The 56850-nt window shown below is 66.7% G+C and carries 53 protein-coding genes, 1 tRNA gene and 1 pseudogene (1 of these 55 only partly in view); 25 read left to right on the top strand and 30 right to left on the bottom strand.

Annotated elements, in window-relative coordinates; genetic code table 11:
- Both ACTIMF_RS12070 and ACTIMF_RS12065 read right to left on the bottom strand, forming a co-directional pair.
- Positions 1-494, bottom strand: a pseudogene (locus ACTIMF_RS12070) (ABC-F family ATP-binding cassette domain-containing protein) (it extends 1166 nt beyond the left edge of the window).
- Positions 495-519: 25 nt separating this feature from the next.
- On the bottom strand, positions 520-1974 hold the full coding sequence (locus tag ACTIMF_RS12065) for an MFS transporter (protein ID WP_442350535.1): 1455 nt from the start codon (positions 1972-1974) through the stop codon (positions 520-522).
- Between the two features lie 92 nt (positions 1975-2066).
- Between ACTIMF_RS12065 and ACTIMF_RS12060 the strand changes: the two genes are divergently transcribed.
- Positions 2067-2777, top strand: coding sequence for a TetR/AcrR family transcriptional regulator (locus ACTIMF_RS12060; RefSeq protein WP_442350534.1), 711 nt, complete (start codon positions 2067-2069; stop codon positions 2775-2777).
- A gap of 73 nt (positions 2778-2850) precedes the next feature.
- Here ACTIMF_RS12060 and ACTIMF_RS12055 read toward each other — a convergent pair whose 3' ends face one another.
- Positions 2851-3699, bottom strand: coding sequence for a 3-hydroxybutyryl-CoA dehydrogenase (locus ACTIMF_RS12055; protein ID WP_442350533.1), 849 nt, complete (start codon positions 3697-3699; stop codon positions 2851-2853).
- Between the two features lie 173 nt (positions 3700-3872).
- Between ACTIMF_RS12055 and ACTIMF_RS12050 the strand changes: the two genes are divergently transcribed.
- Positions 3873-4895 carry an LLM class flavin-dependent oxidoreductase gene (locus ACTIMF_RS12050; RefSeq protein ID WP_442350532.1) on the top strand — a complete coding sequence of 341 codons (1023 nt, stop codon included), beginning with the start codon at positions 3873-3875 and terminating at the stop codon, positions 4893-4895.
- Between the two features lie 14 nt (positions 4896-4909).
- On the opposite strand, the gene ACTIMF_RS12045 is transcribed toward ACTIMF_RS12050, so the two are convergent.
- Positions 4910-6190 carry an enterochelin esterase domain-containing protein gene (locus ACTIMF_RS12045; protein ID WP_442350531.1) on the bottom strand — a complete coding sequence of 427 codons (1281 nt, stop codon included), beginning with the start codon at positions 6188-6190 and terminating at the stop codon, positions 4910-4912.
- A 98-nt stretch (positions 6191-6288) separates the two neighbouring features.
- Between ACTIMF_RS12045 and fepB the strand changes: the two genes are divergently transcribed.
- The 5 genes from fepB (at position 6289) to ACTIMF_RS12020 (ending at position 11608) form a co-directional block, all read left to right on the top strand.
- A complete protein-coding gene (gene fepB, locus ACTIMF_RS12040) occupies positions 6289-7275 on the top strand; it encodes a Fe2+-enterobactin ABC transporter substrate-binding protein (RefSeq protein WP_442350530.1) in 987 nt (328 codons plus the stop codon).
- A 4-nt stretch (positions 7276-7279) separates the two neighbouring features.
- The gene (locus ACTIMF_RS12035; protein ID WP_442350529.1) at positions 7280-8317 is read left to right on the top strand and encodes a FecCD family ABC transporter permease; all 1038 of its coding nucleotides are present in this window, start codon (positions 7280-7282) and stop codon (positions 8315-8317) included.
- Between the two features lie 14 nt (positions 8318-8331).
- Complete coding sequence (locus ACTIMF_RS12030) at positions 8332-9396, top strand: FecCD family ABC transporter permease (protein WP_442350528.1); 1065 nt, start codon at positions 8332-8334, stop codon at positions 9394-9396.
- Positions 9393-10181: an ABC transporter ATP-binding protein gene (locus tag ACTIMF_RS12025; RefSeq protein WP_442350527.1), complete on the top strand. Its 789-nt coding sequence runs from the start codon at positions 9393-9395 to the stop codon at positions 10179-10181. Before ACTIMF_RS12030 ends, ACTIMF_RS12025 begins: the two co-directional genes overlap by 4 nt.
- Positions 10182-10288: 107 nt before the next feature.
- Positions 10289-11608, top strand: a complete 1320-nt coding sequence (locus ACTIMF_RS12020; RefSeq protein WP_442350526.1) for an MFS transporter — start codon at positions 10289-10291, stop codon at positions 11606-11608.
- A gap of 73 nt (positions 11609-11681) precedes the next feature.
- Here ACTIMF_RS12020 and ACTIMF_RS12015 read toward each other — a convergent pair whose 3' ends face one another.
- Entirely contained in the window at positions 11682-12233 is a 552-nt protein-coding gene (locus ACTIMF_RS12015; RefSeq protein ID WP_442350525.1) for an isochorismatase family protein, read from the bottom strand.
- A 38-nt stretch (positions 12234-12271) separates the two neighbouring features.
- Positions 12272-12700: a MarR family winged helix-turn-helix transcriptional regulator gene (locus ACTIMF_RS12010; RefSeq protein ID WP_442350524.1), complete on the bottom strand. Its 429-nt coding sequence runs from the start codon at positions 12698-12700 to the stop codon at positions 12272-12274.
- A 57-nt stretch (positions 12701-12757) separates the two neighbouring features.
- On the opposite strand from ACTIMF_RS12010, the gene ACTIMF_RS12005 reads away from it, so the two are divergent.
- On the top strand, positions 12758-13735 hold the full coding sequence (locus ACTIMF_RS12005) for an aldo/keto reductase (RefSeq protein WP_442350523.1): 978 nt from the start codon (positions 12758-12760) through the stop codon (positions 13733-13735).
- A 12-nt stretch (positions 13736-13747) separates the two neighbouring features.
- Here ACTIMF_RS12005 and ACTIMF_RS12000 read toward each other — a convergent pair whose 3' ends face one another.
- The 6 genes from ACTIMF_RS12000 to ACTIMF_RS11975 form a co-directional block, all read right to left on the bottom strand.
- Entirely contained in the window at positions 13748-14815 is a 1068-nt protein-coding gene (locus tag ACTIMF_RS12000; protein ID WP_442350522.1) for a lipocalin-like domain-containing protein, read from the bottom strand.
- 77 nt (positions 14816-14892) lie between these two features.
- Positions 14893-16080 (bottom strand): CaiB/BaiF CoA transferase family protein, encoded by a 1188-nt coding sequence (locus ACTIMF_RS11995; protein WP_442350555.1) that lies wholly within the window; start codon positions 16078-16080, stop codon positions 14893-14895.
- A 91-nt stretch (positions 16081-16171) separates the two neighbouring features.
- The gene (locus ACTIMF_RS11990) at positions 16172-17659 is read right to left on the bottom strand and encodes an aldehyde dehydrogenase family protein (RefSeq protein ID WP_442350521.1); all 1488 of its coding nucleotides are present in this window, start codon (positions 17657-17659) and stop codon (positions 16172-16174) included.
- Positions 17656-18984 (bottom strand): homogentisate 1,2-dioxygenase, encoded by a 1329-nt coding sequence (gene hmgA / locus ACTIMF_RS11985; protein ID WP_442350520.1) that lies wholly within the window; start codon positions 18982-18984, stop codon positions 17656-17658. Before hmgA ends, ACTIMF_RS11990 begins: the two co-directional genes overlap by 4 nt.
- A 25-nt stretch (positions 18985-19009) precedes the next feature.
- Positions 19010-20209, bottom strand: a complete 1200-nt coding sequence (locus tag ACTIMF_RS11980) for an oxygenase MpaB family protein (RefSeq protein ID WP_442350554.1) — start codon at positions 20207-20209, stop codon at positions 19010-19012.
- Positions 20210-20295: 86 nt separating this feature from the next.
- Complete coding sequence (locus ACTIMF_RS11975) at positions 20296-21495, bottom strand: alpha/beta hydrolase (RefSeq protein WP_442350519.1); 1200 nt, start codon at positions 21493-21495, stop codon at positions 20296-20298.
- A gap of 136 nt (positions 21496-21631) precedes the next feature.
- On the opposite strand from ACTIMF_RS11975, the gene ACTIMF_RS11970 reads away from it, so the two are divergent.
- Both ACTIMF_RS11970 and ACTIMF_RS11965 read left to right on the top strand, forming a co-directional pair.
- Positions 21632-22177: a hypothetical protein gene (locus tag ACTIMF_RS11970; RefSeq protein ID WP_442350518.1), complete on the top strand. Its 546-nt coding sequence runs from the start codon at positions 21632-21634 to the stop codon at positions 22175-22177.
- Positions 22174-22806, top strand: a complete 633-nt coding sequence (locus tag ACTIMF_RS11965; protein WP_442350517.1) for a hypothetical protein — start codon at positions 22174-22176, stop codon at positions 22804-22806. The genes ACTIMF_RS11970 and ACTIMF_RS11965 overlap by 4 nt, the downstream gene beginning before the upstream one ends.
- Here ACTIMF_RS11965 and ACTIMF_RS11960 read toward each other — a convergent pair whose 3' ends face one another.
- The 10 genes from ACTIMF_RS11960 to ACTIMF_RS11915 all read right to left on the bottom strand — a co-directional run bounded on the left by ACTIMF_RS11960 (position 22807) and on the right by ACTIMF_RS11915 (position 34309).
- On the bottom strand, positions 22807-23760 hold the full coding sequence (locus tag ACTIMF_RS11960) for an esterase/lipase family protein (protein ID WP_442350516.1): 954 nt from the start codon (positions 23758-23760) through the stop codon (positions 22807-22809).
- A 105-nt stretch (positions 23761-23865) separates the two neighbouring features.
- Complete coding sequence (locus ACTIMF_RS11955; RefSeq protein ID WP_442350515.1) at positions 23866-25248, bottom strand: MCE family protein; 1383 nt, start codon at positions 25246-25248, stop codon at positions 23866-23868.
- On the bottom strand, positions 25245-26384 hold the full coding sequence (locus ACTIMF_RS11950; protein WP_442350514.1) for an MCE family protein: 1140 nt from the start codon (positions 26382-26384) through the stop codon (positions 25245-25247). Before ACTIMF_RS11950 ends, ACTIMF_RS11955 begins: the two co-directional genes overlap by 4 nt.
- Complete coding sequence (locus ACTIMF_RS11945) at positions 26381-27610, bottom strand: MCE family protein (protein ID WP_442350513.1); 1230 nt, start codon at positions 27608-27610, stop codon at positions 26381-26383. Before ACTIMF_RS11945 ends, ACTIMF_RS11950 begins: the two co-directional genes overlap by 4 nt.
- A gap of 5 nt (positions 27611-27615) precedes the next feature.
- Positions 27616-28638, bottom strand: a complete 1023-nt coding sequence (locus ACTIMF_RS11940) for an MCE family protein (protein ID WP_442350512.1) — start codon at positions 28636-28638, stop codon at positions 27616-27618.
- Positions 28635-29651: an MCE family protein gene (locus ACTIMF_RS11935; RefSeq protein ID WP_442350511.1), complete on the bottom strand. Its 1017-nt coding sequence runs from the start codon at positions 29649-29651 to the stop codon at positions 28635-28637. Before ACTIMF_RS11935 ends, ACTIMF_RS11940 begins: the two co-directional genes overlap by 4 nt.
- Positions 29651-30814 (bottom strand): MCE family protein, encoded by a 1164-nt coding sequence (locus ACTIMF_RS11930; protein ID WP_442350510.1) that lies wholly within the window; start codon positions 30812-30814, stop codon positions 29651-29653. Before ACTIMF_RS11930 ends, ACTIMF_RS11935 begins: the two co-directional genes overlap by 1 nt.
- A gap of 5 nt (positions 30815-30819) precedes the next feature.
- Positions 30820-31671, bottom strand: a complete 852-nt coding sequence (locus ACTIMF_RS11925; protein WP_442350509.1) for an ABC transporter permease — start codon at positions 31669-31671, stop codon at positions 30820-30822.
- Positions 31668-32444 (bottom strand): MlaE family ABC transporter permease, encoded by a 777-nt coding sequence (locus ACTIMF_RS11920; protein ID WP_442350508.1) that lies wholly within the window; start codon positions 32442-32444, stop codon positions 31668-31670. Before ACTIMF_RS11920 ends, ACTIMF_RS11925 begins: the two co-directional genes overlap by 4 nt.
- On the bottom strand, positions 32441-34309 hold the full coding sequence (locus ACTIMF_RS11915) for a multicopper oxidase family protein (protein WP_442350507.1): 1869 nt from the start codon (positions 34307-34309) through the stop codon (positions 32441-32443). Before ACTIMF_RS11915 ends, ACTIMF_RS11920 begins: the two co-directional genes overlap by 4 nt.
- A 79-nt stretch (positions 34310-34388) precedes the next feature.
- On the opposite strand from ACTIMF_RS11915, the gene ACTIMF_RS11910 reads away from it, so the two are divergent.
- From ACTIMF_RS11910 to ygiD, 3 genes are all read left to right on the top strand, one after another.
- On the top strand, positions 34389-35222 hold the full coding sequence (locus tag ACTIMF_RS11910) for a hypothetical protein (RefSeq protein ID WP_442350506.1): 834 nt from the start codon (positions 34389-34391) through the stop codon (positions 35220-35222).
- Positions 35219-35782: a TetR/AcrR family transcriptional regulator gene (locus ACTIMF_RS11905; RefSeq protein WP_442350505.1), complete on the top strand. Its 564-nt coding sequence runs from the start codon at positions 35219-35221 to the stop codon at positions 35780-35782. The genes ACTIMF_RS11910 and ACTIMF_RS11905 overlap by 4 nt, the downstream gene beginning before the upstream one ends.
- 73 nt (positions 35783-35855) lie before the next feature.
- The gene (gene ygiD, locus ACTIMF_RS11900; protein ID WP_442350504.1) at positions 35856-36713 is read left to right on the top strand and encodes a 4,5-DOPA dioxygenase extradiol; all 858 of its coding nucleotides are present in this window, start codon (positions 35856-35858) and stop codon (positions 36711-36713) included.
- A 115-nt stretch (positions 36714-36828) separates the two neighbouring features.
- Here ygiD and ACTIMF_RS11895 read toward each other — a convergent pair whose 3' ends face one another.
- Together ACTIMF_RS11895 and ACTIMF_RS11890 are read right to left on the bottom strand one after the other, a co-directional pair.
- Complete coding sequence (locus ACTIMF_RS11895; RefSeq protein WP_442350503.1) at positions 36829-38082, bottom strand: glutaminase; 1254 nt, start codon at positions 38080-38082, stop codon at positions 36829-36831.
- Between the two features lie 58 nt (positions 38083-38140).
- A complete protein-coding gene (locus ACTIMF_RS11890) occupies positions 38141-38491 on the bottom strand; it encodes a DUF2200 domain-containing protein (protein WP_442350502.1) in 351 nt (116 codons plus the stop codon).
- A 58-nt stretch (positions 38492-38549) separates the two neighbouring features.
- On the opposite strand from ACTIMF_RS11890, the gene ACTIMF_RS11885 reads away from it, so the two are divergent.
- Positions 38550-39620 carry a zinc-dependent alcohol dehydrogenase gene (locus tag ACTIMF_RS11885; RefSeq protein ID WP_442350501.1) on the top strand — a complete coding sequence of 357 codons (1071 nt, stop codon included), beginning with the start codon at positions 38550-38552 and terminating at the stop codon, positions 39618-39620.
- 202 nt (positions 39621-39822) lie between these two features.
- Here ACTIMF_RS11885 and ACTIMF_RS11880 read toward each other — a convergent pair whose 3' ends face one another.
- From ACTIMF_RS11880 to ACTIMF_RS11870, 3 genes are all read right to left on the bottom strand, one after another.
- Complete coding sequence (locus ACTIMF_RS11880) at positions 39823-40533, bottom strand: M23 family metallopeptidase (protein ID WP_442350500.1); 711 nt, start codon at positions 40531-40533, stop codon at positions 39823-39825.
- A 178-nt stretch (positions 40534-40711) separates the two neighbouring features.
- Positions 40712-40784: transfer RNA gene (locus ACTIMF_RS11875), tRNA-Ala, on the bottom strand.
- Positions 40785-40905: 121 nt separating this feature from the next.
- The gene (locus ACTIMF_RS11870; RefSeq protein WP_442350499.1) at positions 40906-41484 is read right to left on the bottom strand and encodes a TetR/AcrR family transcriptional regulator; all 579 of its coding nucleotides are present in this window, start codon (positions 41482-41484) and stop codon (positions 40906-40908) included.
- 143 nt (positions 41485-41627) lie between these two features.
- On the opposite strand from ACTIMF_RS11870, the gene ACTIMF_RS11865 reads away from it, so the two are divergent.
- From ACTIMF_RS11865 to ACTIMF_RS11845, 5 genes are all read left to right on the top strand, one after another.
- Positions 41628-42920, top strand: a complete 1293-nt coding sequence (locus ACTIMF_RS11865; RefSeq protein ID WP_442350498.1) for a flavin-containing monooxygenase — start codon at positions 41628-41630, stop codon at positions 42918-42920.
- Positions 42921-42925: 5 nt separating this feature from the next.
- Positions 42926-43726: an SDR family NAD(P)-dependent oxidoreductase gene (locus ACTIMF_RS11860; RefSeq protein WP_442350497.1), complete on the top strand. Its 801-nt coding sequence runs from the start codon at positions 42926-42928 to the stop codon at positions 43724-43726.
- On the top strand, positions 43723-44484 hold the full coding sequence (locus ACTIMF_RS11855; protein WP_442350496.1) for an acetoacetate decarboxylase family protein: 762 nt from the start codon (positions 43723-43725) through the stop codon (positions 44482-44484). Before ACTIMF_RS11860 ends, ACTIMF_RS11855 begins: the two co-directional genes overlap by 4 nt.
- Before the next feature lie 4 nt (positions 44485-44488).
- Entirely contained in the window at positions 44489-45718 is a 1230-nt protein-coding gene (locus tag ACTIMF_RS11850; RefSeq protein WP_442350495.1) for an oxidoreductase, read from the top strand.
- Between the two features lie 200 nt (positions 45719-45918).
- Positions 45919-47574 carry an FMN-binding glutamate synthase family protein gene (locus ACTIMF_RS11845; protein WP_442350494.1) on the top strand — a complete coding sequence of 552 codons (1656 nt, stop codon included), beginning with the start codon at positions 45919-45921 and terminating at the stop codon, positions 47572-47574.
- Positions 47575-47577: 3 nt separating this feature from the next.
- Here ACTIMF_RS11845 and ACTIMF_RS11840 read toward each other — a convergent pair whose 3' ends face one another.
- Both ACTIMF_RS11840 and pgm read right to left on the bottom strand, forming a co-directional pair.
- Complete coding sequence (locus ACTIMF_RS11840; protein ID WP_442350493.1) at positions 47578-48303, bottom strand: DsbA family protein; 726 nt, start codon at positions 48301-48303, stop codon at positions 47578-47580.
- A gap of 83 nt (positions 48304-48386) precedes the next feature.
- Positions 48387-50027 (bottom strand): phosphoglucomutase (alpha-D-glucose-1,6-bisphosphate-dependent), encoded by a 1641-nt coding sequence (gene pgm / locus ACTIMF_RS11835; protein WP_442350492.1) that lies wholly within the window; start codon positions 50025-50027, stop codon positions 48387-48389.
- Between the two features lie 68 nt (positions 50028-50095).
- Between pgm and ACTIMF_RS11830 the strand changes: the two genes are divergently transcribed.
- Genes ACTIMF_RS11830 through ACTIMF_RS11815 form a run of 4 tightly spaced genes read left to right on the top strand, consistent with a single transcriptional unit; the run spans position 50096 to position 53077 of the window.
- Positions 50096-50719 carry an alpha/beta hydrolase gene (locus tag ACTIMF_RS11830; protein WP_442350491.1) on the top strand — a complete coding sequence of 208 codons (624 nt, stop codon included), beginning with the start codon at positions 50096-50098 and terminating at the stop codon, positions 50717-50719.
- Positions 50716-51603 (top strand): ABC transporter ATP-binding protein, encoded by an 888-nt coding sequence (locus ACTIMF_RS11825; RefSeq protein WP_442350490.1) that lies wholly within the window; start codon positions 50716-50718, stop codon positions 51601-51603. Before ACTIMF_RS11830 ends, ACTIMF_RS11825 begins: the two co-directional genes overlap by 4 nt.
- A 7-nt stretch (positions 51604-51610) precedes the next feature.
- The gene (locus tag ACTIMF_RS11820) at positions 51611-52678 is read left to right on the top strand and encodes an ABC transporter permease (RefSeq protein ID WP_442350489.1); all 1068 of its coding nucleotides are present in this window, start codon (positions 51611-51613) and stop codon (positions 52676-52678) included.
- A 60-nt stretch (positions 52679-52738) separates the two neighbouring features.
- The gene (locus ACTIMF_RS11815; protein WP_442350488.1) at positions 52739-53077 is read left to right on the top strand and encodes a DUF488 domain-containing protein; all 339 of its coding nucleotides are present in this window, start codon (positions 52739-52741) and stop codon (positions 53075-53077) included.
- Here the strand turns inward: ACTIMF_RS11815 and ACTIMF_RS11810 are convergent.
- Positions 53067-53630, bottom strand: coding sequence for a QsdR family transcriptional regulator (locus tag ACTIMF_RS11810; RefSeq protein WP_442350487.1), 564 nt, complete (start codon positions 53628-53630; stop codon positions 53067-53069). The genes ACTIMF_RS11815 and ACTIMF_RS11810 overlap by 11 nt on opposite strands.
- A gap of 156 nt (positions 53631-53786) precedes the next feature.
- Here ACTIMF_RS11810 and ACTIMF_RS11805 point away from each other — a divergent pair, with 156 nt between their 5' ends.
- Together ACTIMF_RS11805 and ACTIMF_RS11800 are read left to right on the top strand one after the other, a co-directional pair.
- Positions 53787-55433 carry a long-chain fatty acid--CoA ligase gene (locus tag ACTIMF_RS11805; RefSeq protein ID WP_442350486.1) on the top strand — a complete coding sequence of 549 codons (1647 nt, stop codon included), beginning with the start codon at positions 53787-53789 and terminating at the stop codon, positions 55431-55433.
- Positions 55434-55737: 304 nt separating this feature from the next.
- Complete coding sequence (locus ACTIMF_RS11800; RefSeq protein ID WP_442350485.1) at positions 55738-56760, top strand: alpha/beta hydrolase family protein; 1023 nt, start codon at positions 55738-55740, stop codon at positions 56758-56760.
- Positions 56761-56850: the final 90 nt, after the last annotated feature.

The raw sequence follows: 56850 nt of genomic DNA, 5'->3' as shown, positions 1-56850 counted from the left end.
CCGGCCATCAGTGCCGATTCCGACGCGAGGTCGCCGGTGTCCAAGCCGAGATCGGCCAACACCGCGGGCAGTCGCTCGTCGAGGTCGGCGGCACCAGTCGCCAACCAGTGGTCGAGAGCGGTCGCGTAGACGTCGGCCGCATCTGGCCCAGCCACGTCCGACTCGGCGAGTACCCGCGCGGCATCGTCCATCGCGCGGGCCGCAGCCGCACATCCGGTCCGGCGGGCGACGTACTGGCCGACGGTCTCGCCCGGCACCCGCTCGTGCTCCTGCGGCAGCCAGCCGACGAACGCGTCCGACGGCGACCGCGACACCGTTCCTGCCAACGGCACGAGTTCGCCGGCCAGGATCCGCAGCAACGTCGACTTCCCCGCCCCGTTCGCACCGACGACGCCGACGACGTCGCCCGGTGCCACCGTGAGGTCGAGGTGGTCGAACAGGACGCGATGCGCGTACCCGCCGGACACGTCCTTCGCGACGAGCGTTGCAGTCATTCACACATGGTTGCACCTGGGGAGCTCACGGGTGCTCGTCGGCCTCTCGGGAGTCCGTGAGCGTGGACGCTCCCCAGAGCGCTATCACCCCGACGACCACTGCGAGAATCGCATAGGCGATCCGCTCGCCGCGGAAGAACGACGCGACCAACTCGCTGCTCCAGGTTCCCGCCGGAAGGCTCGTGGTGACCAGCGCGGCGATGAGCGTCCCGATCACCGCCGTCCCGACGCTGGTCCCGATCTCCTGGGCGGTGTCGTTGAGCGCGGCACCCATCGATGTCCGCTTCTCGGGCATCGCACCGATCAGCGCCACCGCACCGATGGTCATCACCGTGCGCAGACCGATCGTCAGCGTCACCATGAAGACCGCAATCGCGAGGTAGCCGTGGTCGACACCCCAGGCCAGACCCGCCATGGAGCCGCCGAGGAACACCGCGCCGATCAGGCAGGCCACCCGGTGGCCGAAGCGCTTGATCAGCTGCTCGGAGATCGGCGTGCCCAGGATCATCGTCACGATCAGCGGGAGGTTGGCCAGACCAGCCTTCATCGGACTCCACCCGTATGCGTATTGGAAGTGCAGGATCAGACCGAACATCACACCCGCCATCGCGATCGACGTCGCGATCTGCGCGATGGCGGCACCGCGTACCGTGCCGTCGCGGAAGACGCGCAGGTCGAGCATGGGCTGCGCCGCCCGACGTTCGTGCCACACGAACAGTGCGAGCGCAATGACCGCTCCGGCCGCCGATCCAAGCGTGGCACCCGATCCCCAGCCGTACTCGATGCCCGCGGTCAACGTGTAGCACCCCAGCCCGATCGTCGCGATACTCAAGACCGCGCCAGGCAGATCGAGTCGGTCCTCGGTGAGGTCCGCACCATGATCGGGCTGCACCCCTATCCGGACTCCGATCCAGGCGATGAGTGCGACCGGCGCATTGACCAGCAGCAGCCATTCCCAACCGACGTGTGCGAGCGCCGTGCCGCCGAGTACCGGACCGAGAATGAAGCCGCTCATGCCCACGACGATCATCACCGTCATCGCACGCATACGAAGAGCCGTGTCACTGAAGAGTCGGAAGACGAGCGAGTTGGTGATCGGTGCCATCGCGGCCGCGGCCACGCCGAGCGCGGCGCGCAACGCGATCAGTCCGCCGGTCGACGAGACCATCAGGACCGCAAGGCTGATCAGCCCGAATGCGGCGAGCCCGACGAGCAGCACGCGCCGTCGCCCGAAACGGTCCGCGATCGACCCCGCCGTCAACAGCAGGCCGCCGAAGGTCAGAGAGTAGGCGCTGGTGACCCACTGCAAAGCAGTCGTACCGCTGCCCAGATCGCGGCCGATGGTCGGCAACGCGATCGTCAACAGAGTGTTGTCGACCATCTCCACGAAGAAGGCCAAGCACAGGGCCGCCATCGGAATCCACGCGGCGCGCAGTGACGGGTACGTGCGGGTGAGTGCACTCTCAGCGGTTGCCGTCATGGGGCACCCCCTCTCTATCGAACACCGTTCGGTTATCGAACGACGTTCCATACGATAGAACGGCGTTCGATAGAATGCAAGAGGGAGGTTCGATGACACCGCGAACAGCACACGAAGTGACGCCGCGGCGCGGAAGGCGTCGCGCATCGCACTCGATGGAGACCGTGATCGGCGAGACCATCGCCCTACTCGACGAGTCCGGCGAAGGCGCGCTGACGTTCCGTGCGCTCGCCGCCCGCCTCGGTGGCGGCGTGGCAAGCATCTACTGGTACGTGGACAACAAAGACGAGCTCCTCGACCGCGCGACCGATCACGTCCTTGGCGACGTCGTCGAGCGGACCGACGAGCTCGCCGCCTCCGACGATCCGATCGCTGATCTGCGCGCCGTCGCGATCGCCCTCTTCGAAGCGGTCGTCCAGCGACCCTGGCTGGGTCGATACCTGATGCGCGACAATGGAACTCAGCCGAACGGAATGCGTATGTACGAAGCTCTCGGCGAGCAGGTGATGCGGTTGGGCCTGCACCCGCGCGAGACCTTCCACGGGGTGTCGGCAGTGCTCGGATTCGTGATCGGCACCGCGACCGACCTGGGCCAGCAGGTCCCTGCCGAAGTGCTCGACGGAACCGTGTCCGGCGAGCAGCTCATCGAGCGCGCCGCCGACCAGTGGCGGTCCCTCGACCCCGACGAGTATCCGTTCATCCACTACATCGTCGACGAGTTCGCAACGCATGACGACGCCGACCAGTTCCGCGCAGGCCTGGACCTCGTCCTGGCAGGGCTACGGATGCAAGCCGACACGTGAGAGAACTTCGGCACTTCGTTTCGGCCGTACGCCGAATCGAAGTGCCGAAGTCGTGCTTCTAGCTCGAGGAGTTCTAGCTGTAGTCGTAGAACCCGCGACCGCTCTTGCGGCCTAGACGGCCGGCGTCGACCATGCGGCGCAGCAGCGCCGGAGGCGCGAAGTGCGGTTCGGCGAACTCGGCGTACAGCGAATCTGCGGCAGCAAGGCAGATGTCGAGGCCGACGGTGTCGCACAGGGTCAGTGGACCCATCGGGTAGCCGCAGCCGCCCTTCATCGCGGCGTCGATGTCCTCGGCGGTCGCATATCCCGAGTCGAACATGCGGATCGCCTGGCACAGGTACGGGATGAGGAGCGCGTTGACGATGAACCCCGAACGGTCGCCCGCCTGAACGGTGGTCTTACCGAGAACGTCGCCTGCATATGCAGTGACCGACGCGGCGGTCTCCTCCGAAGTCAGGAGCGTCGAGATGACCTCGACGAGCGGCATCACCGGGACGGGGTTGAAGAAGTGAACACCGACGACACGCTCGGGATGCTTCGTCGCTGCAGCGATCTTGATGACCGGGATCGAGGAGGTGTTGGTCGCGAGGATCGCATCGGGCTTCACGACATCGTCGAGGTTGGCGAAGATGTCGTGCTTGATGGCCTCCACCTCGGGGGCCGCCTCAATGACGAGTTCGCGGTCGGCGAACTCACCGACGTCGAGCGTGACTCGCACGCGCGCGATCGCGGCGTCGGCGTCCTCCTGTGAGATCTTGCCCTTGGACACGCCGCGGCCAATCGACTTGGCGATCCGCGCGCTCGCCGCATCCGCGAACTCCTGCGTGGTCTCCAGCACGAGCACATCGCTGCCAGCCTTGGCACACACTTCTGCGATGCCGGCACCCATGGTGCCGCCACCGATCACGCCGATGAGGTTCACTTCGTCTCCAAATCGATTCGGGCCACCGGCAGAAGGCGGCCAAGCTCAGGTTGTCGCCTCATAGGCTAGTTGCTGCACGCGCACCCGGCGGCGCAGCCATGCCCGACAGTGATGTGCAGAACAGGGATGTGCAAAACAGGGAATACCCACCGGCCCGCCACGTTGACACCGACATGAGTGCAATCGAGTTCGGTCTGGACACGTTCGGCGGGGTCACGAAAGACGAACACGGCGCGCCTGTTCCGCACCCGCAGGTGATCCGCGACCTCGTGGACGACGCCGTCGTGGCCGATCAGACCGGGTTGGACTTCTTCGGCATCGGAGAGCACCACCGCCCCGACTTCGCGGTGTCGAGCCCGGAGACGGTGCTCGCGGCGATCGCCTCACGCACCGAGCGAATCCGCCTCGGATCGGCTGTCACCGTCCTCAGCTCCGACGACCCGGTCCGCGTGTTCGAACGTTTTGCGACCCTCGACGCGGTCTCCGATGGGCGAGCGGAGATCGTTGCCGGTCGCGGCTCGTTCATCGAGTCGTTCCCGCTGTTCGGGTACGACCTGGCCGACTACGAGATCCTATTCGAAGAGAAGCTCGATCTCCTGTCGAAGTTGCTCACCGAGGATGCGGTCACGTGGACCGGCACCACCCGCGCCGCGCTCACCGACCAACTGGTGTTCCCGACCACCGCGAACGGGCTGCGGGCCTGGGTGGGCGTCGGCGGATCACCGGAGTCGGTGGTGCGCGCCGCCAAGCACGGATTCGGATTGTTCCTGGCGATCATCGGCGGTGCACCCGAGCGATTCGCCGCGTACATCGATCTGTTCGAACGCGCCCAGAACGAGTTCGGGCGTCCGCACGCACCGATCGCCGTCCACTCGCCGGGGCTCGTGGCCGCCACCGACGCACAGGCGCGTGAACTCGCCTACGACGGATGGTTCGCGATGCGTCGCCAAATGGGTGCCGAACGCGGCTGGCCAGCTCCGACCGCCTCCGACTTCGAGAACGAGATCACTGACGGCGCACTGTATCTCGGATCGCCGGAGACTGTCGCCCGCAAGATCGCACGCACCCTGAAAGCACTGCGGATCGATCGGTTCGACCTCAAGTACGACCAGCCGGTCCCCCACACCGTGCAGCGGACGTCCATCGAGTTGTACGGCGAGAGGGTGGTCCCGATGGTCAAGGAGCTACTGGCCTGACGCGTCGCCGGGCGCTACCCGAACCCGATTCGCGCGAGCACACCTGGCAGCTCAGCCTGCCAACACGCGGCGTCGTGGCCGCCGGCGAACTCGTCGTAGTCGAGCACCGCGGCGCGCTCGACGAGCACGTCCCGCATCCGACGCACCGGTTCGATCAGCACCCATTCGTCCGTGCCGACCGACAGGTGCACCACGCCGAGCGAGACGTCACTGTCGTCGAGAACATCGGTCAACCATTCCGCGGGATACCCGCTGCTCGCGTTAGGCCACCAGAACGAACCCGACTGGCAGATCGAGACACCGAACCGATCGGGGGCGACGCACTGCGCGAAGAGTGCCGAGAGCCCACCGAGTGACGATCCCTGAATCGCCGTACGCGCAGGATCGGCGGTGACCGGCACCGGAGCCGCCTCGATCAGCGACCGGAGGTCCGCGACCAGGTGAGGGTTGCACGTCAGATCGATGTCCCGTTGCCGCACACCGCCATGACCGAGCAGCAGAACCACCGTGTTCGGCGCAAGGTGCGTGTGTACCCAGGCGTCCAGAGCGTCTTCGCCGTCGAGCAGGAGACGGTCTCCGTCGAGCAGGACGAGCACCGCTGCGTCTGCGCCCGCACTCGCCGGCACGACCCAGTGCCCATCACGGTGTCCCCCGCCGGCGGCCGCGATCCGGACCGGTACGAGACGTCCGGGCCGCTCCGGCGCAGTCGTCGCTATCACTGGCGGTGCGTCGGGCCCGGACGCCACGGACGAGCCGCGAAACCATTCGCGGGCGAGCGGATCCGGACGCGCGAGGGCGAGGAGGTCGTACCAGACGTTCACCTGGTCGTGCCGCGACGAATCGGTGGCACCGAGCGAGCGGGAGCGCCGCTCATTCAGGACCGGGTCCGTTTTCGGCGCAACGGATCCGTCGTCGACTGCGAGGCTGTACGTGCCCCGCCACCGCGCCGGCAGCGCGAGCGTGAGCGTCCACAGATCCGTGCCGGTCGTCCGCCGGAACACGGCGTCGTCGACCGTCGTGTCGTCGGTGAGCTTGCCCGCCACGAGGGCGACCCGATTCGCGTCCCCACGATGCACCCACGTGAACGATCGCCAGTCCCCGTCACCTTCGACGAGGGGCGCTCCCTCGGCGACGATGCGATCGTAGAACTCGTCGACTCGCGAGGGGTCCGCGCGCACCGCGTCGACCGACGGAGAGGTCGCCGCCTGAACACCGCGCGGACGGGGCGTGTGCGGGGGCGTCGTCAGTCGGCGGTCCTCCGGATTCGGACGGGCGAACAGTCGCGAATCGCTCATATCCCTGCCGTGCATACGCCGGACGCGGGCTTTTGTTTGAGGGTAGGCATACCTAGTAATCTGTCACAATTCTCTCCGAAAGGCCTCACATGACATACATGTCTACCGTGCGAAAGCGCCCTGCCGCGCTCCTCGTCGCACTCGTCGCAGCGGTCGGGTTGATTCTCGCCGGATGCTCGTCTGGGGGCTCCGGATCGGACGCGCAGGACTCGACGTCGAGCGGCGACTGGCCGCGCACGTTCAAGAACTCGGACGGTACGACTACCGAGATTCCGTCTCGGCCGAAGAACATCCTGTCCACCAGCGTGAGCGTCACTGGAACGCTCCTCGCGATCGGCGCCCCCGTCACGACGACCGCGAGTGACGCGAACGGCGAGTTCTTCCCGCAGTGGGCCGACGCCGCAGACAAGGCGGGCGTCCAGAAGGCGTGGCCCGCCGGCTCCCCGGACATCGAGGCAGCGATCGCCGCGGCACCCGACCTCATCGTGGTCGCCGCGACCGGACAGGACGCGATGGTCGACAACATCGCGGAACTGCGGGACATCGCACCGACCATCGTCGTCGACTACGGCGGCCAGACCTGGCAGGATCTCGCCACCGAACTCGGCGAGGCGACCGGTCTCGAGAAGCAGGCACAGACAGCTGTCGACGAGTTCGACGGCCTCGTCGCAGACACCGCGTCCGCGATCACGGTGCCCGAAGGCGAGGCCGACATCGTCTCCTACCGCGGCCCCGGCGGGTCCAATCCCATCGGACGCGCAGGCGGACCGCACGGGTCGCTGCTCAAAGCACTCGGATTCACCATCGAGGAGCCGAACTCGGCATGGCACAACCAGCCGGAGCCGCGTGCGGACTTCGTCTTCGCCGATTACGAGCATCTGACCGAACTCACCGCAGGCACAACGTTCGTTCTGTCCGCCGACAATGCGAAGGCACGCTCGGGATTCGCGGCAGACAAGGTTCTCGCGAACCTGCCGGCGGTCAAGAACAACCAGGTCTACGGGCTCGGCACCAACTCGTTCCGGATGGACAAGTACAGCGCGACCGAGATCGTCGAAGGCGTACGAGCGAACTTCGGCAAGTGACTCAATGACTGCCACGACGACGACCGCCTCGCCCCGAGCGCGGCGCGGCGGTCGTCGCGCGGTCGGCGCGATAGCCCTCGTCCTCGCGATCCTCGCTCTCTGCTTCGTGAGCATCGGCGTCGGCGTGGTCTCGATTCCACCGTCTGAGACCGTCGAATCGTTCTTCTCCTACGATCCGACGAACACCCATCACCTCCTCGCGCAACTCCAGCGGGTTCCACGCACGATCCTGGCCGTCGTCGTCGGAGTCTGCCTCGGCCTGGCCGGCGCGCTGATGCAGGCCCTGAGTCGCAATCCGCTCGCCGAACCCGGAATCCTCGGGGTCAACGCGGGCGCGGCGTGCGCGATCGCCGCCGGAATCGCGTTCCTCGGCGTCACGAATGCGTGGGGCTACGTCTGGCTCGGGCTCGTCGGAGCCGCTGTCGCAGGCGTGATCGTCATCGCGTTGGGCGGGGCTCGGCGTGGTGCCAGCCCCGTCAGACTGGTCCTCGCGGGTGCCGCGGTAACCGCGGTTCTGATGGCCCTGTCCCAACTGGTCCTCTTGAACGCGACCAGCGACGTCTACGACAGCTACCGAACGTGGATGATCGGTTCGCTGGCAGGCCGGGACTACCACGTGCTCGCGGCCGTCGCCGGACTGGCCGTCGTCGGGGTGGCCCTCGCCGCGAGCCTGGCCCGCTCCCTCGATTCCGCCGCGTTAGGCGAAGACGCGGCACGGGCACTCGGCGCGAATCCGACTCGTGTGTGGGCTGTGGCAGGCGTCAGCGTGATCCTTCTCGCCGGCTCTGCGACGGCGGCGGCCGGACCGATCGTGTTCCTCGGCCTCGCCGCGCCGCACGTCGCTCGATTGTTGGTCGGCGTGAGCCACCGTTGGCTGCTGACGTACTCCGCACTGATCGGCGCCCTCCTCCTCATCGGGGCGGATGTGCTCGGCCGTGTCGTGTCGCCCGGCCACGAGATCGGCGTCGGCATCATGGTCGCCATCATCGGCGGACCGTTCTTCGTGTGGATCGTGCGTGGACGGACGATCCGAGCCCTATGACCGAGAATCGCCCTATGACAGGAGGTCGGCTGACAGATCTTCGACCACCGTCCGGAAGCCTCGTCCGTGTCGGCCGCTGGCACGTCGTCGTGCATCCGCGGACCGCACTGGTGAGCGGCCTGCTGATCGTCGTGACGCTCGGTGCGGCGATCTACGCGATGACGATCGGGACCCTCGACATCGGCGCGGTGGACGTCTTCCGCGCCCTGTTCCACGCGGGTGACGCCTCAGACGTCCGAGTGGTGAACAGTGTGCGGCTGCCGCGTACGCTGACCGCCGCGCTGGCGGGAGCAGCGCTCGCCGTCTCCGGGTCGGTCTTGCAATCGGTGTCCCGGAACGCGCTAGGCAGCCCGGAGATCGTCGGCTTCACCACCGGAGCCGCCACCGGAGCCATCATGCAGATCGTGGTCTACCAGGCCGGAGATCTGCAGGTGGCGCTCGGCGCATTCGTCGGTGGAGTCCTGACCGCCGTCGTGGTCTACCTCCTCTCGGTCAAGGGCGGAACGACCGGCGGCTACCAACTGATCCTCACCGGCATCGGCGTCGGCGCGGTCTTGCAGGCGGTGAACGACTTCCTGCTCGCCTACGGAGGCCTGGACGAGGCGGTACAAGCGAACGTCTGGCGCGCCGGGTCGCTCTCGCTGCGAGGATGGGGGCACGTCACGACGGTCGGCGTCGCATGCCTCGTGTTGATCCCGGTCGTCGGCGTTCTCGCCAAACGCGCGAGCATCATGGAGATGGGCGACGACCTCGCAGCCCAACTCGGCGTGCGGACCGGACGCACGCGTCTGGTCCTCGTATTCACCGCGGTGTTTCTCGCCGCTGCGGCCACGGCCGCCTGCGGCCCGATCGCATTCGTCGCACTCGCGGCGCCGCAACTGGTCAACCGTCTCACGGGCTCGCAGTCGGTGTCGGTCGTCGGCGCCGCGGCGATGGGCGCCTGCCTGCTGGTCGTCTCCGATATCGTGTCGCAGACGCTTCCCGTGCAGGCCGCCGTCCCGATCGGCCGCGTCACCGGCGTGATCGGCGGCATGTACCTCATCTGGCTGCTCACGAGGAAGGACAAGGTCCGGGTATGACAGCTCTCAGCGCGCAGAACCTCACACTCGCCTACGACAACCGCACGATCTCCCGCAACCTCGACGTCGACATTCCGGCGGGCGAAGTCACCGTGATCGTCGGCCCCAACGGATGCGGGAAGTCCACCCTTCTCCGCGCACTGTCGCGATTGCTGACACCGAGCGAAGGCCACGTCACGCTCGACGGCGACGACATTCGGCGGCTGGGCGGCAAGGAGTTCGCGCGTCGACTCGCTCTTCTCCCACAGAGTTCGCAGGCTCCTCCCGGCATCACCGTCGGTGATCTGGTGGCGCGCGGTCGATTCCCGCATCAACGACTGCTGCAGCAGTGGTCGGTGGACGACCAGGTCGCCCTCGAGCGAGCCATGGCGGCCACCGGTATCACCGATTTCGTCGATCGCGGCGTCGACGAGTTGTCCGGCGGTCAGCGGCAGCGAGTGTGGGTAGCGATGCTGCTGGCCCAGAACGCGCCCGTGATGCTGCTCGACGAACCGACCACCTTCCTCGACATCGCCCATCAACTCGATGTGCTCGACTTGCTCGCCCGGCTCAACAAGGAGGAGGGCCGCACGGTCGTCGTCGTGCTGCACGACCTCAACCAGGCCGCACGGTACGCCGACCACCTGGTGATCATGAGCAACGGAGCGGTCGCGGTCCACGGCCCACCCGCAGACGTCCTGACCGAGGGTCTTCTGGGGGACGTCTTCGGTTTGGACGCCCGCGTCATCGTCGACCCCGTCCTGGGCAATCCACTCGTCATCCCGATCGCGAGTCGTATGCGGTGAGTACCAACACCGTCGCCACGGCGACGGTGTCACGAGGTGGGGCGACGTTACGATCACCATGATCGTTTCCGTTGGCGGCGGCGGGCCGTGTTCCTAGGATCACCCCGGTGACACTTACCGAGAACCGCACAACCGGGCAATCGACGTCGGCACCCGACAACCGCCGCCTGCGCAACGTAGTCCTCGCCAGTCTGTTGGGCACGACGGTCGAATGGTACGACTTCTTCCTCTACGCGACGGCCGCAAGCGTCGTGTTCAAGGACGTCTTCTACCCGGACACGAGTGCGTTCGTCGGCACTATGCTCGCGTTTGCGACATTCGCGGTCGGATTCGTGATGCGCCCGGTCGGTGGCATGATCTTCGGCCACATCGGCGACCGGATCGGCCGCAAACGCACACTCGCGTTGACAATGGTCACGATGGGCGCAGCGACCGCGCTGATGGGCGTTCTGCCGTCGTATGCTCAGGTCGGAGTCGCCGCCCCGATCCTGCTCTTGGTACTGCGCATCGTGCAAGGCTTCGCACTCGGCGGAGAGTGGGCCGGGGCCGTTCTGTTGGCTGTGGAGCATTCACCTGCCCGCCGCCGTGGGCTGTTCGGATCGATCCCGCAAATCGGCCTCGCCGTCGGTCTGGCCCTCGGCACGCTCGTATTCGCCGGTCTGCAGACCGTTTTCGGCGACGCCGCTTTCGAGTCATACGGGTGGCGCATCGCCTTCTTGATCAGCATCGTGCTGGTCGTGATCGGCTTCGTCGTACGACTCCGAGTCGAGGAGACGCCGGAATTCGCTGAGGTCGACAGGCTGGCGAAGAAGTCGTCGGCCCCACTGAAGGATGTGGCACTGCCACCGCACACCCGCAACACGATTCTCGGTCTGTTCGCGCGGTGGGGCGAGGGGGCAGCGTTCAACACCTGGGGAGTATTTGCCATCACCTATGCGACAGGCACCCTGGACATGCCTGACGTCCCCGTTCTCGTGTCCGTCGGTATCGCCGCGACAGTCATGGCGGTACTGCTGCCGTTCGCCGGAATCCTCGTCGACCGCCACGGTCCGCGCCGCGTCTACCTCACCGGCATCGCCGCATACGGTCTTCTCGTCTATCCGGCGTTCGCGTTGTTCGACACCGCGAACCTCGTGTGGTTCACCGTCGGTCTCGTCGTCGTGTTCGGTGTGGTCCACGCGTGGTTCTATGGTGCGCAGGGCACGTTGTTCGCGAGCCTGTTCCCGACCGAGGTCCGCTACACCGGGCTGTCGGTGGTCTACCAGTTCTCGGGCATCTGGGCATCGGGGCTCACCCCGCTGATCCTGACTGCGCTGCTCGGCGCCGCCAACGGCTCCCCTTGGCTCGCATGCGCGTATCTGGTGACCACCTCGGTGATCAGCGTGGTCGCGACGGCGTTGATCAAGCGATCCGACACCTATCTGTAGATCCGTAGACGAGACTGCCGCGACCAGTCGCGCCGACGGTTCGGTCACGACCGCGATCGCAGATCGCGGTCTCTCATCCGTGGAGTTTCGCGAAGACTTCCGCAGTAGTCGTCACTTCGCCGAGTCTGGGGAAGATCGTGGTGAGCGAGCGCTCGTGCGCGGCCGGATCCGAGTCGGTCATCGCGTCCTCGACGAGGACCACATGGTAGCCGTGTTCGTATGCGCTGCGGGCGGTCGATTCGACGCCGATCGACGTCGAGATGCCAGTCATGACGACTTGGGTGACGCCTCGCTCGCGCAGCCGAGCGTCGAGGTCGGTGTTCGTGAACGCGCCCCACGCTCGCTTGGTGACGCGGAGGTCGTCGGCACCGGACCCGAGCGATGCGTCGACCACGATGTCCTCCGCGGAGAAGGTACCTGTACCGGCGCCGGCGTCGGTGCGCCCCGGTGGTCGCGTTGCGACGTTCACCAGCACGACCGGCCGGCCTGCGGCCCGAAACTCGGCGGCGAGCGCCGCCGAGTTGGCCACGGTCTGCTGCGCGGCGGCACCGAACGCGCCGACGATGTTGCGTTGAAGGTCGATGACGACCAGTGCGGCGTTCTCGTCGATCGCAGTAAGCGGCATACAGTTCCTTCTCTCCTCGTATCAGGTCTGGGTTCTTGTCAGTCCGCGAGCCTCGCCAGAAGCGGAAGTGCGGCCGCGAGTGTCTCGCGTTCGGAATCGGTGAGGCGCTCGTCGACGGCGTGCGCGAGCCACTCGTCGCGGGTCCGGCGGGTCCCGTCGACGAGTGCACGCCCACCCGTCGAGAGCGAAAGGACCTGCCGGCGACCGTCCTTCGGATCCGGGGCACGTTCGACGAGTCCTCGCTCGGTCAGGACTGCGACGGTCGCCGCCATCGACTGCGGACGCACCCGCTCGGCGTCGGCGAGCTCGCTCGAGGACATCTCGCGTCCCGCGAGCCGGCTCAGGACCGCGGTCTGCGACGGCGTGAGCTCATCGAAGGCGGCGACCTCCCGGAACCGTCGCCGCAGACGACTGAACACGACCCGTACCTCGCCCGCGATGAGCCACGCATCCTGCCGGTCAGCCACGGTCTTCAGCCTAAGCTGACGAAGTCCCTCCCCGCCACCGCGAGTAGCGTGCCGAGCATGGACTACTTGCCTCTCGGAAACAGTGGACTCGTGGTGTCGGCGCTCGGCGTCGGGTGCAACGCATTCGGCCGACGGATCGACCAGAGGGCGGCGAACGACGTCGTAGCGGGCGCGTTCGACAACGGGGTCAACTTCTTCGACACGGCCGATTCGTACAGCGCGGGTCAGTCGGAGACGATGCTCGGGAACGCCCTCGGCTCGCGCCGCGACGAGGTCGTCATCGCGACCAAGTTCGGCATGGATCCCGGTGATCTCTACCCCGGCGCGCAGGCCAACCGGGCGAGCCGCTCGTACCTGATGCGCGCCGTCGAAGGGAGCCTGCGCCGACTCGGCACCGACTACATCGATCTGTACCAGCTGCACACCCCCGACCGGATCACGCCGATCGATGAGACGTTGTCGGCGCTGTCCGATCTCGTCCGATCGGGCAAAGTGCGGTACATCGGCTGCTCCAACCTGGCGGCGTGGGAGGTCGCCGACGCTGCGGGCGTCGCCGATGCGATCGGCGGCGAGCACTTCATCACCGCGCAGAACGAGTACTCGCTGTACAACCGCAGTGCCGAGGCCGAACTCGTGCCTGCACTCGAGCACTACGGGATGAGTCTGCTCCCCTACTTTCCGCTCGCGTACGGCCTGCTCACCGGCAAGTACTCGCGCCACGAGCCTGCGCCAGAGGGATCACGACTGGTCAGCGAGTCGTTCCGGTACGAGGCCGCCGACTGGGATGTCGTCGACGCCGTCCGGGCTTTCGCAGCCGAACGCGACGTCACCATGCTCGACGTCGCACTCGGCGGGTTGCGCGCCCAGCCGACGGTCGACTCGGTCATCGCCGGAGCGACGTCGTCGGCGCAGATCACCGCGAATGCGCAATCGGTGCTGTGGTCGCCGACCGACGACGACCTCGCCGCCCTCGACGAAGCGGTGCCGCCCGGCTCCGGAAGCGGATATCTGACATTCGCTCCGCCCCAACGCTAGGGGTCTGGGCACTCAGCTCAGCGCGACCAACTCGTGCAGCGTGCTGCCCTCGACGGTCTCGGTCGAGCCGTCGTCCTGTGTCACGGCGAGGATGAAGTCCGACTGGAATCGGAAGTAGCCGGGTTTGCCGATCAGCCGGTCGGCGATCGGCCGCATCAGCGGGCTGCCGATCACCGGGATCTGTTCAATCAACGAATGCGACTGCAGCACCTGTCGGACGCTCATCTCGAGCCGGAACATTCCGGGCGCCTCGAGCGTGAACGTCTGCGGGTAGTCCTGTCTGGCGACGTCGTCGTAGACCGAGGGGCCGAGCGTGAATTCGACGTCTCCGGTAGACAGCAGGACCTTGTCGCCCTTGGCCAGCATCACCGGCATGATCTGCAGGTTGCCGTACTTCTCGTTGCACGCGACGACGGCGTAGAGCAGCGAGTAATCCTCAGTGTAGAGGCGGCCCCAATGCCAGCGTTCGATGACGCGGGGCATGTTCCCGACGCCCCAGTTGTGGTCGGCGTAGCCGCGGCCGGTCACCTCCCAGCGATCGTCGCCGATGACGACGGTGCCGCTCACGGCGGCGCGGGGCGCCCCGACGCACCAACCGAAGACGCCGCCGTCGCCGAACTGGGTCTCTCCTCGTCCGGGCATCCAGGGCGCGATCTCGTTGCGGAATTCGAGGTCGAGTCGGACGTCCTCTTCGTCGAAGGTCACGAAGTAGGTGGGCATGCCGGCCTCGTCGAATTCGACGCGAGCCGAGTTGGGGCCGATCCGCACGTCGGCCTCGTCGGTGGAGAAATGCGCGGCTCGCGCCGGATACTTCTGCGCGATCTGCAGTCTGCTGCCGTCCGGGCGGTAGACGATGATCTCGACCCAGGGCCGCGACATCGGCGGATCCTCGGGACGACGCTTCACCAGGAAGCCGACGACGGTGTAGCCGTTGTCCAGGTGCGCGTCGAAGTACCAGTGCTCGAAGGCGGTGCGCTCGGCGCGCTCGTGCAGAGCGTTGTGTTCGGGCCGGACCACGGTGATGGTCCCGTCGCTGCGGCCCGGCCCGTTCCACGCTTCGACGGCGTCGATGGTCGTCATCAGATCTCGTTTCCTATTCTTCGCTTCGTTCTATTCGTCGGGCGCCGGACGGCGCCCGCTGAAGATCACCCTGGACCTCAGATCACTCCGGCGGCAGCGAGTTCAGCGAGACGCTGCTCGCCGATCCCGAGCAGACCGGTGTACACCTCGGTGTTGTGTCGGCCGACAGTTGCCGGTCCGGACGACCGGACGCTGCCGGGAGTCTCCGACAGTTTGGGCACCACACCCGGCCCGAGGACCTCACGCCCCAGGCGGTCGTCGGGGTGCGGTACCAACATCTCTCGAGCCTGGAACTGTTCGTCGGCGACGACGTCGGCGACCGTGTTGACCGGGCCGGCGACCACGCCTGCGTCGGCCATCAGTTCGATGACCGTGGCACCGTCACGTTCGGCGACCCACGCGCCGATGATCTCGTCGAGCAGGTCTTCGTGTCTGCCGCGGGCCACATGGTCTCGGGTGCGCTCGTCGTCGATCAGGTCTTCCCGCCCGATCACCGCGCACAGTCGCCGGAACACGGTGTCCTGGTTGGCGGCGATGATCACCCATCGTTCGTCCCGGGTCGGATACAGGTTGGACGGCGCGATGCCGCTGAGCCTGGTGCCGGACGGTTGGCGGACGACGCCACCGAGGTCGTAGTCCGGGATCGTCGATTCGAGCATCGCCAGGCAGGCCTCGGTGAGCGCCACGTCGACGATCTGACCGCGGCCGGTGAGGTGGCGGGTGTGCAGCGCAGCCAGCACGCCTTGGACTGCGAACATTCCCGCCAGCGAGTCGCCGATGGACAGCGACATCCGCGGCGCGGGGCCGCCGGGGAATCCGTTGATGTAGCGGAGCCCGCTGACGCCTTCGGCGACCGAGGCGTATCCGGCTTTGAACGCGGCCGGACCCGTCTGTCCGTAACCGGACACCCGGGCCAGAATGATTCCTGGATTCTGTTCGGCGAGAACGTCATACCCGATCTGCCACTTCTCCAGGGTCCCCGGCCGGAAGTTCTCGACGATGATGTCGCTCCGCTCGACCAGGTCGAGGAAGACCTCTCGTCCCTCATCCGCGCGCAAGTCCAGACTGATGGCCTTCTTGTTGCGGGCGTGCACGGTCCAGAAGGCTCGTTCGCCGTCGAGCTCGGCCTGACCCCAGGTCCGCAACGGATCGGCCTTGCCCGGCGCCTCGATCTTGATGACGTCGGCCCCGAGATCGCCGAGGAGCCTGCCAGCGAACGGCCCGGCGATGAGCGTGCCCAGTTCCAGCACCCGCAGATCGGCCAGTGCGCCGGTGTTGTCGGGTTGCCCGGTCGCTCCAGAATCCCTGTTGTCAGAGCCCCCATTCTTAGAGCCCCCAATTTCAGAACCCCCAATTTCAGAACCCAAGGTGGACCGTCTTCTCTTCAGTGTTGGCATGGATACCAGACTGCCCCAGTTCGCGCCCGTAGCCGCTGGCTTCGCGGCCGCCCCAGGGCAGACCGGGTTCGGGGACGCCCCAGCCGTTGACCCACACCATGCCGACGCGAAGACGGGGAATCACCGAGTGCGCGGTGGACAGACTGCTGGTGTGGATCATCGCGTTGAGGCCGTACTTGGTGTCGTTGGCGATCTGCACCGCTTCGTCGGTGGTGGAGAACGCAATGACGGTTGCTACGGGGCCGAAGATCTCTTCGCGGGCGATCGTCAGGTCGTTGTGTCCGCGGAACACGGTGGGCTCGACGAAGTAGCCCGGACGGTCCAATACCTTCCCGCCGGTGACCAGTTCGGCGTTCTCGCTCGTGCCGAGACCGATGTAGCGCTCGATGGTGTCGAGTTGTGTGCGGTTGACGATGGTGCCCATGGTGCTCGACGCGTCGCGGGGGTCGCCGATGACGGCGGCCTGGGCAGCGGTGACGAGGCCATCGATCACTTCGTCGACACGCGACTCGTGGACGAGCACCCGAGTGCCCGCCGCACAGACCTGTCCCTGGTGATAGAAGTTGCCCATCGCGATCCACGGCATGGACTGCTCGAGGTCGGCGTCGGCGAAGACGAGTTGCGGAGACTTGCCGCCGAGTTCGAGGGTCATCTTGCGGAACTTGTCTCCAGCCCGCGGCTCGATGGTTCGTCCGACGCGCGCGCTACCGGTGAAGCTGATCTTGTCGATGCCCTCGTGACGGGCGAGCGCCGCACCGGCCTCCTCACCGAGCCCGGTCACCACGTTGAGCACGCCTTCGGGCAGGCCGGCCTCGACGAGCAGTTGCGCGAGACGGATGGTCGAGAGCGACGCGTCCTCGGCGGGTTTGATGACGGCCGTGTTGCCCGCAGCGAGCGCCGGAGCGAGTTTCCAGCCGGCGATCACCGCCGGGTTGTTCCACGGGGTGATGGCGCCGACGACGCCGAGCGGCTGCCTCAGGGTGTAGCCGAACCGCTGTTGCGGACCGTAACTGGGGAGAGCGGAGGTCTGGCCGACGATCTTGTCCGCCCAACCGGCGAAGTGCCGGAATGTACCTGCGGTTGCTGGGATGTCGCCGTTGACGCTGTCGACGAACAGTTTGCCCATCTCCACCGACTCGAGCGCTGCGAGGTTCTCCGCGTCGGCCTCGATCAGGTCGGCGGCACGCGAGAGGATGCGTCCGCGTTCGGCGCCTGGCAGTTCGGACCAGACTCCGGACTCGAACGTCTCGCGGGCGGCGGCCACGGCTGCATCGACGTCGGCGTCGGTGCCTGCGGGGAGTTCGGCGACGACGCTCTCGTCGGCCGGGTTGGCGGAAACGTAGGTCGCCCCACCCGAGGCCGCGCGACGAGAATCGCCGATCCGCAGGCTGACGTCGGGGATCGTCGGTTCGAAACGAGCCGTTGCATTCGCTGCAGTATCGGTCATCGGTCGTCTCCTTCAGGAGTGCTGGTTGGTGGGGTGAAACGTGGGGCGAGACCATCCCACGCCGAGTCGTAGTCCTGCTGCCGGTGATCGCCCGACATAGCCTGCTCGGTGACTGTCAGCGGCAGTCGCGTCTCGAACATGAACGCGATCGAGTTGTCGAACTTCTGCGGAGTCAGTTCGGCTTCGGTGCCGAGGGAGTGCGTCGTCAGGTCCGGACCGTGTGCGGCGAACATGTTGTGCAGACTCGCTCCGCCCGGTACGAATCCCTCGGCTTTGGAGTCGTGTGCGCCGTAGATCAGACCCATGAACTCGGTCATGACGTTCCGGTGGAAGTGCGGCGGACGGAATGTGTGCTCGCCGACCAGCCACCGCGGGCCGAAGGCGCAGAAATCGACGTTCGCCTGGCCCGGTATCGGCGTCGGCGACGTCAGGACGGTGTGGATCGACGGATCGGCATGGTCCCAGTTGGTGGTGCCGAAGACGTTGAACTCGGCCAGGTCGTAGACGTACACGCCGTGGCTGCCGTGCCAGGCGACGACGTCGAGCGGCGAGTCCGGCAGCGTGCACGCCCAGAGATGCCCGCCGAACTTGTGCACCAACTGCACCTCGCCGACCCCCTGTTCGTATGCGGCCGCCGGGTGCCGGAAGTGCCGGGCGTGTGCGAGGCCGTTGGCGCCGATCGGCCCCAGCTCCGGCAGCTCGAACGGCGCCCCGTAGTTCTCGCAGACGTAGCCAGCGGACTCGCCGCCGCGCAGGTCGACGGCGAACTTGATGCTGCGGGAGATCAATACGATCTCGCCGGGGGCGGCGTCGACGACGCCCAGCTCGGTCCGCACTCGGATCGGCCCGGACTGCGGCACGATCAGCATCTCGCCGTCGCTGTTCTGGAAGTACCGGCGCCCCATGGACGCCGTCGCCGAGTAGAGGTGCACCCCGATGCCGGTGCGGGCGAGCACGTCGCCGTTACCCGCGACGGTGTACAGGCCGTCGATGAAATCAGTGCCGGACGGGCGGGGCGGCAGGGGGTTCCACCGCAGACGGTTGGGCACGGGCTCGCCGGGCAGCGGCGCGGACGCCATGGCGCCGTCATCGATGCGGGCGAGCGGCGGGTGACCCGCCGTCGGCCGGATGCGGTAGCACCAGGTGCGCCGGTTGTGTGCGCGCGGTTCGGTGAACGCGGTGCCGGAGATCTGCTCGGCGTACAGCCCGTAGGGCGGACGTTGCGGCGAATTCTGCAGCGGCGGCAGCGCACCCGCGACTGCCTCGGAGGAATGCTCGTTGCCGAATCCGCGGAGATACTGTGTCATGCCAGGCCCTGTCGTCATGCCAAGCCCTTTCGGTAGTGGTCGGTCATCGGCGCAGCGCGCCGGACGCGTCGAATTCGGCTTCTCGGTCGGACATCTGGGCGCGGTACCAGTTCTCTCGATGCCGCCGCATGACCTTCTCGTGCACACGCCCCAGCGGCGGGATGCGACGCAGTGTCTCGACGACGGCGACCGCCGGGAAGCGCACGGCCACCCAGGCCAGACCGGGCAGCGCACTCGGCATGTCATGCTTGGCGTAGGTCTGCGGGAACATGAACAGCCGCGCATACGTCGCGTACATCGCCGCGTTGTAGCGTTCGCGCAGTCGCTGGAGCCCGGTGTGATCGCCACGCGGGGCGAAGGCCCGCGGGAAGGACTCGATGAGCTCGACGCCGCCCGCCCCCGCGTCGTAGCTGCGAGCGGTGCCGACGATGGCCAGCAGACGCAGACTGTCGGCGATGGTCTCCGGGTACCAGGTGTTGCGCACCCCGACGATGTGGCCCATGTACCGCTGGAAGTGGATCAGATCGTAGATTTCCTTGCGCGTGGTCTGCACTCCGAGGATCCACAGCGCCAATCCCGGCACCACACTGCCGCCGAGCAGCGTCAGCAACATGTAGGCCTGACTGATCGGCAGGCCCCATTTCTCCGAATGCCATTCGGGATGATCGGCGACCCGACGGCGCACCGAGACGTGCATGACGCGTACCAGCATCGCGGTCGCGCGGCCCTTGCTACCCTGCGTCAGCAGACCGCCCGGCTCGGAGACGTCGATCCAGAACCGCGACGTCTCCAGGAAACGGCGCAGTGCGTTGTCACCCGCGTACCCGCCAGCCAACGACAGCGGTGTCGCCACCGCGGCCTCGGTGTACATCTCGAGTGTCTCGCCCCCGGCCACGCTGAACAGGAACGTTCCCCACCGGCGCCAGATACGGGCACCGGCTTCGACCGTGGCCGGGTCCACCCACTCGGGGATCTGCTCGAATTCGGCGAACAGCTCCACCATCGACGGCGGCGGGTTCTCGATGCTGTCGAGGCCGTCGGCGAGGGCGCGTTTGAGCATCGCGCGCCCCTGCACCATGCCGATCTCGCCGTAGAGGACTTCGTCGACGAAGCGCTCGGCTACCGGATCGCCCGCGTACATGTCGCCGGCGAAGGCTTCGATCTGCTGCGTGGTCGGGAAGATGTCGGCGCCGGTCAGTCGCTTGGCGGCCTTCCGCGCACGACGGATCATCGGGCGGGACATGGTCGCCCGGTACGGGAACGCCGTGGGCTCGGCTCGGCCGGTCGCGACCTGATCGTCGTACCGTGTGGTCGTCTCGCTCGGAACGGTCACGCCGTCGCCTCCTGTTCGTGCCCGGCCGGGTCCTTGAGCAGGCCGCGCCGTCTCATCCATCCGGTGACCGTGTCGACGATCCGGGGGACGCCGTCGGGCTGATCGACGCAGTAGTGGCTCAGGTCGTTCAGGCCGATGTACTCCACATCCGGGTCGGCGCTGGCCTCGTACATCGCCTCCGAGTCGCTGACGAATGCCGCCTGGTCGGCGCGCAGCGCCGCGACGAGGGTCGGAGTGTCCACGGAGGAGAGGTTGCGCACGGCGTCGGCGTTCGTGAGGTCGTAGCTCCACGTGCTCAGCCATGCCCGCACGGTGGAGAAGCGTGCCAAGCCGCCCGCCGCCAGGTTCGCGGTCTGCGGATCGCCGTACATGCTGCCCGGCTTCCGGTCGCTCGGATCCAGGGTCATGTCCAGGTAGCGGGGGTCGGCGACGGTGCGGTGGATGACGAAGGCCCGGTCGGCCGCGCCGCGACGTTCCAGTTCGTCGAGTTGCTCCAGCGCCCAGGCGTCGATGCGTCGGATTCGGGCGAGTTGCGCGTCCCGGTAGGTCTGCACCCACTCCCGATCCAACGGCAGGGCGCGGTCCGGGGCGTAGAGGTCGATCGCCCCGTCGGTCGCGTACGGATCGGTCTCGTCGACGACGGAGGCATCGATCCAGTTCCGCAGGACTCGCGCACGACCGGGGTGCGCGCCGACGAAGGCCAGACCGTCGGCCGGAACCATCCCGGTCAGGTCCTCCGGGTCACCCGCCGGAGTCTGAGTGATGGTCGGGTTCAGCGCCTGGCTCTGGTAGAAGGCCGACAGTGATCCTCCGCCGCTGAAGCCGAGCAGTACCACCTTCTCGAAGCCGAGTTCTTCCCGCATCCAGCGCACGGCGCATCCCAGATCCGCGGCCGCCCGTTCCATGATCAACGCCGGTTCGTTGGTCGAGTACCGGGTGTTGACGCCCATGATCGGCAGGCCTGCTTCAGCGAATCCTCGTAAAAGGAAGTGGCTCAGGAAGTTCGACGCCGGGTGACACATCACCAATCCGACCCGGGTGGAGTAGTCCGGCAGCGCCACCAGGTTGCCGTGCAGGGTCGGATAGTGCCGGGTCAGACCGGAATGGGACTCGACTCGACCGTCGGTGGCCGGCGAGAAGGGGATGCGTTGGAAGTGGTCGACCGTCGGCGTCGACACTGCTCGTGCAGAGGACAAAAGAGTCTCCTTTCACTGACGCCTCCGATGAGGCTCAGGTCACAGACCGAGACGGTACCATACCGTATGGTACGGTTCTAGCCATCGAGAAGGCGATTCACGATGAGGGCAGATGACGAGCAGTGACGAGACAGCCATGACTGCTGATGAGGCAGACCCAGACTCGATAGAACGGGGAGAGCCGAGGCGCCCGGACGAGCGACTCGGCCTGATCACCGGGATCGTGGTCGGAGCCGTGGTCGTGGCGCTGGCCGTCGTCACCGGATTCACCGCGAGCTGGTACGTCGGCGATCGTGACCGCGATCAGCTCGACGCCCAGTACGTCGACGCCGCACGCCGGGGCGTCCTCAACGTGATCTCGGTGAGCGCCGACCGCGCCGACAGCGATGTGGATCGGATCCTGGAAGGCTCGACCGGCGAGTTCCGCGCCGACTTCGCAGGCCGATCGAAGGACTTCATCGACGTCGTCAAACAGATGAAGGTTACGAGCAAGGGCACCGTCAACGCAGTCGGCATCGAGACCTCGGACGAGCACGCGGCGAGCCTCCTCGTCTCGGCGACGTCACTGGTCACCAACGGCTCCGGCGCTCAGGAAGAACCGCGGGTGTGGCGGCTCCGAGTGCATCTGCAGCACGGCGACGACGACCGGATCCTGATCGAGAAGGTGGACTTCGCGGTATGACCGACACAGCAGGCCAGCCAGACGCCGAAGAGCCGGATCTCGACGAAGCGGCTACCGACGAGCGTGCTGCCGACGAACCTGCCGACGACGACATCGGGGTGACGGATGAGGAGCAGACACCCGACTCTCCCGCGGCCGAGCGCCGGTGGCTGCGCCCGGCGCTCTGGTCAGTGGCCGCGACGGTGATCGTCGTGCTGGCCGGTGTGAGTCTGTTCTTCTGGATCGAGCACCGCGGCAGCGAGCAGGTGAACGACGCCCGACCCGCGGCGCTGGCCGCTGCCCGTACCGGGGCGACCGCGATCCTGACGTACCACGCCGACACCGCGCAGGCCGACGTCGACGCGACCCAGCGACTGTTGACCGGCGCCTTCGCCGACGAGTACCGGTCACTGGCTCGCACCGATGTGCTGCCTGCCGCCCGGGACCGCGGCTTGAGTTCGTCGGTCAACATCTCCGGCGTCTCGCTGATCAGCATTGAGAAGGACGACGCCGAGGCTCTGGTCTTCGTCACCCAGCAGGTCGAGTCACAACAGCAGAACGACAAGCCGACCACCACGGCGACCGCCGTCCGCGTCGGTCTGGTCCGTCAGGACGATCGCTGGCTCATCGAAGCCTTCAAGCCGATCTGATCAGCCGGTGAACGGCGCCGCGAACCGGCAGGGAACGGTCCGCGGGTGCTCGGGATCGAGCGCGTTGTACACGAAGTAGGCGGCCCGCTTGGAACCGGCGATACCGGCATGCTCGGAGTAGTCCTGAGCGCAACCGTCTTGGACGACGATGTTCTTCACGCTCCGACCCGGCCCACCCGGGACCTGACCGCTGGTGTACGGCACCACCGCCTCGTCATAGCGAGTCGAGATATTGGTGTAGTCGATGCCCGGCAGATACGGTCCGCCGTCTGCCCACAACCTCTTGATGAACTGCGAACCGCCAAGCATCTGACCGAGCGAGCTGAAGATCGGAGTCACGTTCTTCTCCCCGATCCCCAACCGCTTCGCGACCGGCAGAATCAGGTTGCCCACGAATCCGTACGTTCCTCGCCACAGCGGGGCCACCGACACGTACTTGTCGATCTTGTCGCGGCCGCCGAGGAACTTCGCGTAGTAGGAAGGCACGATCGTGCCCTGCGAATGACCGACGACGTCGACCTTCTCGGCGCTCGTGGCCTTGCGAACCTTGTCGACGAAGACCTTCAACTGCGCGGCACTCTTCTCCAGTGGCTGGGTTCCGCCGATCTGATTCAGCGGCCACGGAGCACCGGGGTACGAGCCGTACGTGAGCGCGAAGACGCAGAATCCGGCGTTCTTGAGCATCGGTACATACGCTCCCCAGTTGGTCTGTGCACCGCCGCCGGTGCCATGGACGAGCACCACCGGATTCGGGTGGCGCTCGGTCGGTTCGCAGTCGAAGTCGTTCGAGCCCGGCAGTGATCCGTTGGGGTGAGACAGTTCGTGCGGGATGCCTCCGAAGAAGTTGTAGTTCTCCGGCAGCTTCGGCGCAGCGTTCGCGGCTCCCGGCACCAGCAGCACCGCCGCGGCCATCAACGCCGATACGGCTATCACTGTTCGTTTGACGCGCGTCATCTCGTCCGTTGCCTCCAGGTCCCCGGTATGTCGAGACGGACGCTAACAGCCGCGGGTGGGATGCGAAGTGCTTTCGTGTCAGATCGTCCTTTTCCCATCAGACTGTCATCGTCCGGTCAGCATCGCCCGCAGCGTCGGCGGTTCGCCCCGCCCTTCTCCGGCCAGTCCGGCCACCTTGTAGGTGACGCCGTCGGCGCCCAGATACTCCCCGCGGGTCGAGTCGTACCCGGTCATCTTCGCGGTGCGCCCGGTGCGCGCCGTTCTCCGCTTCGCCGTGGGCTCGCCCGAGGCCCGCGAAGCCGTCCGGGGCTCGGCGGCGCCTGCCTTCTTCCGGCACAGCTGTACGGTCGCCGCTCGATAGCCCGGGTATTCGATGCACGGCAGGTTGCGCGCTCCGCGCACCGACCGCGGATCGTCCGGATCCACCTTGCAGTACAGGTCTTTCGGCGCAGGCGCGGGACTCAGGTCGGTCGGTGATCTACGCTGCGACGCCGGAAGGAAGCCTTCGATGCAGGGCGGCGGATCGTTGAGTTCCATGGCGAAGAAGGTGTTCTGCCCCGGATCGTCGGCGTTGACGATCCCGGCTCCCTGTGACGCCGCGATCAACGGCGGGAACAGCACCAGGATCTGTTCGAGCGCCGGGTTGTAGACCGCGCCGACCTGCTCGACGGTCACCAGATTCGACAGCAGCATCGGCAGGATCGGTTCGAAGTCGTTGAAGACAGCGGTCGCCTCCCGCGCGGCAGGTCCGGCCTGATCGAGCACCCCGCGCAGATCGGCGTCGGAGTCAGCGACGGTGCCGGTGATCCGCGCGAGCGAGCCTGCCCAGGCCGTGATCGCGGCGCCCGACACCTCCTGGGTGTGCAGCAGCGGCCCGAGTTCGTCGATCAGCCTGCCGGTCGGATCGTCTGCCGCGCGGGCTTCGCCGAGGATCTTCGTGACCGAACCGATCAGAGTGCGCAACGCGACACCCTGCCCTTTCAATGCAGTGAAGCTCTCGTCGATCACGGTGGTCAGGTCCGCGCGTGGGACCGACGAGAGCAGTTCGTTCACCGAGCCCAGCACGCGACCGGCGTCGACGGACACCGTCACCCGGTCGGCGTCGATCTGGGAGCCCTCGTGCAGGTCGCCCCCGCCGTCGCGCCGGGGTACGAGGTCGATGTACATCTCGCCGACCGCGGACATCGGCTTCACGTGCACGTCGACGTCGGCCGGGACCGACGTCCCGGAGTGCATCGACAGTTCCGCGTTGGCCCCGGTCCTCGTGCTCGCCACTCCGACGACGCGGCCGACGGTGATGCCGCGGTAGGTGACGTTCGCATTCGGGTACAGACCGCCCGCGTCGTCCATCTCGACGGCGACCGTGTAGCGGTCCAGTCCGGCCTGCTGCGGCAGTTGCGCGTACTGAACGGCCACGACGCCGAGCGCGAGTACGGCGACGGCCGCGAAGACGATCAGCCGGATCACGGTGGAACGTCGTAGATTCATCGGGGCCGCCGTCCCGGGTTCAGCAGGTCTTTGAGCGGCGGGGCGTCGCCGCGTCTACTCGCCGTCGCTGGAGCCGCCTTTCCGAGCACCCCTTCCAGACCCGACAGCATTCCCTCAAGCGGGGTGCCGATCAACAGAGCCTTGTCGAGGGTCGCCAGCCGCAGATCCAGGGTCACCTGACCGTTCGCGTAGTCGCCCCGGACGACGTTCTGCGCAACGTCGATCGGGAACGGGTAGGTCAGCAGATATCGCGACGACTCGGTGAGCGACTTCCCCGAGTCGGCGAGTCCCTTCAGAATCGGAGGCAGCGCTTTGAGGTCGGTGCGCATCTCGTCGCCCGACGCCTTGACGATGCCGTGCGCGGTGTCGGAGAAGTGGCCCAGTCTGATCAGCGTCTGCGAGAGCTGACCGCGACGGTCGGCGACGGCGTCGAGCGCAGGGGCGAGCGCATCGATCGCCTCGCCGATCCGTTCGTGCTGCGCGGCGAGGCGCGACGAGAGATCCTCGAGCGAGTCGATGGCGTCGGTGATCGAGTCGATCTGCTCGTTGAGGCCGCCGAGCAACCGGTTCAGTCCGGTCAGGACCCGCCGGGCGGCGTCGGTCCGACCGCCGAGTGCGGCGTTGAGTTCGGTACTGATGGTGCGCACCTGGTCGAGCCCGCCGCCGCCGAGAACCAGGGCCACCGAGGCGAGGGTCTGTTCGGTGGTCGGATAGGCTCCGGCGTCGTCGATCGGGATCTGGTCGCCGTCTCGCAGCCGGCCAACCGCACCGGTGTCGGGGGCGGCCAGTTCCAGGTGCGCCGACCCGAGCAGTGTGGTCTGACCGATCTTCGCGACGGTGTTGGCGGGCAACGCGACGCCGTCGTCGAGACTGACGGTGACCACGGCGTGGCCCTCGCGCAGCGCGAGGTCGCTGACTCGGCCGACGGCGATGTCGTCCACCAGGACCTCGGAGTTCCGGTCGATGGTCGTCACGTCCGGCATCTCGATCTGCACTGTCCACGCCCCGTCGCCGCGGCCGTGGGTGCCGGGCAACGGCAGCGAGTTGAGTCCGCGCCAACTGCACCCCGACAGCGCGACGACGGTCGCCACGATCAGCAGCGCCGCCGGCGCACCCCGTCTGAGCCGCCCGGTCATCGCCCGCCTCCCGGCACGAGCATCTGTTTGACCGAGGTCGGTCGGTGACCGGAGCCCTTCTGCCCGGACGGCGGTGTGACACCGGAGTAGACCAGCTGGTCCGGTTTGGCGCCCACGCCACGGGTCGGATTGCTCGACAGGGGCGGATAGTCCATGGTGAGGAGCCGAAGCAGCGGGCCGAGGTATTTCACACACAGTTTCGCGCCGCGCTCGGCGGTCGTCGCCTCGGCTGCGGCGATCGACGAGCAGATGAACTGCACCGGATTCGCGAAGTTGCTCATCGCGAGCGCCGAGACGACCGAGTTCTGCGCCGGTTGATAGATGTTGTTCAGGTTCGCCAGTGCCGTCGGGGCGGTGTGCAGGACCTGCGCGATGTTGTCTCGGTGCGCGGCGAGGGTCTCGGTGACGTCGCCGAGCCGGGTGAGGGCATCGGTCATCCCGCCGCGGTTGTCGGCGATGAACGTCCGAACCTGCCCGAGGGAGGAATCCAGACTGTCCATCGCCCCGGCGATGTCGTCCCGGTTCGCATCGAGGATGCTCGTCACCGACACCATCCGTTTGTTGAAGGACACGATCTGCGCGTCGCTGTCGGCGAGGGCACTCACGAAGACTTGCAGGTTCTTGACTGTGCTGAACAGATCGGTGCGGCCGTCGGACACGGTACGCAGCGCCGCAGACAGGGACGACAGTGTGTCGTGCAGGGTCTCGCCCTGTCCGGACAGGTTCTTGGCGGCCGAGCTCACCGTGTCGCCGAGGGGTCCGCTGACCTCGTCGGCCGACGGTTTCAGCTGTTCGGACACGTCGAGTAGTTGCTGCTCGATCTCGTTCCACTCGACGGGCACGGCCGTCCGCTCGATCGGGATCGTCGCGCCGTCGCCGAGCCGAGGTCCGTCCGTGTACGGCGGGGTGAGTTGGACGAAGCGTCCCGAGACCAGGCTCTGGTTGAGGACGACGGCCTGCGCGCTCGCCGGGATCGACTGGGAGCGGTCCACCCGCAACTCGACCACGACGTCCTCGGCGCGCGGCGTGATCGATTCGACGGATCCGACTGGCATCCCGAGGACCCGAACGTCGTCGCCCGGGTATAGCCCGGCCGCGGATGGGAAGATCACCGTCAGCCGGTCGGTGGTCACCTTCGGCACGAGGAGGTAGGAGAAGACGGCCGCGGCCACCACCAGCAGCCCGAGGAACGCCCACCCCCACTTCTTGGCACTCGGATTCTTCACGGTATTCACTTGTCCCCCTTGATCGGATAGGGGATGCCTGCCTCGTTCATCGCGGTCCGCAGCGCGGGTTCGATCATCTGCGCGGGCAACAGGTTGGTGATGTACGAGGAGAAGAACGGACCGGACGACACGGCTTCACCGAGTTCGGTGATGTAGGGAGCGAGGGAGTCGATCGCCTTACCGATGTTCTGCCGGTTGCGACCGAGCACGGTGAGCGCCTGGTTGGCACTGTCGAGCGCCGGACCGAGTGCGGCCTTGTTGTCGGTGATCACGTTCTCCAACGACCGTGACAGCGTGGTGACGTTCGCGAACAGCGTCTCGACGGTGCGTCGTCGTTCCACGAGTTCACCCAGGATGACGTCGACGTCGCCGATCAGGTCGTCGACGGCCTCGCTTCGGTCGGCGAGCACCCCGCTGACTTGGTCGGCTTTCTTCAGCAGTGCGCGGAGCTGCTCGTCTCGTTCGGCGACGGTCCGCGAGATGGCCCCGAGACCGGTTACCGCAGGCTCCAATTCGGCCGGGGTCTGATCGAGCACGTCGTTGACCGCGCGCAGCGAGTCAGCGAGTTGCCCGGTGTCGATGTCCTGGGCGGCGTGCGTCAGATCGCCGAGTGCAGAGGTCAGATCGTACGGGACGCTGGTGCGATCGCGCGGAATCACCGACCCGGGCGACAACTCCCCCGGTCCGTCCGATACCAGCGTGATGACCCGGGTGCCGAGGACGGTGGCGGTGGAGATCGACATCGAGGTCCGCGAGCCGAGCCGGGCCTGATCGTCGACGTCGAACACCACGTCGACGTGGTCGCCGTCGAGTTCCATCGACGACACTCGCCCGACGGTGACGCCGTACTGCATCACATCGTCGCCGACGCGCAGTCCGGCCGCGTCGGCGACCTCGGCGGTGAAGTTGCGGCCGTCTCCGAAGAACGGGAGCGACTGCACGCTGGTCGCCGCGGCTGCGACGAGCACCACGACGGTCAGGCCGATCACCCCGGTGCGGAAAGTGTTCCGCCGTTGATAGCGCATCATTTCGGTTCGCACCTCCCGGTGTCCTGCCCGAAGACCGGGAGGATCAGGTTGTCGCCGCCCAACCCGTTGAGCTTGATGCGCAGCGTGCACAGGTAGTAGTTGAAGAAGTTCCCGTAGGCGCCGAGGCGAGTCAGCGCCTGGTAGGTGTCCGGTAGCCGCGAGAGCACGCTGTCGATGGTGTCGGCGCCCGCGTTGAGCTGGTCGGTGGTTCGCTTGAGCCCGGTGATGGTCTGCGCGATCGGCGTACGGGTGTCGGTGAGCATCTCGCCGAGCGACGCACTCACCCGGTCCACCGAGGTCAGGGCGCGCCCCCAGTCGTTCGAGTCGGTCGCCAGCCGGTCGGCGAGAAGCGAAGCCGATCCGATCGCCGAGTCGAGTTCGTCGTCCCGGTCGGCGACGGTGCCGAGCACGGTGTTCAGGTTGGTGATCAGGTCACCGATCACCGCGTCGCGGTCGGCGAGCGTCTGGGTGAGGGTCGCGGTGCGGCTCAGCAACGACTCGACCGTCGAGCCCTGCCCTTGAAGGACGTTCAGCAGTTCGGCGCTGAACTGGTTGACCTGGTCCGGTTCGATTGCGCGCAGCAACGGTTTGAAGCTGCCGAGCAGCGAGTCGAGGTCCAGCGCGGGCTGCGTCCGGTCGAGGGCGATGGTGCCTCCGGCAGGTAGCGGTTCCGGGGCGCCGTCGCCGTCGCGCAACTCCAGGTAGCGGTCGCCGGTCAGGTTCAGATAGCGGACCGTGGCGTCGGTGGCCTCGGTCGGTGTGTACGAGCCGTCGATGGTGAAATCGACGGTGACGGTGTCCTCGTCGTTGATCTCGATGCCGGTCACCTTGCCGACCTCGACGCCCGCGACGCGTACGAACTGGTTCGCCTCCAGCCCGGAGACGTCCGCGAATCGCGCGTGGTACTCGTGATCGTCGAATCGCACGTTGCCGAAGACCATGAGGACAGCGGCCAGGATCAGCGTCATCACGGTGACGAAGGCGCCAAGCGTGAGCCAGCGGGCGGTGCTCATCATCGGCCGCTCCCGCCGAGCATGAACTGCAGGATCGACTGCGGGACCAGTGCCGGGCTGCCGTTCGAGTCGGCGAACGGGTTGGCTCCGGTGTCGGCCACCACGTACGGAGTCGGGACCTGGTCCAGTCGGACGCGCGGCAGTTCGCCACAGCGGGGGCCGCCGGTGGCCGCCACCTTGGGCAGGCTCCTCGGGTACGTGTACGCCTCGGTGCCCATCAGGATCGTCGAGTTCAGGAGCATGGTGGAGCCATTGCCGCCGGAGACCTTCTCGGCTTCGGTGCGGGCGACGTCGACGCCTTTGATGAAGCAGGACAGCATCGGGCTGTACTCCTTGAGCAGTTCTGCGGTCGGTTCGAGTAGCACGATCGCCTTGACCAGGTCGTCGGAGTTCGGTTCGAGGACGGCGTCGCCGCGGTTGGCCAGACCGAGCGCACCGGCCAGCAGATCGTCGAACTGCGGGGTCTTGTCGGTGATGGTCGTCGCCGTCGTGGTCAGATTCCGCAGGGTCGTCAACAGGTCGTCGGCGGCGCCCGCGTAGATCGATGCGGTGGCCGCCCCGGACTCGGCGATGTCCTTCAGTTCCGGGATGCGCGCGGTGAGCGTGCCGAGCACGGTGTCGAGGTCGTCGAGACCGACGCCGAGTTCAGCTCCCTGCCCTCGCAGCGCATGTGCCAGTGTCCCGAGCACCTCGTTGAGCTTGTCCGGTTCCACCGCGCCGAGCAGTCGGGTGAGTGATTCGAAGACGGTGTTGACCTCCACCGACACGGAGTCGGCGCCGATCCTGGCACCGTCGGCGACACTGCCTGCAACGGGCTCGGGCGGATCCACGACATCGACGGTCTTGCCGCCGAAGAACGTGGACGAGCGGATCTGCACCTCGGTGTTGGCCGGTATGTCCGCGGCCGCACCCGGTTCGATCCCCACGACGATCTCCGCACCGCCGGAAGCCACCTCGACCGAGTTCACTTCACCGATGCGCACCCCATGCCGGGTGACCATGGCGCCTGGTTCCAGCGCGAGTCCGGCACGCTCGGCCGCCACGCGCACGGTCACGGTGTCCTGGAAATCGCCCCGGTAGGCGCCGACGACGGCCCAGCCGCCGAGCGCCAGGACGATGACGGCCACCAGCGCCCACACCCGGTGAATCGTGTTCTCGGTCATAGACGTCACCCGGCCAACCGCAGTTCACGGGCGCTGCCGTAGAGCACCAGCGCGATCACGAGGGTCACGGTCACGACGGCGATGAGCGACAGGCGGACCGCGCGGCCGGTCGCCACCCCGACGCCTTCCGGGCCGCCGCTCGCGTAATAGCCGTAGTACGTACAGATCAGCATCACCAGGAACGCCATGACGATGGCTTGCAGGAACGACCAGAGCACGTCGGACGGGATGAGAAACGTAGAGAAGTAGTGCTCGTAGACGCCGGGCGACTGGCCGAGCACGTTCACGGTGACAACCCGGCTCGACAGGAAGGAGAAGATCAGCGCGACCGCGTAGATCGGCGCGATCGTGATCATGCCTGCCAGCAGCCGGGTGCCGACCAGGTAGGGCATCGCGCGGATCGCCATCACTTCCAGAGCGTCGATCTCCTCGCTGATGCGCATCGCGCCGAGTTCGGCGGTCGTGCTCGCACCGATGGTGGCGGCCAGCCCGATGCCGGCGGTCACCGGCACCACGACCCGGATGTTGACGTAGGCGGACAGGAAGCCGGTCATCGCGTCGACGCCGATGTTGCCGAGCGTGCTGTACCCCTGCACCGCCACCGTCGCCCCGGCGAACAAGGTAAGGAATCCGGTGATCATCACCGTGCCGCCGATCAGTGCGAGAGCACCGCTGCCCAGGCTCATGTCGGCCACCAGCCGCAGCATCTCGGCTCCGTAATGGCGGGCCGCCCGGACCGCAGACACCGACGCCGCGGCGAGGAACCGGAACAGGCGGCCCATGCCGACGACGAATTCGTCGAGCGACCGGACCGCTCGCCGCGCCCGCCGGACGGGAGCTGCCTGCATGATTGTCATCCGCCGATCCCCACTGCCACACCGACTGCGGTCAGCACGAGATTCAGCACGAAGAGCGCCGAGAACGCGTAGACGACGGTTTCGTTGACCGCGTTGCCGACCGCCTTAGGACCGCCCGTCACCGACAACCCGCGGTAGCAGGCGATGAGCCCGGCCACGCAGCCGAAGAGAGCGGCCTTGACCTGCGAAAGGATCACTTCACCCGAGCCGACGAGCAGGGTGAGGCTCGACGCGTACGACCCGGGCGACACGTCTTGGGCGAAGACCGAGAAGAAGAAGCCGCCCAGAATGCCGATGGCACACACCCCGGCGTTCAGGAGGAAGGCCACCAGGGTGGACGCGGCCACCCTCGGCACCACGAGACGGTTGATCGGATCGATGCCGAGCACGTCCATCGCGTCGATCTCTTCGCGGATGGTGCGCGAGCCGAGGTCGGCCGCAATCGCGGTGGCTCCCGTTCCGGCCACCACCAGCACTGTGACCAGCGGACCGATCTGGGTGATCGCGCCGAATCCGGCTCCCGCACCCGACAGGTCGCGGGCCCCGATCTCGCCGAGCAGCGAGTTGAGGGTGAAGACGACCAGCACGGTGAACGGCACCGCCATCACGATGGTCGGCAGCAGGGAGACCCGGATGATGGCCAGGCACTGCGACCCGAACTCGGCCACCTGCACCGGCCTGCGCACCGAGGCACGGGCCGTGTCGGCGCACAGCGTGAAGAACTCCCCCACTCCGGAGACCAGGGCTTTGGCTGCTGCGGCTGGAGCCGTCACTGCACCACCCGGTACCGCAGCATCATGTCGTGATCCTCGTGATCGAGGATGTGACAGTGCCAGACGTAGCCCTGCAGGTCCCGGGTCGCCATGCCGTGCGCCGGGGTGGCTCCTGCGTGGTGACCGTGCATCGACGGACCGGGCCGCGCCACTGCGTGCCCACCCGACGGTCGCGTCCACGACTGGGTGGGGTCGGAGGAGAAGATCGCATCCGGGTCGAAGCCGAGTTCGTCGGCCGTCGGGAAGCGCACGATGATCGAGGTGACGTGTCCGCCGACAGCGCGCACGGTGTCCTTCCACCCGGATTCCCAGGACGCCGGAGGGCGCATCGGCCCCGCGTAGAACCCGCTCGGGTCCGGGGCCCAGCGCGTACCGATCGCCGGCTGCGGATGGGCGGCCTGATAGTCGACGGTACGCAGCGGTCGCCGACCCAGGACCCGGAACATCACCAGGTGCAAGTGGATCGGGTGCGGGTCCGGCGTGATGTTGACGATGTCCCAGCGTTCGGTGACACCCTGCTTCGGCTTCTCGATCTGGGGGTCCGCGTAGCGCAGGTTGTTCAGCGACATGATGGCGGGCGGGACACGCAGCTCGTAGGGCTGGGTGACGGAGACCGTCCGCACCCGCGCAGGCTTGGCGATCGGCGGTAGCGCGGCGGGCCTGCCGCGGCCGCCGCGCAACCTGGTCGGCACACTGCGTCGATCACCGCGGCCCGTGCCCGCGACGAACCGACAGAACCGCGGCATGGCGACCTCACCGAGGACCGCCGCTTGGAACGGCGGAGCCAGGTCGTTGCACAGGTCGACGGCCTCGCCCGGGGCGAGCGAACTGAAGTCGACGAGAAGGTCGAAGCGTTCCGCAGGCGCCGCCTTGATCGAGCGGGTCCGCACGGGTGCGTCGAGCAGACCGCCCTCGTTGCCGATCACCCAGAACCGCATCCGGTTGGAGAAGAACAGATTCCACACCGAGTACGACGCCGCGTTGATGAGCCGGAAACGGTACAGGCCGCGATCGACCTTCAGCTTGGGCCAGACCTTGCCGTTGACCACGCCGCGGTCACCGACTGCTCCGCCCTCCCACAGGCCTTCGGGGACCACCGGCGTCGAACGCAGCGATTGATGACCGTCGTCGCGGAAGATCTTCTCCTGCAGTATCAACGGGATCTCGTGATCTCCTGCCGGCAGGCCGAGCGGGTTCACCGGGGCACCGGTGTCGAACTCGTCGCGCAGGAAGTACATCCCGGCCAGGCCTGCGTAGACGTTGGCGCGCGTGATCGCCATCGCGTGGTCGTGGTACCAGAGGTGGCCTGCCTCTTGCCGATTCGGGAACTTGAACATCGAGGTGCCGTGGTGGGGCAGCATCAGCCGTTCCGGATTGCCGTCGAACTCGGGCGGGGTTGCGCCGCCGTGAAGGTGCATGGACGTGACCGGGGTGTCACGGTAGCGCGCGGTGACTCCGTGCAGGGACATGTCCAGATCCGCGGCGAAGACGTGCTTGCCGAGCTCGCTGCGGTAGTGGACGGTGGTCTGTTCGCCGACGTGCGCCTCGATGGTCGGCCCGAGGTAGGACTCGTCGTTGTAGGCCATCGTCGGCACTCGCGGCTGGTCCCGATGGAAGCGGTTACCGGTGGTACGCGCGACGATCTCGATCGGCTCCGACGGCGAGGATGTGATGGTGCTGGGCACCGTCAGGTCGTCGACATACTTCGCCATCGGCGGCGAATGGAAGATCGTCGGCCACTTCACGTCCGGCACCGTCACATTCGGCAACGGATCCGCGTTCGACGCACCGGCCTGTACCCGGCCGCCGACCACACCGGCAGCGGCCGCTGCCGCTGCGCCCATCAGGAATCGGCGACGATTCATGTCCGTGCCCACATGCGCCCCTGCCCTTGCTGCCGTTGAGATCTAGAGCACAGTACCATACGGTATGGTTTGTTCTATTATGAGTCATCGCCGATCATGTTTTGCCATCAACATCCTGGTCACAGCTATATTTGTAGTCCTCGCAGCAGGTCTCGTCTCCGTGCCGACGTCGGCGCGCGCCGACCCGAACATCAGGTGTCCGCAGCAGTACCTGTACTTGCACGACATGGCGGGTACGACTGCCGAGATGAGTCGGTTCGCCCGCGCCGTCGGCACTCCGAAACGGTGCTCGGCGGTCGCCGACTACGGGCGCACCCCACTCACCGACGCGGTTCTGGCCAGCGGTGGCCGGCCGATAGCCGGCTTCACGGCCGTCGACGACAGCGTCGCACAGATCGCCGCGCTGATGCGTGAGCGGCGGCTTCCGGAGTCTCGCGGATGGACCGTGCTGGCCCAGGGTGCCGGGGCACTGGTGGCGCAGCGGGTGGTGCAGTCGCAGAAGATCTCGTCGGGGATCGAGAAGATCGTGACGGTCGGACCGATCTGGCGGGGAACCAACGTGGGATTCCTCGGCGACACCGAAGATCTCAGCAGACGACTCGGAACCTACGACGCGGTGCTCGCGGTGGAGGCTCCGCTCATCGACCCGTGGTGCGCGGGCTGCCGAGAGCTCGTGCGCGGGTCGGACCTGTTGGTCTCCTTGCGGCGGAACGGGACTCCGTCGTCCGGAGTGCGCTACACCAACGTCATCTCGCCGGTCGACGGGCTGGTCAGCGATCCGCTGTCGGCCGCACTCGACGGTATGCACAACCGGATACTCGACCCGGCGCGCACCCGCGGTCCGGCGCACCACTTCGCGCTGTTGTCCGAGCCGACCGTGATCGCCGCCGTCCGCGACGCTGTCCGCCGATGACGCCGCGGCGCAGCAGTCGTCTCGGTGCCGTCGACTGGGTCGACGCCGCCTTGGGGTTGGTCACCGCCGAAGGCGTGCGGGGCGTCAAGATCGCGCGCTTGTGCGACGAACTCGGGGTCACCAAAGGTAGCTTCTACTGGCATTTCGCTGATCTCGACGCGTTGTGGGAGGCGATGGCGACGCGTTGGCAGGAGATCAATCGGCTCCGAGTGACCGAGCTGCACGGTCTCGCGGAGATGGCCGCCGATGCGCGGCTGATCGCGCTGTCGACCATGTTGATCAGCGACAGTCACCTGACCGTGGAGAAGGCCATCCGCGACTGGGCACGCAGCAACGAGAAGGTTGCCGAGACGGTGCGCAACATCGACAGCGAGATCTTCGACGTCGTCGATGGCACGCTCCAGGAGTTGGCGATGACCGCAGACCAGGCCCGGCTCCTCGCGGGCCTGCTCGTCTACGCGGGCATCGGCTACATCCACGCCCACGTCGGTCTGCCGACGCCCACCCCGGAAGACTTGCAGCACGCTAGATCCGGGTTGATCCTCTCCGGCGCCGACTGACGCCGCACGCTCAATTCGTCTCCGGTCGCGTACCGTCGAAAGCGGATCTTCGCAGCCTAGGAGGGCCTTTCTGATGAGTACGACGATCATGCCTGCCGCGTTCATCGGGCACGGAAATCCGATGAACGCGATCGAGCGCAACCGTTACACCGAGTCGTGGAAGGCTTTCGGCGCGGCGGCCCCCACTCCCCGCGCGATCGTGGTGATCTCCGCGCACTGGTACACCAACGCGACGGCCGTCACGGCGATGCCGCTCCCCCGTACGATCCACGACTTCTATGGCTTTCCCCAGGAACTGTTCGACGTCGAGTACCCGGCGCCGGGAGCACCCGAGATCGCCGAACTGGTGGCCGACGTCGTCCAACCGACGTGGGTGGGTTTGGACGCGGACAGTTGGGGCATCGACCACGGCACCTGGTCGGTCCTGACACATGCGTTCCCCGATGCGTCGATCCCGGTGATCCAGTTGTCGCTCAACGCGTTCAAGGATTTCGATCACCACATGGAGATCGGCCGCAAGCTCGCGCCGCTACGCGAACAGGGCGTCCTGATCGTTGGCAGCGGCAACATCGTGCACAACCTGCGCGCGGTCGACTTCTCGCAGCCGGACACCGGTTTCGACTGGGCGCACCGTTTCGACGACGCTGCAGGCGAACTCCTGCAGGACGATCCGACCAAGGTCCTCTCCCTCGACGCCCACCGGGACTTCGCGAAGGCCGTGCCGACCCCGGATCATTTCCTGCCGATGCTGTACATCGCCGGGTTGGCCGATGGCCGGCCACTGCAACCTCTCATCAAGGGGTACGCAGCGGGCTCGTTGTCGATGACCGCCTACAGTCTGGGTTTCGACTGCGAACTCGACCTGGCGGGCCCGACGGCCGGGGCCGCGGAGCTCCCCGCGGACTTCCCGGCACTCGACTCCAATCTGTAGGCACTGGTCAGACGGCATTCGCTCCCCTCCCTGACGCTCGCTCCCCTCCCGAGGTGAGCGAGCGTCGCGCAGTGACGCGAACGGGGTTGCGGTTCAGCTTTTCGAGCCCAAGGCCTCAGCGGACGAGGTCGTCGGGGCCTGCGACCACGGTCACTCGCCCGCCGTCGCCCGGGTCCGGATCTGGCAGCACCCCGTCGGGGTCGATGAGGTACACGTCGTGGCCGTCGAGCGTCAGCCGGCGGACGGCCTCGAGGAGCATGCGACGGCCTACGGGCCCGATCGTCGCGACCCGTTTCGCAGTGAGGGGGTCGTCTTCGAGTTCTCGCAGCACTCGTTCGGCGCCAGCGAAGCGGATGCGTCCCTGCAGTGACACGACCTGGACTGCGTCGTTCCCGGTGCCCACGATGCGACGTCCGCGAACCACCGACGGGCCGGGCGGCGGCACCTCCATCAGGTGCATTCCCATCTCAGAGGTGAACCGGCGGAACAGATCCACTCCCCGCACGCTGTTGCCGTGCCGGTCCAGGCGCGGGGAGAACGTCGCCATGCCCACCTGTCCCGGCAGTGCGCCGATCACCCCGCCTGCCACACCGCTCTTGGCCGGGATCCCGACGTTCGTCATCCAATGTCCGGCACCGTCGTACATGCCACAAGTGGCCATCACGCTGAGTACCTGGCGGACGACCTCGGCCGGCACCACGGGAGCCCCGGTCAGTGGGTTGACGCCGCGGTTCGCGAGCGTGGCGGCCATCATGGCCAGGTCTTCGACGGTCACCAGGAGCGAGCACTGACGCGTGTATCCGATGACCGCGTCCAGGGGCTCGCCCCCAATGATGTCGTTGGCGCGCAACATGTTCGCCAGTGCTCGATTCCGGTAGGCCGTCGCGATCTCCGACTCATACACGGCACTGTCGACCGTCAGCCGGCGTCCGGCGAACGCACTGAGACCGTCGATGATCCGCGACGTCCGTTCCTGTGGCGTCGCCCCGGTCGGACCAGCCAACGTGTGCGCCGCGATCGCACCCGCATTGATCATTGGATTCAAGGGTCGGCCGGTGCCCTCCTCGAACGAGATCTCGTTGAACGCGTCGCCGCTCGGTTCCACACTCACCTTCTCCATCACCTCGTCGAACCCACGGTCGGCGAGCGCGAGCGCGTAAACGAACGGCTTGGAGATCGACTGAATGCTGAACGCGACGTCCGAGTCGCCCTGCGAGTAGAGGCGTCCGTCCTCGGTGCACATCGCGACGGCGAGACGGTCCGGATCCGCCGTCGCGAGTTCGGGAATGTAGTCGGCGGTCTCCCCCGAGTGATCGGCTTCCACCGATCCGAGAGCTTCGGCTAGATAGTCAGGTATCGGCGATCGCACTCACTCAACGTACTCGGACGGAGCCGCTCGGCGCGGCATCGATCGACTCCCTGTGCGGTCACTGTCGCAGGATCTTCTCCATCGACTTGCCGCGAGCCAACTCCTCGACCAACTTGTCCAGGTAACGGATCTCGCGCATCGTCGGCTCTTCGACGTCTTCCACACGGACTCCGCACACCACTCCGGTGATGAGCTCCCGATTCGGGTTCATCGCGGGCGCCGCCTCAAAGAACGTCTCGAAGTCGATGCCGTCGGCCAGGCGACCAGTCAGTTCGTCCATCGAGTATCCGGTGAGCCAGCAGATGATCTCATCGACCTCGGCCTTTGTCCGATTCTTCTTCTCGGCCTTCGCGACGTAGTGCGGATACACGTCGGCCACCGCTGTCGTATAGATCCGGTGCTTGCTCATGCCCCTATTGTCCACGGACGGGACCGAACCGTGCGGCGGCAGCCGATAGTCTGTGACGATGTCGACCACTTCTGACCGCGAGAATCCGGTGGACGCCACGATGCGAGGCGCGCTCGTCCGACCGACGCGAGACGTCGTGGTCGAGCAACGACCAGTGTCGGCCCCCGGGCCCCGGCAGGTGCTGGTCCGCAGTTCACTCGTCGGGATCTGCGGCTCGGACACGCACGCGCTCGCCGGCCACCACCCGTTCCTCGACCGCGATTACGCACCCGGCCACGAAGCGGTCGGTGTCGTCGCAGCTTTGGGCGAATCCGTCTCGGGACTGAGCGTGGGGCAGCGCGTCCTCCTCAAACCGAATGTGGCGTGCGGACGATGCCTGAACTGCCGGGCCGACCGCAGCAACGCGTGCGAGAAGCTCTCGTGGATTGGGTGCGACGTCTCACGCCACTGGTCCGGCGCGTTGGCCGAGTATTTCCTCGCCCCAGAACAGAATCTGTATCCCGTCCCCGACCACGTGGACGATGCGACGGCGGTCCTCGTCGAGTGCCTCGCGACGCCGGTGCACGCGGTCCGGATCGCGGGCGACCTCACCGACGCTCGCGTGGTCGTCCTGGGCGCGGGAACGATCGGCGTACTCGCAATTGTTGCCGCCGCACGCGCGGGCGCGGAGCGCATCGTCGTGACCGACATGGACCAGGGAAAGCTCGACCGCGCCGCCCGGGTCGGTGCCGCCACAGGCGTGTGCGCCTCGGCCGCCGACGTGGACGAGCGGGTACGCACTGCGCTGGGCGGACCGGCCGACGTCGTGCTGGACTGCGTCGCGTCGCAGGTCTCGCTCAATCAGGCCGTCGGCCTCCTGCGTCGAGCCGGGACGGTCCTCGTGGTCGGCGTCCCTGCGCGGGAGGCGTCGCTGCCGATGCCGGTCGTGCAGGACTGGGAGATCCGTGTGCAGGGCTGCGCCGCCTACACTGAGGTCGACGTCGCCGCAGCCCTCGCGATCGCGACCGACGGCGGCATCCCCACGGCCGAGATCGTCTCCGGGACAGTCGCGCTCGACGACGTCGCGACGGCGTTCGACGATGCGACTGCGGATTCGTCCGGGAAAGTGCTCATCGATCCACGGAGGTGAGCAGTCCAGTGGGGCACGCGCTCAATCCAGCACTTGTCGTTCGCCACTGCCTCCGCGACCGACGTGGGATCGCGCGAACGCAGCGCTCACATTCACTCCCGCGCGTAAGTGGTACCGCTCAGCAGGTTGAGCGGTCCATCGGGGCGTCGATGGCCTCACAGGTACCACCCGCCCGCGATTCGGCGTCGTGCCACAGCTCAGATCAGGGCTGAACGCCTCGCTTCTTCAACCAGGTCTGCGGATTGATCGGGGTGCCTGCGGAGTTCTGGACCTCATAGTGCAGGTGCGGGCCAGTCGAATTGCCGCGACTACCCACGGTGCCGATCTTGTCGCCCGCGTTCACCTTCTCGCCTGCGTGCACGAAGATCTGCTCGACGTGGCCGAAGATCGCCGTGGTGCCGTCGTCCTGTCGGACCCGAATCCACTGGCCGTACCCGGAGGCCGGACCTGCTTCGAGGACGACGCCATCGGTCACGGCGTACACCGGGGTGCCGGTCTTGTTGGCGATGTCGAGGCCGTCGTGGTGGGTGCCCCAGCGTGAGCCGTACGTCGAGGTGACTGTGCCGCTGACCGGCTTGACGGCCTGCCCCTGACCGGGGCCGGTGCGCGGCAGCAGGTCGCGGAGCGCGTTGTCGAGGTCATGCGGCAAGTTCTTGGGAACCTGCAGGTCCTTCGGCAGCTCTACGCCCTTCGGGAGCTCGATAGGCGCCGAGGGCTTGGCAGCGACCTCACCGGCGGTGGCGCCGGCCAGACCGATCGCTCCGGCGATCGCGGCGACGGCTCCGACACGCACGGGCGTCACGGTCCGACGTGGCGGGGCAATCCGGTGGCGGCCTGCCCCGCGGGACGGCGGCGTGATGCCGAGGTCGGCGAGGGCCATGGTGTTGCCAGCGGTCGTGCGGTGTCGAGACACAGTCTGTCCGTTCTGAGGTAGGTAACGTTTCGGAAACGGTAAGGACACGGCGAGGCTACTTGACTAACCGTGGGCGACGCCAACTGATGCACGGTGTGGACGATGCCGATCGCCCAGACAGCGACCAACGAGATGCCGAATGGCCGGTCAGAATAGTCTCTGACCGGCCATTTTCGAGTGGAGCTAAGGGGACTCGAACCCCTGACCCCCACACTGCCAGTGTGGTGCGCTACCAGCTGCGCCATAGCCCCGTATTCTGTTTTCGCGCCCGCTCGGGTGCGCTAGCCAACCTACCGCACCGCGTTAACGGCAACCAAATCCGCTGGTCAACTCCGAGTCGATTACCACCGTCGTAAAGCACCAAACGCTGACTCACCCCGGCCCGATCATCGCGATCGCATTCTCGGCGAACGACATCAGGCGCGCGATCGGATACGCCTCCGAATCGGCGAGGAGGAGACGGCCCGCCTCCCATACGACAGCGAGGAGGATTCGTGCTGCGACTTCCACGTCGATTGTGAGAACACGGTCCGACCCGACGTCCCCGAGGAGGTCCTCGAAGGTGCGGACTACGAGTTGGCGCCCTTGGTCGAGGCGAGAGCGGAAGGCCGGAGTGCTGCTGTCGCTGAGCATGAAGACGGCGCTCCACAGGTCTGGTGACTCGTGAACGCGTTCGAGAAAGTTCCGGAAGGCGCTGAGCGCGATCGTCTCGACGGAGTCACCGTCTGCCGACGCGAGCGCCGCAGACCACTGCTCGATCGCTCGCCGCTCTTCCCGGTCGAGGGATGCCCGTAACAACTCGTTGCTGTCCGCGAAGTGGACGTACGCGACCGGGCGGGTGACTCCGGCTTCTTTGGCGACCGAATCGATCGACACCTTGTGCACACCGTGCGCGACGATCACGCGTAGCGCTGCGTCGAGAAGCTGCTCGCGACGTTCAGCCGGGGGCATGCGAGGTGCGTATCGGCGGGGCGACGTGGTGCTTGCGTCTGTCATGAGGCTCCTGAGGATGTCCGCGCGGTTCGCATTTGACAACGATAGCGACATCCCGCATTGTTACATTAACTGTAACTTACAGTGAGTGTAGGAATTGAATGAATCCACGAATTGACGACAGAAGTGACCGTGTCTGTGTGATCGGTGCCGGCTACGCAGGCCTGGGTTTGGCGGGTGCCCTGAACGAGGCGGGCATCGACTATGACCAACTGGAGGCGACCAGCCGAATCGGCGGCAACTGGTCACACGGCGTGTACGAGTCGACGCACCTGATCAGCTCGAAGAAGTCGACGCAGTACGCCGGATTCCCGATGCCTGACGATTATCCGACGTTCCCCAGCGCGGCACAGATGCTCGCTTACCTGCAGTCTTACGTCGCACGGTTTCGCCTCGACACGCACCTCGAGGTCGACACCCGCGTCACCGACGTTCGACCTGTCGACGCCAACGGCGCCGCGGGGTGGTACGTCGAAATCGCGAACGGCGAGGTTCGCCGCTACCGTGCCGTTGCGGTAGCGAATGGGCACTACTGGGAGCGCAACCTCCCTGCCTATCCCGGCGAGTTCACCGGCAAGCAACTTCACTCGAAGGACTACAAGAGACCCGCAGACTTCGGTGACGGCGACCGAGTCCTCGTTGTCGGCGGCGGAAACTCTGCCAGCGACATCGCTGTCGAGGCCTCGCGAGCGTTCGGCACCTCCGACATCTCGATGCGGCGCGGCTACTGGTTCATCCCCAAATCGATCTTCGGAATCCCGTCCTCACAATGGGACCGAGTGTGGATGCCGCTGGCCATCCAACGGATCGCCTTCAGGCAACTGCTACGTCTGTCGTACGGCGATTACCGTCGCTATGGGTTGGAGCGGCCCGACCATAAGTTGTTCACCAAGGACGTAACCGTCAACACGTCGCTCATGTACGCACTGCAGCACGGCAGAGTACGGCCGCTGCCCGAGATCGAACGGTTCGACGGCAACGTCGTGCATTTCGTGAACGGCGCCTCAGCGGAGTACGACACCATCGTGTGGGCGACCGGCTTCCATACCAGGTTCCCGATGCTCGACGAGACCATGTTCACGTGGGAGGACGGGCAGCCACTGCTCGTAGAGCACGTCCTGGTTCCGCGATTCTCGAACATCTACATCTGGGGACTCGTCGCGCCACGATCGGGCGCTGGCCAGATCATCTCGCAGGGTTCGAAGTTCATCGTCGACGCGATCGGAACCCAGAAGCGCCTCGACGAACCGCTCTCAGACCTGGTGAGCAGGTGGACGCCCGCCCGCTCATCGATCCTCGCGAGCTCCGCGGAGATCCTGTCCCGAATCAAGCTCGGCAGACGAGCCCTCCCCTATCTGGCTGCCCAATCGACATTCCACACCGTCAGGAGCTGACCCACATGGCATTGCCGACACCCACCACGAGCACACGAGCCGTGATCACCGGCGCGTCCAGCGGAATCGGCGAAGCGCTCGCCGAACGACTGGCGCGACGCGGCCACTCACTGCTTCTCGTCGCACGACGAGAGGACCGGCTGCTCTCGCTGGCAGTTCGACTACGCGATCTGTACGCGGTCGACGTCGACGTACTGGCGTGTGACCTCGGTGATCGCCCGGCGCGCACCGAACTCATCGACACGATCAGCGACATCGACGTCTCGATTCTGTGCCTCAACGCCGGATTCGCTACCTACGGAAGTCTGCACGACCTCGATCCCGACCGTGAGCGCGAAGAGGTCGAGGTCAACGTCGTAGCTGTTCACGAACTTCTCCTGGCCGTCCTGCCCCGACTACGTGCCCGCGGCTCGGGAGCGATCCTCATCACCGGATCGACAGCGGGGAACCAGCCCAGTCCGAACAACGCCACATATGCAGCGACGAAGGCATTCGCGAACACGCTCGCCGAGTCCCTACATGGGGAACTGCGCGGCTCGGAGGTCACCTGCACCCTCCTCGCCCCCGGGCCGGTCCGTACCGAATTCGCCGAAGTCGCCGATCTCGGCCGGCTGGAGAGGCTGCTGCCGTCGTTCGCCTGGGTCAGTGCCGAACAGGCGGCCGAGAGCGCAGTGCGGGGAATGGAGTCGGGGCGACGACGCGTCGTGCCCGGCCCGTCGGCCAAGTTGCAGAACATCGGCGGACAGCACAGTCCGCGATCGATCTCGAACCCACTGCTTCGGCGAATCTACGGAGACATGCGATGACCACTGTCTCCGACGACTACAGCTTCCGAGGCAGCGTCCGTCAGACGCTGCGACTCGCGCCACCGAGGGATTTCCTCTATCGCGACGCCCATTACTTGACCGCGACGGTCGAGATCGACCCGACACAGATGAAGCGATGGCTACCTGCCGGAATCCGGCTCGCCTCGCCCGCGCGAGCCGACGTGTTCACCGCGTGGTTCCCGGACTGCACCTACGGGTCGGTGTACCACGAGGCAGGCATCTTCGTACACATCAAGACTATGCAGGGCACCGGAATCCACTGTCCCTGGATGATCGTCGACGACGACGTCGCGATGATTCTGGGGCGCGAACTGCTCGGGTATCCGAAGAAGTGGGGTCAGATCGATTGGCGACTCGAGGATACGAATATCGAGAGTTCGGCGTCGCGACGCGGCGAGCACCTACTCACCCTGAACGGAACAGTCGGTGACGTCATCGAGGGCGCACCACCCATCCTCGGCAGGCCGCACCGGAACGTGACGGGGACCATCGGTCTCGCGTTTCCACGAGTCGTCGGCTTCAGACCGGGCGAGCACCCGATCGAGACGCGTCGAGTACTTCTGCGCGACTTTCGAATCGGCGGATCCGCACGCGACCCCATCCACCTCATGGGGCTGGGCCCGGCAGTGGAGGCTCGCCTTCACCGCGTGAACCTGACCGCCGGCACTCCCCCTGTTCCCTTGCGTCCGTTGACACCACTGTTCTCCATGACCCGACTTCGACCGAGAGTGCTGTGACCTGATGACTTCTACGACCACCACGCTGTCGGCTCCGCTGGAACTGCCCTGCGGCGCGACCCTCCCGAACCGCATCGCCAAAGCCGCGATGAGCGAACAACTCGCCCTGCGGGACGGCTCGCCGAGCGACAGGCTTCGACGCCTGTACGCGGTGTGGGCCCGCAGTGGCGCGGGACTACTCCTCACCGGCAACATCATGATCGATCGTGACGCCCTCACCGAGCCCGGCAACGTGATCCTCGACGACGGCCGCGCCATGACCGCTGTCCGCGACTGGACCAGCGCCGCAACGCAAGCGGGCGCGTCGATCTGGGCGCAGCTCAGCCACCCGGGAAAGGTGGCCGTTTCGCCGTTCAATCGCCGGCCCGTCGCCCCGTCGCCCGTGCGCAGCGATGTCCCCGGCTACAGCTTCCGCAAACCGCGTGAGCTCACCGCGCGCGACATCGACGACCTGATCCGGAAGTTCGCACGGAGCGCGGAACTGGCGATGGCGGGCGGATTCGACGGCGTTCAGGTGCACGGCGCCCATGGATACCTGCTGTCACAGTTCCTCTCGCCGTTGTCGAACCGGCGCACCGATTCATGGGGTTCGGATCCGGTCGCCCGCCAGCGGCTCCTGTTGGAGGTCGTCGCCGCGGTCCGCGACACCGTCGGCGCCGACGTGCCCGTGGGCGTCAAACTCAATTCCAAGGACTTCACGCACGGCGGGTTCGAGAACGACGAGTCGCTGGCCGTGGCGGTCGCACTGGCCGAGGCGGGGATCGACCTCCTCGAGATCAGCGGCGGCAGCTATGAGGAGCCCGCGATGACGGGGGTCGCCGTCGGCCAGAAGGAACGCGCACATGAGGCCTATTTCATCGATTTCGCGCGACAAGTGCGCCACGAGACCTCGGTGCCGCTGCTCCTCACCGGTGGCATGCGAACGCCCGCGCATATGGAGGCTCTCGTCGCCGACGACATCGTCGACGTCGTCGGTATTGGTCGCCCGATGACGTTCGTTCCCGACTATCCGTCGCGGGTGCTGGCCGGCGATCGGCCTCGGCTGCCTCAGAACCCGCCCACGGTCGGGTACCGTCCGGCGAACGGCTACCTGGAGCTCGCGTGGCACAACGATCAGCTGCACAGGATCGCGGCGGGCAGGGCACCTCAACGACGTCCCGGCCTGCGCACCCTGGTTCGATCGATGGCCCGAATCTCGAAGGCGGCGATAGCGCAGGCCAGGATCCCACGATGACGGACGGGCTCACGACTGCCGGCGGTCACCGCGTTCGGACTCGGGAAGCTCGACGGATCGACAGGAGCCGCTAGGAGGTCGTGCATTACGCAAGACTCACCGGAGGAATCGGCCCCGAGAGACCGAAGTAGACGTACCCTGGCCGCGGTGGGTCTGCAGGCGCAGACCCTTCGTGATCGACGACGACGGAGGTCAAGTACATGATCCGATGGCTCGCAGTCCTCTCACTCTGGATCGCGTCGGCCCTCTCGCTGATCCTCGTGTTCGGGGTCTCGCCGTGGTGCCTGTTTGTGACCGTTCCCCTGTTCACGATCGCCCTCGTCGGCATCTACGACCTACTGCAGCGCAACCACAGCATCCTGCGGAACTACCCGGTGCTCGGCCACTTCCGGTTCTTCATGGAGTCGATCCGACCGGAGATCCAGCAGTACTTCATCGAGCGCAACACCGACGGCGCACCGTTCGACAGGAACACGCGAAGCACCATCTACGAGCGCGCCAAGGACATCAAGGACGTCGACCCGTTCGGCACCCAACGCGACGTGAACGAGATCGGCTACGAGTTCGTTCGACACTCGATCGCCGCGCGGCCCGCCCGAGCCGGCGTCCCCCGCGTGCGGATCGGCGGTTCGTCGTGCACACAGCCGTACGACATGGCGCTCTACAACGTGTCGGCGATGAGCTTCGGCGCACTATCGGCCAACGCGGTCCTCGCGCTCAACGGCGGAGCGGCCCGCGGCGGATTCGCCCAAGACACCGGCGAAGGCGGCCTCAGCCCCTATCACCTGCAGCCCGGCGGCGACCTCATCTGGGAGATCGGCACCGGCTACTTCGGCTGCCGCACCTCCGACGGCCGTTTCGACCCGGACATCTTCGCGCAGAAGGTGCAGGAGCCGTCGATCAAATGCGTGTCGATCAAGCTGTCCCAGGGCGCGAAACCAGGACTCGGCGGAGTGATGCCCGGCCCGAAGGTCACCGCCGAGATCGCCGAGATGCGCGGCGTCCCCGTTGGCGAGACCGTCGTCTCACCGCCGTCACACAACCGATTCCACAGCCCGGAAGGCCTCTGCGAGTTCATCGGACAACTCCGCGACCTGTCCGGCGGCAAACCGATCGGCTTCAAACTCTGCGTCGGTTCGCGCAGCGAACTGCTCGGCATCTGCAAGGCGATCATCCGTACCGGCATCGCACCGGACTTCATCATCGTCGACGGCTCCGAAGGCGGCACGGGAGCGGCGCCCGTCGAGTTCGAGGACAACGTCGGCATGCCGTTGACGCAAGGCCTGATGACCGTCCACAACGCTCTCGTGGGAACGGGACTACGGTCTGAGATCCGCATCGGAGCGTCCGGGAAGATCACCAACGGCGTCGACATCGTCAAACGCATCGTTCAGGGCGCCGACTTCACGCTCGCCGCCCGCGCCATGATGATGGCCGTCGGCTGCATCCAAGCGCAGGCCTGCCACACCAACAAGTGCCCCGTCGGCGTCACCACACAAGACCCGAGACGCGCACGCGCACTCGATGTTCCTGACAAGACCGAGCGCGTCTACAACCTGCAGCGCAACGTGGTCGACAACGCCAAACAACTCATCGCTTCGATGGGACTCACCAGCTTCGCCGATCTCAACGCGTCGATGCTGATGCGGACCGTCGGCCCCAACGAGTCGAAGTCGTACGTCGACCTGTACGAGTGGCTCACCCCCGGCGAACTCCTGACCGACCCGCCCGATTCGTGGCGCGCCGACTGGGAGTACGCGCGCAGCGACTCGTTCGTCCTCGCCTCGTTGTACGAGTCCGAGCCCGACGAGTACGCCCCACCGATCACCACGACCGACGGACCGCTCGCGGTCTGACGGTCAGGACTTCGGCGGGTTCGCTATCAACTCGTCGAGCCAGGCCGGACCGTCCATGATCCCGTCGACCTGCGAACCGGCAGAGAGGACGCTCGGCGTCATGACGTTCCCGTCGTTCGAGTTCGCGAGCTGCGTACTCGACTCGTCCGCCATACCGCGCGCCTCGTCGACGAGCGCGCCGTCGGCGATGCACTTCTGCGAAGCCGGACCTGCACCGGCGTCGGCTGCCAGTTTCGCGATCTCCGCGTTCGACGGGTCGTCCCCCGACTTCGCGAACAACGCCGAATGCAGCTTCCAGAACGCGTCACGATCGTCGTTGCGTGCGACGCACAGGATCGCGCCCGCGCCGCGGGAGGAGAAGTCGCCCGACTCCGAGTCCGAGTCCAAGAAGTTCAGCATGTGGTAGCGGACGCGGACAGTCCCGTCGGTGACCTTCGCCGCGAGGGCGGGCCCCGAACTCGTCTCGAACTCCTTGCAGTGCGGGCAGTTGAAGTCCTCGAACACGTCGATGGTCTCCGGAGCCGTCCGCTCCCCGACGATGAACGACGCGTTCTCGGCGAGCACCTTGTCTTCGACCGGCGGGTACGTCTTGTTCGACTGCCACAGGTATCCGCCGACGACCACGGCGATCACCACAAGCACACCCAGCCCGATCAGGATGTACGACATCCTGCTCGACGTGGCCTGCGGTTCGTACTTCGCGTTGGTGCGCTCGCTGCTCTTGCTCACGCCCTCGACTGTAGCGGGAGGGGTCTCGACTCCGCTCGACCAGCGGGCGGGGTCTCGACTCCGCTCGACCAGCGGGCGGGGGCCTACCCGAGGACGGAGTCGACGAGGGCCTGGGCCTGCTCTTGAACACGCGCGAGGTGATCGGCTCCACGGAAGGATTCGGCGTAGATCTTGTAGACGTCCTCAGTGCCCGACGGCCGGGCCGCGAACCACGCGTTCTCGGTGGTCACCTTGAGTCCGCCGATCGCACGGCCGTTTCCCGGAGCTTCGGTGAGAATCGCGGTGATCGACTCCCCCGCCAACTCCGTGGCTGCGACCTGACTCGCCGCCAATGCGCCCAACCGCGCCTTCTGATCGCGGTTCGCGGGAGCGTCGATCCGGGCGTACGCCGACTCGCCGAACTGCTCCGCCAACTCGGCATACCGTTCCGACGGGCTCTTGCCAGTCACCGCGAGGATCTCCGACGCCAGGAGATCCATGATGATGCCGTCTTTGTCGGTGGACCACGGTGCGCCCCCGAACGTCAGGAACGACGCACCGGCGCTCTCCTCGCCGCCGAACGCGACCGAGCCGTCGAGCAGGCCGTCGACGAAGTATTTGAAGCCGACAGGAACCTCCATCAGCGTCCGCCCGAGGCCGCCGACCACGCGGTCGATGAGCGACGACGACACCAGCGTCTTGCCGACGGCGGCGTCGGCGCCCCATCCGTCCCGATGCGAGAACAGGTAGTCGACGGCCACCGCCAAGTAGTGGTTCGGGTTCATCAGGCCGGCGTCGCCGGTCACGATGCCGTGCCGGTCGGCATCGGCGTCGTTGCCGGTCGCGATGTCGAACTCGTCGCGGCGCGCGATCAGAGACGCCATGGCGTTCGGCGACGAACAGTCCATCCGGATCTTGCCGTCGGTGTCCAGGGTCATGAACCCGAACGCCGGGTCGACCGTCGGGTTCACCACCGTCATCCCGTCGAGCCCGTAGAAGTCCTTGATCTCGGCCCAGTAGTTCACCGAGGCTCCGCCCAACGGGTCGGCCCCCACCTCGACGCCGGCCGCGGCGATCGCCGCGAGGTTCACCACCTCGCCGAGTGCGGTCACGTACTCGCCGGAGAACGGGTAGTCGATGACGAGTTCGGACGCGCGAGCCCGCTCGAACGGGACACGCTGCACATCCCGCAGTCCGTCAGCGAGGATCTCGTTGGCGCGCGCCGCGATCGGTGTCGTAATCGGGGTGTCCGCGGGTCCGCCGCTCGGCGGGTTGTATTTGAAGCCGCCCTCGGCCGGCGGATTGTGCGACGGCGTCACCACTATCCCGTCGGCGAAGACGCCGGGGTTCTCGGCGTTGAACCGCAGAATCGCGCGACTCACCGCGGGCGTCGGCGTGTAGTCGTCGTCGACGGCGGTGAACACGGCGACGCCGTTGCCGACGAGCACCTCGACCGCCGACCGCCACGCAGGTTTGGACAGCAGGTGGGTATCGAAGCCGATGAACACCGGTCCTTCGATGCGCGCACGCTCGCGGTGTTCGACGATCGCCTGCGTCATCGCGAGCACATGCGCCTCATTGAATGACCCGGCAAGGCTCGATCCGCGATGTCCCGATGTCCCGAACACCACCTGCTGCGCAGGATCGGCGGAGTCGGGAGTCCGCTCGTAGTAAGCGTTTTCGACGGCGGCGACGTCGATCAAGTCGCCGTCGCGGGCAGGGGTTCCAGCTCTCGGGTGCGCCATGGAACCGATTGTGCCACCGGAACTTGGCTATTGTCGGAGTCGACCTGTCACCGGATATGAGGGATTGCATGCGTCTGCCGATTCCCGACCCCGAACTCGCCGTCCTCGTCCTGCCCGGCGGCACTGACTTCAGCTACCGACCGTTCTCGCCGGTACAGCCGTCGGCGCTTCGGATGTACCCGTTCACCGCGTCGATCCAGTCCGTGTTTGGCCCGCGTGTCCGCGTCCGCCAGGTCCGCTACCGTGTCTACGGCTGGAACGGCGGACAGGCCAGCCCGATGCCGTACGCGCGCAACGCACTCGAGCGGTTGGCCCGCGACCATCCGGAAGTCCCGATCGCCGTCGTCGGGCATTCGATGGGCGGGCGGATCGCCGCGCGACTCGGCGACGACGAACGAGTCACCGACATCCTCGCTCTGGCACCGTGGTGGCAGTTCGCCGACTGGCGTGCGATCCACGACCAGGCACGGGTCGTGGCGGTGCACGGCGACGCCGACACGGTCACCCGGCACCGACGCACCGCGAAGGGAATCGCCGAGTTGTCCGACCGCGGTCTCGACGCCACCTACATCCCGGTCCCCGGCGGACGCCATCCGATGCTCGACCACCTCGGCCTCTGGCACGGCGAGACGCTTGCGTTCGTCGCACACGCACTCGACCGTGCCCGTGTGCGCGAGGGCGTGTCGAGATGACCGTCCCCACACCGACGGCCACGCCGACCCCCGCGTTGACGGGCACCGGCCTCGGACGCTCGTTCGGCGCCCACCACGCCGTCGTCCACGCCGACATCGCGCTGCACCCCGGCGCGATCACCGGCCTCGTCGGCCCCAACGGCGCAGGGAAGACGACGCTGCTGTTGATGCTCGCCGGCCTGCTCGCCCCCGACCGCGGCGTCATCACGATGGACGGCGACGGCACGCCGGGCGGCGTCGTCGACCCGCAGACGATGCGCAGGAACGTCGGGTGGATGCCCGACGTGTTCGGTACCTGGGAGTCGTTGACACCACGCGAGATCCTCGTCGCATTCGGTCGACTCAACGGCTTGGATCGGGTGACGGCCGACGGGCGTGCCCGCGAACTGCTCGCCCACGTACATCTCGTCGAGTTCACCGACCACCCGGCGTCGGGTCTGTCCCGTGGACAGAAACAACGCCTCGGTCTGGCTCGGGCGCTGGTCAACCATCCGCGAATCCTGCTGCTCGACGAACCCGCGTCCGGCATGGATCCTCGCTCGCGCATCGAACTCCGAGCTCAACTGCGAGCGGTCGCCGATTCGGGTGCGGCCGTCCTCGTGTCCTCGCACATCCTCGGCGAACTCGAGGAGCTGGTCGACGACGTGGTGATGATGACCGGGGGGCACACTCGTGTGCCCGCCGCCGCGACCACCGCGCGTTGGCGGGTGCGTCTGGTCGGCCAGCCCGCCGATCAGGCCGTCGTCGTCGAACTCGCCGACGACGCGGCAGCGGCCGCCTACCTCGCCCATCACGTCGGCCAGGGCGCGCCGGTCGCCGAGTTCACTCGGTTGCACAGCGGCCTGGAGCGCGCGTATCTCGACCTCGATGCGGACAGGACGTGAGCATTCCATGAATCGCACCCGTTCGGTGAACCGCAGTGCGGTCTTCGTGCTCGCCGGCTTGGAAGTCCGCCAACGGATCCGTTCCACCCGTTGGCAGGCCACCGCAGGAATTCTGTTCGCGTTGATCAGCGTCATGGTGCTCGGATCGCTATACCTGACGGTGGCCGTGGCCGAACTGACGTACGCGGAATGGGCGGGCAACCTCCTCGACATCGCATTGGCGGTCGTCCTGTTCCTCGGCCTCGCCGCCGCACCGACCCTGAGTGCCACGGCGATCAACGGCGACCGGCGCGACGCCACGCTGGCCGTCGTTCAGGCGACGCCGATCTCGTCGTGGGAGCTCGCCGTCGGCAAGCTCCTCGGTTCGTGGCTCTCGGCCCTTGCCCTGATCGGGGTCGCGCTGCCGTATCTGCTGTGGGGCATCGTCTCGAGTCCCACGTCGATCGTGTTCGGTGTGCTGGCCGTGCTCGTGACCGCACTGATCATGCTCGCGTACTGCGCGATCGGGTTGGCGTTCTCCTCGCTCACCATCCGCCCGGCGGCGTCGGCGATGCTCACTCAGGCGATGGTCCTGATATTGCTGATCGGGTTGCCCATCGCATTCGGGTTCACCTATCCGTTGACCGCGCGGACTCACCAGGTGACGGTCGCCGAGCGCGACTACAGCGTCGACTCGTCGGTTCCCGGTTGCGTCCTCCATGAGACGGACAAGCGGTTCAACCACACCGAGTACACGTGGTGGATGCTGGCGCCCAATCCGGTCCTGTTGGTGTCGGACACGTTGTCCGCTGGGATCGCCGGCTCGTCCGACGACGATGACATCCGCGGAGCCTCCGGATTCTTCGCGTTTCTGCAGTCGGCGGCCCGCACGGGGCCGGAGCTGAGTCCGCAGACGTGCGAGAGCACCCTCGCAGCGGGCTCCTCCAGCGACGACCGCGCCGCACGACATATCGGCGACAGCTGGTACATCGGGCTAGTCCTCACGCTCGGTGCTGGCGCCGCGGCCCTGATCGTCACGGCCCGCCGTCTACGCGTGCCCGCACGCAAGCTCGGCCGGGGCGTACGCGTCGCCTGAGCAGCTCCCCGCATCCTCCCCAATCCCCGTATCCTCCCCAATCCCAGTATCCTCACAGACATGATCACCGTCGCTCGTGTCTACGATGAGCCGGCCGCCGACCGCGTGTTCGTCGACCGCCTGTGGCCGCGCGGAATCCGAAAGGACGACCCGCGGGTGGGACGCTGGATTAAGGATGTGACGCCGTCGAACGAGCTGCGGAATTGGTACCACTCCAACCGCGACCGATATGACGACTTCGTCGCCCGCTACCGGGACGAACTCTCGTCGGGTCCGGCCGCCGAGGCCCTCGACGAGTTGCAGAAGCTCGCCGACGACGGCGACATCGAGTTGGCGACGGCAGCCAAGGATGTCGAACACAGCCACGTCCCGGTGATCGTGGACGCGCTCAACCGATGACGGCGTCCTCGCGTACACTGAGCATCGCTCTGCACGCTTGAGCGACCTTCTCCGAGTCGGGTTCTTCACCGCTGATCACGTTCGCGTAGACGAACGTCTCGGTGATCCGTACCAGGATGAGCGCGAGGTCGGGGACGGGCAGTGGCGGAACGAGCCGGCCTGCGAGTACCTCGCCGTCGATGAAGTCCGCGACCCGGTCGACGATGCGAGGGTGGACGCCGCCCGCCTTCGTCGTCATCAATCGCCAGGCCCGCTCCGGTTCGCGGGCGAAGAAGTCGCGGAAGTACTGAGCGCCGTTGGCGCGGACCGCGAACTCGCGCATCATCGACGCCACGCGCGCGCCGCCCTCCCCCGACGCGCGGCGTGCGGCAGCATCCATCGTCATCTCGGTGAGTGACCAGATCACTTCCCCGAGCAGCCCGTCCCGTCCGTGGAATCTACGGTAGACGGTGCTGCGGTTGACGCCGACGAGCGCGGCCAACTCGTTCATCTCCACGCGTTCGCCCGACACGAATCGGTCTCGCGCCAGGGCGAGCACCTCGTCGGACTTCACTCGTCGGTCATCTCCTCGATCGGGTGCACCATCTTGGTGGAATGATGCGACAGGTTGCGACTAATGTAGGAAACTAGTCGCCAGCGGCGTGAGACCGCTCACTTTTCGGCGAACACAGTGCGAACCGACTCGATCGGCGCAGACGAAGGAGACTTGATGATTCAGTCCACGATGCAACACGGTGCACTCACTATCTCGAGTCTGGTCGAGTACAGCCGCCGCATCTTCCCGGAAGCCCGCACTCGCACGTGGACCGGCGAAGGCTTCCGTGACATGTCGTTCGCCGAAATCGGTGACACCGGCGCACGGATCGCCAACGCACTGACAAAACTCGGCGTCCAGCGCGGCGACCGCGTGGCCACCTTCATGTGGAACAACAACGAGCACCAGGCGATCTACGCAGGCGTTCCGTCGATGGGCGCCGTGCTCCACACCCTCAACCTGCGGCTCTCGCCCGAGCAGGCCGTCTTCATCATCAATCACGCCGACGACAAGGTGATCTTCGTCGACGCCAGTGTCGCCCCGATGCTCGGCAAGTATCTTCAGGGCACGCCGAACGTCCAGCACGTCGTCGTGACCAACGGACCGGCCGACGCGATCACCGCTCCGGATACCATCACGGTCCACCAGTTCGACGAATTGATCGCCGACGAGTCGACCACGTACGACTGGCCCGAAGTCGACGAGAACGACGCAGCCGTGATGTGTTACACCTCGGGCACCACCGGCGACCCGAAGGGTGTCGTCTACTCGCATCGCAGCATCTACCTGCACTCGATGCTGATCACGACGACGATGGGAATGGGTCTGTCGAGCACGGACACCATGCTCGCGATCGTCCCGATGTTCCACGTCATGTCCTGGGGCCTGCCCTACGCCGCGATGATGGCCGGCTCGACGCTCATCATGCCGGACCGTTTCCTGCAGCCCGAACCGCTGCTCGCCATGATGGAGTCCGGCGCGCCGACACTGGCCGCCGCGGTCCCCACCATCTGGCAAGGCGTGTCGGCGCTGCTCGACGCGAAGCCGCAGGACATCTCCCACCTGCGGGAGGTGATCGTCGGCGGAGCCGCGGTACCGCCCGCCATGATCAAGAAGTTCGACGGCTACGGCGTGCGCATCACCCACGCCTGGGGCATGACCGAGACCTCGCCGCTGGGCAGCGTCGCGCGACCGCCGTTGGGCGTGGCCGACGAGGAAGCCGAGTTCGCCTACCGCGTCACCCAGGGACGATTCCCGTCGCCCGTCGCCGCACGCATCATCGGCGACGACGGCCAGCCGCAGCCGTGGGACGGCGAGGCCGTCGGCGAACTCGAGGTCTCGGGCCCGTGGATCACCGGCTCCTACTACGACCCCGCGGGCAATGTCGCCGACGAGTCGAAGTTCCACGACGGCTGGCTCCGCACCGGCGACGTCGCGACGATCACCCCCGACGGATTCATGACGATCGTCGACCGCGCCAAGGACATGATCAAGACCGGCGGCGAGTGGATCTCGTCGGTGGAACTGGAGAACATCATCGCGTCCAACCCGGCGATCGTCGAAGCGACCGTTGTCGGCGTCCCCGACAAGAAGTGGGACGAGCGGCCGTTCGTGCTCGCCGTCGTCCGTAGCGATGAGGACGCCGACATCGAGGCGCATAAGAAGTACTTGGAAGACCTGGTGCCACGCTGGCAGATCCCTGAGCGCTGGTCGTTCGTCACCGAGGTGCCCAAGACGTCGGTCGGCAAGTTCGACAAGAAGCGTGTCCGCAAGCACTACGCGGACGGCGATTACACGGTCGTCGGCGATCCCGAGGCGTGAGCATTCGCACGTGCAAGTAACCAGCGGTACCGTAGAGACGGTCATCGATCTTTCCAGCGACAGGAGCACAACATGATCGATCAAGCAGTGTGGGAAGCGTTGCAGAACAACGATGCACTTCTCGGTGCGCTCCGCGTGATGTTCTCCGGTCTCCCCTGAGTCCGCGCATTACCCGATAGGAATTGACTCGCGACGGTCCGCACACCATCTCGGTGTGCGGACCGTCGCCGTTGCGCTGCCGGTCACCGTCGTCGGCGCGGCGAGGCGAGGCGACCCGCCGCCGCGTCCCGTCTAAACTCGCGGTGTGAGCCGCAGGAGAAGACTGACGCTGGTGGCGCTCGGCACCGTCGTTGCCCTTGTTCTCGGCGTCGCAGTGTGGGTCCTCGTCGCCAAGGACTACGCATTTCACGAAGAGCGGGTCACGATTCCCGGACCGCGCGGCGAGCTGCACGGCGTCCTGGCGCTCCCGTCGAACGACGGCCCCTACGGACTAGTCGTCTTCGTCCACGACGACGGGCCCGCCGACGCCGACGACGGCGACCACTACAAGCCGCTGTGGGACGCGTTCGCTCAGGCCGGGTTCGCGTCCCTCTCGTGGGACAAGCCAGGTGTCGAAGACGCGCCGGGCGACTGGCTCGACCAGTCGATGCACGATCGCGCCACGGAGGTCGACTCGGCGATCGCGTGGGCGCATACCCGCGACGACATCGACACCACCCAGGTCGGTGCGTGGGGTATCGGGCAGGCTGGCTGGGTGCTGCCCGAAGTCGCCCAGGCCCGCCCCGACCTCCGCTTCATGATCGCCGTCGACCCGGCGATCAACTGGCTGCGTCGAGACGAGTTCGCAGCCAGGGCCACTGCCGTCGCCGACGATGACTCTCCGGAGGAGGTTGCTGCCGCCGACCGCCGTCGCGCCGAACGGACCGCGCTGATCCGCCGGGACGCCGATTATCGCGCGTACCTCGACTCGCACGTGGACTCCGAGCCGATGACGCCTGCCCGGTGGGCATTCGTCAAACGCAACGCGGGCTCGGATTCGACTGCGGCGCTCGCGAGCATCCCGGTGCCGACCCTGCTCCTTCTCGGCGGACGCGACCGAGACGTCGACGTCGACGAGACCGACCGCGTGTACCGCAAGCAGGTGCAGTCGGACCTTCTTACGGTCAAGAATTTCCCTGAGGGGACCCATCGACTGACACGCAACGACATTGAGTACCGCGGAAGCGACCTACGTACCTTTGGACGGTCGGTTCTCGCTCCGAAGAGCATCTACGTGCCCGATTACCTGGACACCCTCCGCGTGTTCGCGAAGCGGCAGTCCGAGTGACACCTTCGCCGGTCGAGCGAAGTCGAGACCCCCACCGCCGGTCGAGCGAAGTCGAGACCCCCACCGCCGGTCGAGCGAAGTCGAGACCCC

Source organism: Gordonia sp. (in: high G+C Gram-positive bacteria) (genome assembly GCF_052106715.1).
Classification (GTDB): domain Bacteria; phylum Actinomycetota; class Actinomycetes; order Mycobacteriales; family Mycobacteriaceae; genus Gordonia.
This window is presented reverse-complemented; position numbering and strand designations above follow the sequence as displayed.

Coding starts and splice junctions, on each gene's coding strand:
- ACTIMF_RS11905 (WP_442350505.1), top strand. CDS start 35,219: ATGACGCCGCGGCGCAGCAGTCGTCTCGGTGCCGTCGACTGGGTCGAC.
- ACTIMF_RS11935 (WP_442350511.1), bottom strand. CDS start 29,651: ATGAGCACCGCCCGCTGGCTCACGCTTGGCGCCTTCGTCACCGTGATG.
- ACTIMF_RS11980 (WP_442350554.1), bottom strand. CDS start 20,209: ATGTCCCGCCCGATGATCCGTCGTGCGCGGAAGGCCGCCAAGCGACTG.
- ACTIMF_RS11825 (WP_442350490.1), top strand. CDS start 50,716: ATGACCGTCCCCACACCGACGGCCACGCCGACCCCCGCGTTGACGGGC.
- ACTIMF_RS11890 (WP_442350502.1), bottom strand. CDS start 38,491: ATGAGCAAGCACCGGATCTATACGACAGCGGTGGCCGACGTGTATCCG.
- ACTIMF_RS12065 (WP_442350535.1), bottom strand. CDS start 1,974: ATGACGGCAACCGCTGAGAGTGCACTCACCCGCACGTACCCGTCACTG.
- fepB (WP_442350530.1), top strand. CDS start 6,289: ATGTCTACCGTGCGAAAGCGCCCTGCCGCGCTCCTCGTCGCACTCGTC.
- ACTIMF_RS11910 (WP_442350506.1), top strand. CDS start 34,389: ATGAGTCATCGCCGATCATGTTTTGCCATCAACATCCTGGTCACAGCT.
- ACTIMF_RS11845 (WP_442350494.1), top strand. CDS start 45,919: ATGATCCGATGGCTCGCAGTCCTCTCACTCTGGATCGCGTCGGCCCTC.
- ACTIMF_RS12045 (WP_442350531.1), bottom strand. CDS start 6,190: ATGAGCGATTCGCGACTGTTCGCCCGTCCGAATCCGGAGGACCGCCGA.
- ACTIMF_RS11960 (WP_442350516.1), bottom strand. CDS start 23,760: ATGACGCGCGTCAAACGAACAGTGATAGCCGTATCGGCGTTGATGGCC.
- ACTIMF_RS11970 (WP_442350518.1), top strand. CDS start 21,632: ATGACTGCTGATGAGGCAGACCCAGACTCGATAGAACGGGGAGAGCCG.
- hmgA (WP_442350520.1), bottom strand. CDS start 18,984: ATGACGACAGGGCCTGGCATGACACAGTATCTCCGCGGATTCGGCAAC.
- ACTIMF_RS12005 (WP_442350523.1), top strand. CDS start 12,758: ATGGACTACTTGCCTCTCGGAAACAGTGGACTCGTGGTGTCGGCGCTC.
- pgm (WP_442350492.1), bottom strand. CDS start 50,027: ATGGCGCACCCGAGAGCTGGAACCCCTGCCCGCGACGGCGACTTGATC.
- ACTIMF_RS11930 (WP_442350510.1), bottom strand. CDS start 30,814: ATGACCGAGAACACGATTCACCGGGTGTGGGCGCTGGTGGCCGTCATC.
- ACTIMF_RS11855 (WP_442350496.1), top strand. CDS start 43,723: ATGACCACTGTCTCCGACGACTACAGCTTCCGAGGCAGCGTCCGTCAG.
- ACTIMF_RS11965 (WP_442350517.1), top strand. CDS start 22,174: ATGACCGACACAGCAGGCCAGCCAGACGCCGAAGAGCCGGATCTCGAC.
- ACTIMF_RS11915 (WP_442350507.1), bottom strand. CDS start 34,309: ATGAATCGTCGCCGATTCCTGATGGGCGCAGCGGCAGCGGCCGCTGCC.
- ACTIMF_RS11860 (WP_442350497.1), top strand. CDS start 42,926: ATGGCATTGCCGACACCCACCACGAGCACACGAGCCGTGATCACCGGC.
- ACTIMF_RS11940 (WP_442350512.1), bottom strand. CDS start 28,638: ATGATGCGCTATCAACGGCGGAACACTTTCCGCACCGGGGTGATCGGC.
- ACTIMF_RS11950 (WP_442350514.1), bottom strand. CDS start 26,384: ATGACCGGGCGGCTCAGACGGGGTGCGCCGGCGGCGCTGCTGATCGTG.
- ACTIMF_RS11990 (WP_442350521.1), bottom strand. CDS start 17,659: ATGACCGATACTGCAGCGAATGCAACGGCTCGTTTCGAACCGACGATC.
- ACTIMF_RS12060 (WP_442350534.1), top strand. CDS start 2,067: ATGACACCGCGAACAGCACACGAAGTGACGCCGCGGCGCGGAAGGCGT.
- ACTIMF_RS11850 (WP_442350495.1), top strand. CDS start 44,489: ATGACTTCTACGACCACCACGCTGTCGGCTCCGCTGGAACTGCCCTGC.
- ACTIMF_RS11870 (WP_442350499.1), bottom strand. CDS start 41,484: ATGCCCCCGGCTGAACGTCGCGAGCAGCTTCTCGACGCAGCGCTACGC.
- ACTIMF_RS12000 (WP_442350522.1), bottom strand. CDS start 14,815: ATGACGACCATCGACGCCGTCGAAGCGTGGAACGGGCCGGGCCGCAGC.
- ACTIMF_RS11865 (WP_442350498.1), top strand. CDS start 41,628: ATGAATCCACGAATTGACGACAGAAGTGACCGTGTCTGTGTGATCGGT.
- ACTIMF_RS11830 (WP_442350491.1), top strand. CDS start 50,096: ATGCGTCTGCCGATTCCCGACCCCGAACTCGCCGTCCTCGTCCTGCCC.
- ACTIMF_RS12050 (WP_442350532.1), top strand. CDS start 3,873: ATGAGTGCAATCGAGTTCGGTCTGGACACGTTCGGCGGGGTCACGAAA.
- ACTIMF_RS12025 (WP_442350527.1), top strand. CDS start 9,393: ATGACAGCTCTCAGCGCGCAGAACCTCACACTCGCCTACGACAACCGC.
- ACTIMF_RS12035 (WP_442350529.1), top strand. CDS start 7,280: ATGACTGCCACGACGACGACCGCCTCGCCCCGAGCGCGGCGCGGCGGT.
- ACTIMF_RS11885 (WP_442350501.1), top strand. CDS start 38,550: ATGTCGACCACTTCTGACCGCGAGAATCCGGTGGACGCCACGATGCGA.
- ACTIMF_RS11820 (WP_442350489.1), top strand. CDS start 51,611: ATGAATCGCACCCGTTCGGTGAACCGCAGTGCGGTCTTCGTGCTCGCC.
- ACTIMF_RS11925 (WP_442350509.1), bottom strand. CDS start 31,671: ATGACAATCATGCAGGCAGCTCCCGTCCGGCGGGCGCGGCGAGCGGTC.
- ACTIMF_RS12015 (WP_442350525.1), bottom strand. CDS start 12,233: ATGCCGCTTACTGCGATCGACGAGAACGCCGCACTGGTCGTCATCGAC.
- ACTIMF_RS11805 (WP_442350486.1), top strand. CDS start 53,787: ATGATTCAGTCCACGATGCAACACGGTGCACTCACTATCTCGAGTCTG.
- ACTIMF_RS11955 (WP_442350515.1), bottom strand. CDS start 25,248: ATGAATCTACGACGTTCCACCGTGATCCGGCTGATCGTCTTCGCGGCC.
- ygiD (WP_442350504.1), top strand. CDS start 35,856: ATGAGTACGACGATCATGCCTGCCGCGTTCATCGGGCACGGAAATCCG.
- ACTIMF_RS12030 (WP_442350528.1), top strand. CDS start 8,332: ATGACAGGAGGTCGGCTGACAGATCTTCGACCACCGTCCGGAAGCCTC.
- ACTIMF_RS11815 (WP_442350488.1), top strand. CDS start 52,739: ATGATCACCGTCGCTCGTGTCTACGATGAGCCGGCCGCCGACCGCGTG.